The 57671-nt window shown below is 29.2% G+C and carries 47 protein-coding genes, 2 tRNA genes, 2 pseudogenes, 1 riboswitch and 1 other annotated feature (1 of these 53 running past the window's edge); of the genes and pseudogenes, 41 read left to right on the top strand and 10 right to left on the bottom strand.

What is annotated here, in order from left to right:
* From L1S46_RS17945 to L1S46_RS18005, 13 genes and pseudogenes are all read left to right on the top strand, one after another.
* Window positions 1-324, top strand: a pseudogene (locus L1S46_RS17945) (phosphomannomutase/phosphoglucomutase); the annotation flags it as partial.
* Between the two features lie 210 nt (window positions 325-534).
* Window positions 535-798, top strand: a complete 264-nt coding sequence (locus L1S46_RS17950) for a GIY-YIG nuclease family protein (protein WP_017209788.1) — start codon at window positions 535-537, stop codon at window positions 796-798.
* Window positions 799-1167: 369 nt separating this feature from the next.
* Entirely contained in the window at window positions 1168-2481 is a 1314-nt protein-coding gene (locus tag L1S46_RS17955; RefSeq protein WP_238900617.1) for an ABC transporter substrate-binding protein, read from the top strand.
* A gap of 108 nt (window positions 2482-2589) precedes the next feature.
* Window positions 2590-3456, top strand: coding sequence for a sugar ABC transporter permease (locus L1S46_RS17960; protein WP_078116906.1), 867 nt, complete (start codon window positions 2590-2592; stop codon window positions 3454-3456).
* Window positions 3456-4355, top strand: coding sequence for a carbohydrate ABC transporter permease (locus L1S46_RS17965; RefSeq protein ID WP_238900618.1), 900 nt, complete (start codon window positions 3456-3458; stop codon window positions 4353-4355). The genes L1S46_RS17960 and L1S46_RS17965 overlap by 1 nt, the downstream gene beginning before the upstream one ends.
* Before the next feature lie 154 nt (window positions 4356-4509).
* Window positions 4510-6000 (top strand): 4-alpha-glucanotransferase, encoded by a 1491-nt coding sequence (gene malQ / locus L1S46_RS17970; RefSeq protein WP_238900619.1) that lies wholly within the window; start codon window positions 4510-4512, stop codon window positions 5998-6000.
* A 386-nt stretch (window positions 6001-6386) separates the two neighbouring features.
* Window positions 6387-7388 carry a LacI family DNA-binding transcriptional regulator gene (locus L1S46_RS17975; RefSeq protein ID WP_238900620.1) on the top strand — a complete coding sequence of 334 codons (1002 nt, stop codon included), beginning with the start codon at window positions 6387-6389 and terminating at the stop codon, window positions 7386-7388.
* Between the two features lie 248 nt (window positions 7389-7636).
* Window positions 7637-8842 (top strand): CapA family protein, encoded by a 1206-nt coding sequence (locus tag L1S46_RS17980; protein ID WP_238900621.1) that lies wholly within the window; start codon window positions 7637-7639, stop codon window positions 8840-8842.
* 430 nt (window positions 8843-9272) lie between these two features.
* The gene (locus L1S46_RS17985; protein ID WP_238900622.1) at window positions 9273-10709 is read left to right on the top strand and encodes an efflux RND transporter periplasmic adaptor subunit; all 1437 of its coding nucleotides are present in this window, start codon (window positions 9273-9275) and stop codon (window positions 10707-10709) included.
* 5 nt (window positions 10710-10714) lie between these two features.
* On the top strand, window positions 10715-11452 hold the full coding sequence (locus L1S46_RS17990) for an ABC transporter ATP-binding protein (RefSeq protein WP_275297320.1): 738 nt from the start codon (window positions 10715-10717) through the stop codon (window positions 11450-11452).
* Entirely contained in the window at window positions 11443-12714 is a 1272-nt protein-coding gene (locus L1S46_RS17995) for an ABC transporter permease (RefSeq protein WP_238900623.1), read from the top strand. The genes L1S46_RS17990 and L1S46_RS17995 overlap by 10 nt, the downstream gene beginning before the upstream one ends.
* Before the next feature lie 361 nt (window positions 12715-13075).
* Window positions 13076-13193, top strand: a riboswitch (SAM riboswitch).
* Between the two features lie 137 nt (window positions 13194-13330).
* On the top strand, window positions 13331-14479 hold the full coding sequence (locus L1S46_RS18000; protein WP_238900624.1) for a PLP-dependent aspartate aminotransferase family protein: 1149 nt from the start codon (window positions 13331-13333) through the stop codon (window positions 14477-14479).
* A gap of 34 nt (window positions 14480-14513) precedes the next feature.
* Window positions 14514-15650 carry a PLP-dependent aspartate aminotransferase family protein gene (locus L1S46_RS18005; RefSeq protein WP_077854378.1) on the top strand — a complete coding sequence of 379 codons (1137 nt, stop codon included), beginning with the start codon at window positions 14514-14516 and terminating at the stop codon, window positions 15648-15650.
* Between the two features lie 185 nt (window positions 15651-15835).
* Here the strand turns inward: L1S46_RS18005 and L1S46_RS18010 are convergent, their stop codons facing one another.
* Window positions 15836-16321 carry a MarR family transcriptional regulator gene (locus L1S46_RS18010; RefSeq protein WP_011967593.1) on the bottom strand — a complete coding sequence of 162 codons (486 nt, stop codon included), beginning with the start codon at window positions 16319-16321 and terminating at the stop codon, window positions 15836-15838.
* A 349-nt stretch (window positions 16322-16670) separates the two neighbouring features.
* On the opposite strand from L1S46_RS18010, the gene L1S46_RS18015 reads away from it, so the two are divergent.
* From L1S46_RS18015 to L1S46_RS18065, 11 genes and pseudogenes are all read left to right on the top strand, one after another.
* Complete coding sequence (locus L1S46_RS18015; protein ID WP_238900625.1) at window positions 16671-18080, top strand: PTS mannitol transporter subunit IICB; 1410 nt, start codon at window positions 16671-16673, stop codon at window positions 18078-18080.
* 537 nt (window positions 18081-18617) lie between these two features.
* A complete protein-coding gene (locus tag L1S46_RS18020) occupies window positions 18618-20669 on the top strand; it encodes a PRD domain-containing protein (RefSeq protein WP_238900626.1) in 2052 nt (683 codons plus the stop codon).
* Window positions 20669-21109, top strand: a complete 441-nt coding sequence (locus L1S46_RS18025) for a PTS sugar transporter subunit IIA (RefSeq protein ID WP_011967596.1) — start codon at window positions 20669-20671, stop codon at window positions 21107-21109. Before L1S46_RS18020 ends, L1S46_RS18025 begins: the two co-directional genes overlap by 1 nt.
* A gap of 1 nt (window position 21110) precedes the next feature.
* Complete coding sequence (locus L1S46_RS18030) at window positions 21111-22256, top strand: mannitol-1-phosphate 5-dehydrogenase (protein WP_011967597.1); 1146 nt, start codon at window positions 21111-21113, stop codon at window positions 22254-22256.
* 664 nt (window positions 22257-22920) lie between these two features.
* Window positions 22921-24747: a glutamine--fructose-6-phosphate transaminase (isomerizing) gene (gene glmS, locus L1S46_RS18035; protein ID WP_026886609.1), complete on the top strand. Its 1827-nt coding sequence runs from the start codon at window positions 22921-22923 to the stop codon at window positions 24745-24747.
* Window positions 24748-25284: 537 nt separating this feature from the next.
* Window positions 25285-27264, top strand: coding sequence for an HD domain-containing protein (locus L1S46_RS18040; protein WP_238900627.1), 1980 nt, complete (start codon window positions 25285-25287; stop codon window positions 27262-27264).
* A gap of 34 nt (window positions 27265-27298) precedes the next feature.
* On the top strand, window positions 27299-27547 hold the full coding sequence (locus L1S46_RS18045) for a hypothetical protein (RefSeq protein ID WP_238900628.1): 249 nt from the start codon (window positions 27299-27301) through the stop codon (window positions 27545-27547).
* A gap of 488 nt (window positions 27548-28035) precedes the next feature.
* Window positions 28036-28320 (top strand): hypothetical protein, encoded by a 285-nt coding sequence (locus L1S46_RS18050; protein WP_238900629.1) that lies wholly within the window; start codon window positions 28036-28038, stop codon window positions 28318-28320.
* A gap of 464 nt (window positions 28321-28784) precedes the next feature.
* Entirely contained in the window at window positions 28785-29699 is a 915-nt protein-coding gene (locus L1S46_RS18055) for a bacteriophage abortive infection AbiH family protein (protein WP_238900630.1), read from the top strand.
* A gap of 12 nt (window positions 29700-29711) precedes the next feature.
* Window positions 29712-29942 carry a hypothetical protein gene (locus L1S46_RS18060; protein ID WP_238900631.1) on the top strand — a complete coding sequence of 77 codons (231 nt, stop codon included), beginning with the start codon at window positions 29712-29714 and terminating at the stop codon, window positions 29940-29942.
* Between the two features lie 511 nt (window positions 29943-30453).
* A pseudogene (locus L1S46_RS18065) lies at window positions 30454-30549 on the top strand (flavodoxin family protein); the annotation flags it as partial.
* Between the two features lie 214 nt (window positions 30550-30763).
* On the opposite strand, the gene L1S46_RS18070 reads toward L1S46_RS18065, so the two are convergent.
* The 4 genes from L1S46_RS18070 to L1S46_RS18085 all read right to left on the bottom strand — a co-directional run bounded on the left by L1S46_RS18070 (window position 30764) and on the right by L1S46_RS18085 (window position 33713).
* Entirely contained in the window at window positions 30764-32089 is a 1326-nt protein-coding gene (locus tag L1S46_RS18070; protein WP_238900632.1) for a CynX/NimT family MFS transporter, read from the bottom strand.
* Window positions 32090-32121: 32 nt separating this feature from the next.
* Window positions 32122-32517 carry a metal-dependent transcriptional regulator gene (locus L1S46_RS18075; protein WP_238900633.1) on the bottom strand — a complete coding sequence of 132 codons (396 nt, stop codon included), beginning with the start codon at window positions 32515-32517 and terminating at the stop codon, window positions 32122-32124.
* Between the two features lie 81 nt (window positions 32518-32598).
* The gene (locus L1S46_RS18080; protein WP_238900634.1) at window positions 32599-32850 is read right to left on the bottom strand and encodes a hypothetical protein; all 252 of its coding nucleotides are present in this window, start codon (window positions 32848-32850) and stop codon (window positions 32599-32601) included.
* A 389-nt stretch (window positions 32851-33239) separates the two neighbouring features.
* Window positions 33240-33713, bottom strand: coding sequence for a MarR family winged helix-turn-helix transcriptional regulator (locus tag L1S46_RS18085; protein ID WP_077830008.1), 474 nt, complete (start codon window positions 33711-33713; stop codon window positions 33240-33242).
* Between the two features lie 277 nt (window positions 33714-33990).
* Between L1S46_RS18085 and L1S46_RS26390 the strand changes: the two genes are divergently transcribed.
* The 7 genes from L1S46_RS26390 (at window position 33991) to L1S46_RS18120 (ending at window position 40825) form a co-directional block, all read left to right on the top strand.
* Window positions 33991-34458 carry a methyl-accepting chemotaxis protein gene (locus tag L1S46_RS26390; protein WP_275299024.1) on the top strand — a complete coding sequence of 156 codons (468 nt, stop codon included), beginning with the start codon at window positions 33991-33993 and terminating at the stop codon, window positions 34456-34458.
* A gap of 466 nt (window positions 34459-34924) precedes the next feature.
* On the top strand, window positions 34925-35350 hold the full coding sequence (locus L1S46_RS18095; RefSeq protein ID WP_238900635.1) for a hypothetical protein: 426 nt from the start codon (window positions 34925-34927) through the stop codon (window positions 35348-35350).
* Window positions 35351-35413: 63 nt separating this feature from the next.
* Window positions 35414-36211, top strand: coding sequence for a hypothetical protein (locus L1S46_RS18100; RefSeq protein WP_238900636.1), 798 nt, complete (start codon window positions 35414-35416; stop codon window positions 36209-36211).
* A gap of 29 nt (window positions 36212-36240) precedes the next feature.
* Window positions 36241-36939, top strand: coding sequence for a hypothetical protein (locus tag L1S46_RS18105; RefSeq protein WP_238900637.1), 699 nt, complete (start codon window positions 36241-36243; stop codon window positions 36937-36939).
* Between the two features lie 11 nt (window positions 36940-36950).
* Entirely contained in the window at window positions 36951-37586 is a 636-nt protein-coding gene (locus L1S46_RS18110; RefSeq protein WP_238900638.1) for an ABC transporter ATP-binding protein, read from the top strand.
* Window positions 37576-38283 carry a hypothetical protein gene (locus L1S46_RS18115; RefSeq protein ID WP_238900639.1) on the top strand — a complete coding sequence of 236 codons (708 nt, stop codon included), beginning with the start codon at window positions 37576-37578 and terminating at the stop codon, window positions 38281-38283. Before L1S46_RS18110 ends, L1S46_RS18115 begins: the two co-directional genes overlap by 11 nt.
* A gap of 280 nt (window positions 38284-38563) precedes the next feature.
* Window positions 38564-40825 (top strand): glycogen/starch/alpha-glucan phosphorylase, encoded by a 2262-nt coding sequence (locus L1S46_RS18120; protein WP_238900640.1) that lies wholly within the window; start codon window positions 38564-38566, stop codon window positions 40823-40825.
* 133 nt (window positions 40826-40958) lie between these two features.
* On the opposite strand, the gene L1S46_RS18125 is transcribed toward L1S46_RS18120, so the two are convergent.
* Window positions 40959-41630: a helix-turn-helix domain-containing protein gene (locus L1S46_RS18125; protein WP_238900641.1), complete on the bottom strand. Its 672-nt coding sequence runs from the start codon at window positions 41628-41630 to the stop codon at window positions 40959-40961.
* 336 nt (window positions 41631-41966) lie between these two features.
* Between L1S46_RS18125 and L1S46_RS18130 the strand changes: the two genes are divergently transcribed.
* The 3 genes from L1S46_RS18130 (at window position 41967) to L1S46_RS18140 (ending at window position 45284) form a co-directional block, all read left to right on the top strand.
* On the top strand, window positions 41967-43970 hold the full coding sequence (locus tag L1S46_RS18130; RefSeq protein WP_238900642.1) for a methyl-accepting chemotaxis protein: 2004 nt from the start codon (window positions 41967-41969) through the stop codon (window positions 43968-43970).
* Window positions 43971-44122: 152 nt separating this feature from the next.
* On the top strand, window positions 44123-44710 hold the full coding sequence (gene rbr / locus L1S46_RS18135; protein ID WP_017209758.1) for a rubrerythrin: 588 nt from the start codon (window positions 44123-44125) through the stop codon (window positions 44708-44710).
* 157 nt (window positions 44711-44867) lie between these two features.
* Entirely contained in the window at window positions 44868-45284 is a 417-nt protein-coding gene (locus L1S46_RS18140) for a hypothetical protein (protein WP_238900643.1), read from the top strand.
* Between the two features lie 83 nt (window positions 45285-45367).
* On the opposite strand, the gene L1S46_RS18145 is transcribed toward L1S46_RS18140, so the two are convergent.
* Window positions 45368-45985, bottom strand: a complete 618-nt coding sequence (locus tag L1S46_RS18145; protein ID WP_238900644.1) for a HutD family protein — start codon at window positions 45983-45985, stop codon at window positions 45368-45370.
* A 281-nt stretch (window positions 45986-46266) separates the two neighbouring features.
* Here L1S46_RS18145 and L1S46_RS18150 point away from each other — a divergent pair, with 281 nt between their 5' ends.
* Both L1S46_RS18150 and L1S46_RS18155 read left to right on the top strand, forming a co-directional pair.
* Entirely contained in the window at window positions 46267-46857 is a 591-nt protein-coding gene (locus tag L1S46_RS18150) for a 5-formyltetrahydrofolate cyclo-ligase (protein WP_023974748.1), read from the top strand.
* A gap of 34 nt (window positions 46858-46891) precedes the next feature.
* A complete protein-coding gene (locus L1S46_RS18155) occupies window positions 46892-49501 on the top strand; it encodes a hypothetical protein (RefSeq protein ID WP_238900645.1) in 2610 nt (869 codons plus the stop codon).
* Window positions 49502-49653: 152 nt separating this feature from the next.
* On the opposite strand, the gene thrS is transcribed toward L1S46_RS18155, so the two are convergent.
* Window positions 49654-51585 carry a threonine--tRNA ligase gene (thrS, locus tag L1S46_RS18160; protein WP_238900646.1) on the bottom strand — a complete coding sequence of 644 codons (1932 nt, stop codon included), beginning with the start codon at window positions 51583-51585 and terminating at the stop codon, window positions 49654-49656.
* Between the two features lie 128 nt (window positions 51586-51713).
* Window positions 51714-51977 (bottom strand) — a binding site (T-box leader).
* A gap of 204 nt (window positions 51978-52181) precedes the next feature.
* On the opposite strand from thrS, the gene L1S46_RS18165 reads away from it, so the two are divergent.
* The 3 genes from L1S46_RS18165 to L1S46_RS18175 all read left to right on the top strand — a co-directional run bounded on the left by L1S46_RS18165 (window position 52182) and on the right by L1S46_RS18175 (window position 54914).
* Window positions 52182-54659, top strand: coding sequence for a methyl-accepting chemotaxis protein (locus tag L1S46_RS18165; RefSeq protein ID WP_238900647.1), 2478 nt, complete (start codon window positions 52182-52184; stop codon window positions 54657-54659).
* 91 nt (window positions 54660-54750) lie between these two features.
* Window positions 54751-54835, top strand: a tRNA-Leu gene (locus L1S46_RS18170).
* A 4-nt stretch (window positions 54836-54839) separates the two neighbouring features.
* Window positions 54840-54914: transfer RNA gene (locus L1S46_RS18175), tRNA-Gly, on the top strand.
* A gap of 120 nt (window positions 54915-55034) precedes the next feature.
* On the opposite strand, the gene L1S46_RS18180 is transcribed toward L1S46_RS18175, so the two are convergent.
* Window positions 55035-55439: an HNH endonuclease signature motif containing protein gene (locus L1S46_RS18180; RefSeq protein WP_011967645.1), complete on the bottom strand. Its 405-nt coding sequence runs from the start codon at window positions 55437-55439 to the stop codon at window positions 55035-55037.
* 429 nt (window positions 55440-55868) lie between these two features.
* Here L1S46_RS18180 and L1S46_RS18185 point away from each other — a divergent pair, with 429 nt between their 5' ends.
* Window positions 55869-56465, top strand: a complete 597-nt coding sequence (locus L1S46_RS18185) for a hypothetical protein (protein WP_023974744.1) — start codon at window positions 55869-55871, stop codon at window positions 56463-56465.
* 103 nt (window positions 56466-56568) lie between these two features.
* On the opposite strand, the gene ispF is transcribed toward L1S46_RS18185, so the two are convergent.
* A complete protein-coding gene (gene ispF, locus L1S46_RS18190) occupies window positions 56569-57045 on the bottom strand; it encodes a 2-C-methyl-D-erythritol 2,4-cyclodiphosphate synthase (protein WP_011967647.1) in 477 nt (158 codons plus the stop codon).
* 381 nt (window positions 57046-57426) lie between these two features.
* On the opposite strand from ispF, the gene L1S46_RS18195 reads away from it, so the two are divergent.
* A protein-coding gene (locus L1S46_RS18195; RefSeq protein WP_011967648.1) for an anti-sigma factor domain-containing protein crosses the window boundary here: on the top strand, window positions 57427-57671 show its 5' end (the start). Its footprint extends 787 nt past the window's final position; only the first 245 of its 1032 coding nucleotides appear in the window; its start codon is at window positions 57427-57429; its stop codon lies beyond the right edge, outside the window.

Here is a 57671-nt window from a genome sequence, read left to right on the forward strand (position 1 = left end):
ATGAGAATAAACATAAAGAGGGAAGATTTTAAATCATATGGAGAAATGATAATAGAAGGCTTGAAGAAATATGTAGATCATGTGAATGGATGGACTATTGAACCTAAAAATTATGAAGGAATAAAGATAAATTGCGATAAAGAAAATGGAGATGGCTGGTTATTGTTAAGATTATCGCTGCATGAGCCTGTGCTGCCATTAAATATAGAATCAGATTCTGAAAACTCCATTAATAAAATATTAGAAAGATTAATGCCATTTTTAAGAAAATATGAAGATTTGAACTTAGATAACTTTAGCAATGCATTTTTTGGAGACAGTTAAAAAAATAGAAGATTATAAATCTAAGATAAATGAGATAAAAGAAATTTAACATATGTTTTAAGTATAAACCGATTTTAAATAATACTATATTGTGTGAAACTATTAAATTGTTAATAATCATAGGACAATGAAAATATAAATTGTCTTATGATTATTTGCATTATAAAATATATATAGATTAATATAAGTTTTTTGGAATTGGAGAGCGAAATGAATTATGTGTATATTGTAGAATGTTCAGATAGAACACTTTATACAGGATGGACAAATAACTTAAGAAAAAGAATCCAAATGCATTCGGATGGATGTGGAGCAAAGTATACAAGGGGAAGAGGGCCAGTTAAATTAGTATATCATGAAGTGTTTGAAAATAGAAAAGATGCAATGAAAAGAGAATATGAAATAAAAAAGTTAACAAGAAAAGATAAGTTAATATTAATAAGTACGTATAAAGCCGAAAATAGGTATGAATGAATGAGAAGAATTTATGCAACCGTTTTTATAAAGCGGCCTATAATTGAGTAAATGGTAATAAAATATAGAAAAGCCATCAAATTTAATCAAAAACAAAGGATAATATAATTTGTAAAAGTTTTCTTTGATTGATATACTTATATCATTAAGAAGTAGATTTACTTGAGAAAAGGTTAACAAATAGGGTCTGGATAGCTTGATATGCTAAAAAGACTGCATTTTTTTAAAACTTTCGCAATCGTTTGCGAAAGAAAGTGATTAACATACATGCTTAAATAAATTTTTTGGTATGTGTTATATAAATATATGTTTGGTATTCTTGAAAATCATTTAGAATGTTAAACAAAATTTTAATGGAGGGGTATTTAAATGAAAACAAAACAAATATTATCAACAATTTTAGCTTCTACATTATTGGCAGGTACTATGGTTGGATGTGGAAGCTCATCAGGAGCAAGTTCACAAAGTTCAAGCGATGCTGGAAGTGGAAAAACAATTAAAGTATATCAATTAAAGGTTAAAATTAATGATGCACTTCAAGAACTTGCTAAGAAATATGAAAAGGAAAAAGGTGTAAAAGTCGAAGTTACTTCAGTGGGCGGTGGAGCTGATTATGGCGCATCGTTAAAGGCAGAATTTCAAAAGGGTACGGAACCAGACATATTTATGATTCAAGGAGCTGGAGATTATGAAACTTGGAAACATAAAATTGATGATTTAAGCGATCAAGGCTGGGTTAAAAATGCTGTTAAAGGAACACTAGATACAGTAACTATCGACGGAAAAGTATATGGAATGCCAGCAGCAACAGAAGGGTATGGCTTGTTATATAATAAAGATATTTTGGACAAGGCTGGTATCGATCCCAAATCTCTAGATTCCTTTGATAAATTAAAAGCAGCGTTTGAGACATTAGATAGTAAAAAAGCGGAATTAGGACTTGATAATGTTGTTTCTTATACAACAAAGGAATTCTGGGTTACTGGTAACCATACATTTAATATACCACTTGCAACTCAAGATAATCCAGCTCAATTTACAAAGGACTATCTTGCAGGCAAAGCAGATATAGTTAATAATAAGCAATTTAATGAGTGGATGAACTTAGTTGAATTACTTTGTAAATATGGTGGAGGAAAGAGTCTAGATACTATAGATTATAGTACTCAAGTTGGTAACTTTGCACTTGGAAAGACTGCATTCTTACATCAAGGTAACTGGGTTGCTGGAGATTTACAAAAGCTAGAAGATCCAAATAAGAAGTTCCATATGGGATTTGCACCACTTGCAATTAATAATGATCCAAAAATGAGTGGATCTATTCCAGTAGGTGTTCCAATGTATTGGGTAGTAAATAAAGATTCTAAAATTAATAAAGAAGCTAAAGAATTCTTAGATTGGATGGTTACAAGTCAAACAGGTCAAGAGGCATTAGTTAAGGATATGAATATGATTCCAGCATTTACAAACTTTACAGTTGAAAGTGATAATGAATTAAATAAATCAATTTCTGAATATAACAAAGAAGGAAAGACTCTTCCTTGGGCATTCACTAATCTACCAGATGGATTTAACAAGAATAGCTTAGCGCCTTTATTCTCTAAATTTATTAATACAGATATGGGGCCACAAGCGAAGAAAGATATGTTACAAGGAATTCAAGATGCTACAAAAGCTAAATAATATTAGATAAGATTTATTCATGAGGGGATTAATACCTCCTCATGAATTTTGTATAAGTATTTTAAATTATAAGATAGAGCTAACTATTATTAAGAAAGGAGTAAGTGTATGAGTAAGAAATCACGAGATATTAAAGATTTTTGGATTTTTGTTGGACCAGCTTTATTTGCTATGACAATGGTTGTAATAATTCCATTTATAATAGGTATATATTATACATTTACAAATTGGAATGGTGCTAATCCTCATTATGATTTTGTTGGAATAAAAAATTATACAGGAATCTTTAAAGATGTACAATTTATATATTCTCTAAAGATAACAGTGTTATATACAATTGCGAGTGTAATAACTATAAATATAATAGGGTTTGGACTAGCGTATATAGTAACTAGAAAATTAAAAACTAGTAGTTTCTTAAGAACCGGATTCTTTATGCCAAACTTAATAGGAGGATTAATTTTAGGTTTTATATGGCAATTTATGTTTAATTCAGTATTTACAGGAGTTGGTAAAGCATTGGGAAGTGCAACACTTTCAACATCACTTTTACAAGCTCCAACTACGGCAATGCTAGCAATGCTAATCGTTTCGACATGGCAATATGCTGGATATATAATGGTTATTTATGTGGCAGCTCTTGAAAATGTTCCGACTGACTTAATAGAAGCAGCGCATATTGATGGAGCTAATGGGTGGCATACATTTAAAAATATAACAATACCTATGGTTAGACAAGCGGTCACAATTTGTTTATTCTTAACTTTAGCAAATTCATTTAAGTTATTTGATTTAAATTTTTCACTTACACCAATGAAAACCACTGAAATGTTAGCATTAAATATTTACAATGAAGCGTTTATTGTGAACAATATGGGAATAGGACAAGCAAAAGCTATTATATTCTTTATACTAGTAACTACTATTTCTTTAACTCAAGTTTACTTTAATAAGAAAAAGGAGGTAGAGGTATAATGGAGCCAAGTAAAGTTGTTAATAACATAGAAAAAGTTAAAGTAAATAAAAAGCTAAAGACACTAGATAGTTATACTGGCAGATTAAAACTATTAGAAGTATTTTCATGGTTACTATTGATAGCATATATGACACCATTTTACTTGATGCTTATAAATTCATTTAAGACAAGAAGAGAGATTTTTTCAAACACAACTGGTCTTCCTGACACTTGGAATTTTCAGAATTATTTAGATGCTATGAAAAAAATGAGTATAATAAGTTCATTTGCAAATTCTATGATAATAACTATAGGAAGTGTGGTACTAATAATTCTTTTTTCATCAATGGCTTCATGGATGTTAGTAAGGGATCAGTCAAGAAAGAGTAAGATAATATTTTATATATTTACTTCGGGAATGATTGTTCCATTTCAAGCAGTAATGATACCGCTTGTAAAATGGATGGCAAAAATCCAGTTCGGACCATTTCAAATGCTAGGAACACACTATGGGCTTATTTTTATGTACATAGGGTTTGGGGTTAGCATGAGCATATTCTTATATCATGGTTTCATTAAAGGAGTACCAAAAGAAGTCGAAGAAGCGGCAACTATAGATGGATGCAGCAAATGGCAGACATATATGAAAATTCTATTGCCATTATTAAAGCCAATTACTGTTACAGTTGCAGTTTTAAATAGCATATGGATATGGAATGACTTTTTGCTACCATTTTTAACTATAAACGGAAAGATAAATACTATACCATTAGCTATGAACAATTTCTTCGGAGCATTTTCAAAACAATGGGAATTAGCAATGGCAGCATTAATTTTAGCAATAATTCCAATAATCATATTCTATTTCTTTGTTCAAAAGCATATCATTGCAGGTATTGTTCAAGGATCTATAAAATAGTCATTAAGAGAGCGTATATTAGCTATTGTTACTATATTCTTATTAATGTAGATTAATATGTTTCTTTGCGCAAGCGGTTGCTTTAAGCATGAAGAGAATAGAGATTAGTTATAGAAATAAATTTAAAACAAACGTTGGAAATTAGGAGGAATATATGAATAGAAGTAGTGGTATAATAATGCACATTGCTTCTCTGCCAGGAAAGTATGGAATAGGGACATTTGGTAAAGAAGCATATAAATTTGGAGATTTTCTAAAAAAGGCGGGTCAGAAGTATTGGCAGATACTGCCGCTAGGGCCTACAAGTTTTGGAGATTCACCATATCAATCTTTCTCGGCATTTGCTGGGAATCCATATTTTATAGATTTTGATATTTTAAGACAGGATGGATTTTTAGATGAGAGCGATTATTATTCAGTGAACTTTGGGGAAAGTTCAGAGGATATAGATTATGGTTTGATTTTTAAAGAAAAATTAAGGGTATTAAAAATAGCATACGAAAAATTTAAATTAAGACAAGATAAGGATTTAATTAAATTTCAAGAAGCTGAGGCCTATTGGCTTGATGATTATGCATTGTATATGTCAATAAAAAAACATTTTGATTTGAAGAGCTGGTATGAATGGGATGAAGACATTAGGTTAAGAAAACCAGAGGCAATAAATAGGTATAAAATCTTATTAGAAGATGAAATAGGATTTTGGAAGTTTTTGCAATATGAGTTCTATAAACAATGGAATAATTTAAAAGCCTATATTAATAATTTGGGAATTGAAATAATAGGAGATATGCCTATATATGTGGCAGAGGACAGTGCTGATGTATGGGGGAATCCTGAAGCATTCTTACTTAATAAAAATACACTAAAACCATTAAAAGTTGCTGGATGTCCACCGGATATATTTGCTGCCACAGGACAATTATGGGGAAATCCGATCTATGATTGGTGCTATATGGGGAAAACGGACTATAAATGGTGGGTTGATCGCATAAGACAAAGTTTGAACTTATATGATGTACTTAGAATAGATCATTTTAAAGGATTTGAATCATATTGGTCTATTCCTTATGGAGATCTAACAGCAGAAAATGGTGAATGGGTTAAAGGCCCTGGAATAAAAGTTTTCAATGCAATTAAAGATGAGCTTGGTGAAGTTAATATAATTGCAGAAGATCTAGGTACACTTACTGAACAAACAATAAAGCTTAGAAATGATACAGGGTTTCCTGGAATGAAGATATTGACATTTGGATTTGATTCAGATAGCTCAAATCCTTTTTTACCTCATAACTATGAAAAGAACTTTATAGTTTATACTGGTACACATGATAATGATACTGTAAGAGGATGGATTGAAAAAACAGCACCTGAAGAAGAAGTTCAAAGAGCAATAACGTATTTAGGTCTAAATAAAGAAGAGGGGTATAACTGGGGATTTATTAGGGGTGCTTGGAGCAGTATCGCGAATATTTCCATGGCACAAATGCAAGATTTCTTGAATTTGGGAAATGAAGCCAGAATTAATTTGCCTTCAACATTGGGGAATAATTGGCGTTGGAGAGTAAGGAAAGATGCATTGACAGATCAATTAGCAGAAAAAATTCATCAGATCACTAGAACTTATGGAAGGTGTGATAATTAGGAGGTGCTATAGCAAAAGTAAAGGATAGTGATAATTTATATGAAAGATAATCTCTACAATAATATATACTCATTAATTATGGTGGAGATTAACTACATATTTATTTGTTAATTAGATAGCGTGCCTCAATTTATGATTCCTAGTAATAGCAAGAAAGATTATTTGATTGCTGTTTAATAAAACCATATATATGGCAATTGTAACATTATTTTAAGTATGTTAATATTAAAATTATTAAAGGAAAATAGTTATAAAGCGTGACATATATAAGTTTTTACTGTCATTAAGCGATTATTCCTAAAAAGATAGTATATTAGAATGTGATTAAGATGTTTTTATGTTAGTAAACTTTATAAGTAATTTATTATTGAGAATAGGAGTAAGTTATGAAAGTTACAATAAAGGAAGTAGCAAGAGAAGCGAATGTATCTCCATCAACTGTATCGAGAGTTATATCAGATAGTTCACAGATAAGTGAAGAAACTAAGGAAAGAGTTAGAGATGCGATAAAGAGATTGAAATACAAGCCAAATGCGATAGCTAGGAGCCTGGCAAATAAGAAAAGCAGAATATTAGGTGTGGTTTTACCTAATGAAGCTCAAGACTTGATAACTAATACGTTTTTTATTCAAGCTATGAAGGGAATGAGCAAATACGCTCAAAACAAAAAGTATTATATTACATATGCATTTAGTGAGGATGAAAAAGCTGAATTGGAATATATAAATAATTTCATAACAAGTAACTTAGTTGATGGAATATGCTTATTACGTGCAAGAACTGATGATAGAAGTATTAAATATCTTAAGGAAACACAATTCCCGTTTGTAGTAATAGGAAGGCCCGAAGAATCAGAAAATTTGCTATGGGTTGATAATGACAATTTTCAGGCTACTTACAATTTAGTAAATGAACTTGTAAAGAAAGGGCATAAATCTATTGCTTTTCTAGGCGCAAAGAAGGAATGGAATGTTACAAAAGATAGATTTAAAGGATTCAAAGTTGCATGCGAAATTAACGGAATTTTAATACAGGATAAAAATTTTGCGATTATGGATGATTTTAATGAACAGGAAGGAATAGATGGAACAATTAAATTGTTAGAAATTATTACTCCTACAGCCATAATAGCAGAGGATGATGTACTAGCATTTGGTACGCTTAAGGTACTCAATGACAGAAAAATTAAAAATATAGATGTAGTGGGATTTAATAATAGTCCATTAGCGGAGCTTCAAATACCATCATTATCATCAGTTGACATTAAATCTGAAGAACTAGGGTATTATGCTACAAAAATTTTAATAGATTTTCTAGAAAATAATGATACGGCGATAAATCACTATATTATAGATACTAAGTTAGTAAAAAGAGAATCGTTTAAGTAACAAAATGTGGTATTTAAATTTAGTATGTGTTCATATGGTTGCAGGTAATTGATGAGAGTTAAAACTTTATCAGCACTTATTGGGTTTCATTAAATATTAGAAATACATTTTAAATAAAAGAATTATTTTATGAACAAATATTGTTTGGATTTAGATGGAGTATTACATATAAAATATAGAATCAAAATGTATAATATGTTAGCATTTGTATAAAGATAACTCAAAACTAAAAGGTTAGGTGTCTATATATGAATGATAAAAACTCTAGGATCAGCCATGGAGAAACATACATAAGAGATAAGAAGAAAAAAAGTAATTATTTTAAATATATAACTTTTATATTGGTAACTATATTAGTATTAACTAGTTCTTTAATCTATTTAAGGTATAGAGAAGGATTAAGCAATAAAAAAAATACAGCTAACTATAAAGTAAATGGAGAAACTGATAAGTCAATTGATGATAATTATAAAACTAATCAACTCAAAGAACCAATAAAGAAAACGATTGTTATTTCTTTTGCAGGGGACTTCACTTTAGGGACTGACACTAAATTCCCTTATGATGGTAGCCTACCAGCAGCGTTTATAGGCAGTGGAAAGAATTATTCTTATTTTATGCAAAATGTATCGAGCGTATTTAGTAAAGATGACTATACATTAGTGAATTTAGAAACTACATTTACAGATTCCAAAGATAAAGCACATAAAGATGGAGAAGTATTTTATAATTTTAAAGGACCTAAGGAATACGTTAACATTCTTACTAGTGGATCAATAGAAGGTGTTACGATAGCAAATAATCATATCTATGATTATGGAAAGCAAGGGATAAATGATACGATTAATACTTTAAAAGAAAAGAATATTGATATATGTGGTGAAGGATATAAAATCTTAAAGGATATTCAAGGAATAAAATTTGGATTTTTAGGGTATACAGGTTGGGAATATTCTAATAATTTAAAATCTAAAATAATAAGCGATATTAGTGAGTTAAGAAAGCAGGGAGCAGAAGTTGTCATTCCATACTTTCATTGGGGAGTAGAGAGAAAATATGAACCAGATGATGTTCAAAAAAGTTTAGCTAGATTTTCTATAGATAATGGAGCTGATGCAGTTATTGGTTCTCATCCACATGTAATTGAAAGTATGGAAGATTATAAGGGGAAATTTATAGCATATTCTATGGGAAACTTTTGCTTCGGAGGAAATTCCAATCCATCAGATAAAAGAACTTTCATACTTCAAATTAAAGTTAATATTGAAGATGATAAATTATCTAGTCTTGAGTATAAAGTAATTCCAGCAATGATTTCTTCAAGAAATGATAAAAATGATTATATTCCAACTTTAGCAGGTGGTGAGAATAGGACTGAAATATTAGGGAAATTAAATGAATTATCGCCGACTCTAAATGGGAATATTAACGATGAGTTTTTTAAAATTAAATAGAGTTTTTATTGTCAATAAATATAAAAGGCTGCCTTGAAATAATTACTTCGAAGCAGCCTTTATGTTAAGTGGAATTATTTATAATATGTCTTTAGCCATATTATTGTTACAGAATTGAAAGGTAAATGTAAGGTTTATCAATATAAGAATAATTAAACTTAGGTTATTATATAAGTGATATGACAGGAACTGATTTATATTAAGGTTTTATTTAAGGAAAAATTAATGTTTTGTTAAGGGTTATGTTAAAGCATTAATGATATACTGATGAATATTAGATTGATAAAGTTACATAAATTCAATATAATGGAATTTTGCAAGGGTAGTGTAAGAATTAATGGTGCTTAATGAGTAACTTATATATGACAATGTTAGTTAATTACTATTACATTGATAAAAAGGCTGTTAAGAATAGGGGGAAGTTTTAAAAATGCCGAAATTAGATATGAAAAAGTTAAAACCTAAGGGCATAAGTCTTAAGGGGATGAAACTAAAAAAGAAGCCAAGCAAAAAAGTAATATTAATATGTACAATATTTATAATAGTCGGAGCTATTATAATAGGAAAGTTTGTTATGCCTAAGTCAGCTCCACAAGTAAAGTGTACAGTTCTTTCTAAGGGGAAGATTGTAAATAGTGTTAATGTTTTGGGAGAAATAAAAAGTAAAGAATCGACTAACATATACAGTACCTTAAACAATCCAGTTCAAGAGATAAAAGTAAAAGAGGGAGATAAGGTTGAAGCAGGAGATGTTCTAGCGGTACTAGATTCAAATGGATTAGAAAAAGATATTGAACAGGCTACAGCTACAGCAGATGCAACTGAAGCTAATGCTAAGACACAGCTTGATTCAGCTCAAAAGGAATATAATGATGAATTGAATTTATATAATAACAATTCAAATGCAGATATTAAAAATGCAGAAGAAACACTAAGTTTAGCACAAATTACTCTTGATGATAAAGCGAAAATATATGATAAGAGTAAAGCCTTATTTAACGCTCAAGCAATTTCTGAGAGCGACTTAAATAAGATAAAGATAGATTATGACACTGCTAAATCAGATTATGAGAAGGCAAAAACAGCTCTTGAAAATGCTAAGGTTAAAGTTGACCAAGCTCTTAATAAGGCTAAAAGTGACTATGAAACAGCACAAACAAACTATAATAATAAAAGCCAGAGAATTGCGATTGAGAAGCAAAAACAGCAGCTAGATGATTGCACTATTAAGGCTACAAGTGATGGGATAGTTACAAATGTAAATGCTGTTGTTGGAAATTCAGGAAATGGAGTTTTATTTCAGATCGAAAATTTAGATAATATAGAAATAACTGTGCCAATTAAGGAAGTCGACATAGCTAATGTTAAAGTAGGACAGAGAGCAGAAATAAAAACAGATGCAACAGGGGATGAAACCTTTGCAGGAGAAGTGGAAAGTGTTAGTCCAGCTGCTAAAAAGGGAGGGGGATCTGTACCTCAAGCACAATCTGAAAATTCACAAAGTCAGTCTCAAGGAGCAAGCTCAGATGCAGGTTTTGAGGCAAAAATTAAAGTGGATGATACAAATGAGAATATGAAGGTAGGAATGAGTGCAAGGATAAATATTATTACAAATGAAAAATCTGATATTTATACAGTTGCATCTAATAGCATAGTTGAAAGTGGAGATACGAAAAGTATATATGTTGCAGAAAAAAGTAGTGAAAAACCAAATGAATATATAATTAAAGAGTTACCAGTAGATACAGGACTTGAATCTGATTTCAGTGTAGAAATATCAGGTGAAGGAATATCAGATGGAATTATCATAATTGATGACCCTTCAACTCATAAAGTTGGAGAAAAAATTCGAATAAGTGGAAGGTGAGTTTTTTGAATGATAATATAATAGAAATGAGAAACATCGTAAAAAGCTTTTATATTGGAACTCCCAATCAATTAGATATTCTCAAAAATATAGATATAACAATAAAAGAGGGCGAATTTGTATCAATAGTTGGCGCGTCAGGATCGGGAAAAAGTACTTTAATGAATATTATAGGAGCACTTGATAGGCCAACGTCCGGAACATATATTTTAAGTGGAACAAATGTTGGTGAAAAAACAGATAATGGATTATCAGAAGTTAGAAATAAAAAAATAGGATTTGTATTTCAAACTTATAACTTAATACCGAGGAGTTCAGCTTTGAAAAATGTTGAGTTACCAATGCTTTATTATGGAATGGGAAAGCAGGAGAGAAAAGAACGAGCAGAAAAGCTTCTCGAACTTGTTGGAATGGAAGATAGAATGAAGCATCTTCCAAATGAGCTATCAGGTGGACAGAAACAGAGAGTGGCAATTGCACGTGCACTTGCAAATGATCCAAGTATAATACTTGCTGATGAACCAACAGGAGCACTTGATTCATCAACTGGTAGGCTAGTTATGGATTTATTTCACAAGGTACATGAAATGGAGAAGAAGACAATTGTTTTTATAACTCATAATTATGAACTTGCAGGAGAAACAGAGAGAATCATAACATTGAAGGATGGGAAAATAGTATCAGAAGAACATAACGACAAATATACTAGAAGGTTTCAAAATGGTGAAAAGTTATGTTTATAAAAGAGAATATAGCACTTGCGATAGCAGGTATAAAATCAAGCAAAATGCGTTCGTTATTAACTATGCTCGGAATTATAATAGGAATATCATCTGTTATAGGGATTGTTTCGATTGGAAGTGCAATTACATCCACCGTATCATCTCAAATGGATAAAATGGGTGCAAATAATATAGATATTGGTATAGCGGTAAAAAAAGAAGACGGAACTGCTAGTGGGAATGGGACTAGTAAACAGCCAGAAGATAGTGATCTTATAACAATGGAACAGATAAATTCATTTAATGAAGTATTTAAAGATAAAATTAATAGTATAAGTGTACAGGAACAATTAGGACAAGGAAAAGTAAAAGACGGATATTCTTATGCAAATGTAAGCACCACAGGAGTAAATGAAGGATACAAACAGGTTAAAAACTTGAAACTAATTAGTGGAAGATTTATCACCGATAGGGATGTTAAAGCAAATTCTAAAGTCGCTATAGTTTCTGATAAGCTTGTTAATAATATCTTTAAGGGAAGAACTGATCCGTTAGGTAAAGAAATTAAAGTCTATGCAAATGATGATATTCAGACATATGTTATAGCAGGTGTATATCAATATGAAAATTCATCATTATTTGGAATGGGTGAAGGTTCTACATCAGAAAAGGACAGAAGAACTTCTTTATATATCCCTATAACAACTGAAAAAGCACTACAAAAAAATAAAAACTTTGAGTATTTTACTGTAGTCCCTAAAATGGGGATAGACAAAGGGAAATTAGTTAGCGATATGCAAAAGTATGGGAATAAGATGTACAAGAATAATAAGAATTGGACATTAATGGTTCAGAATAATGAAGCTGATGCGGCAGAAATAACATCAGTGCTTGGTATGATATCTATGGGGATATCTGTAATTGCAGCTATAGCATTACTTGTAGGAGGAATAGGAGTAATGAATATAATGCTCGTATCTGTTACAGAGAGAACAAGAGAGATAGGAACAAGAAAGGCTCTCGGTGCTAAAAGTAGTCACATAAAGATGCAATTTATAATTGAATCAGTTATAATATGCACCATTGGTGGAACAATTGGTATAATACTTGGAATTGGGATGGGAATAATTGCATGTATAGTATTAAAATCACCAATATCGATATCTATTCCAACAATTTTAATAAGTTTTACTTTTTCAATGGCGATTGGTGTGTTCTTTGGATATTATCCAGCTAAAAAAGCGGCTAGCCTTGATCCGATTGAAGCCTTAAGATATGAGTAAGCAGTATGAAAAAGTAGTAGATAAAAAATAAAACACATATATCCTAAAGAAGTTTAATTCATCGAAGTTCACCTTAAACTAGTGAATAGTAAAAATTATATATTCTATAAAGAATGAATTGTATTATTTAAAATGTATATGCAAAATATGATTAGTGTTATGAAGGTTAAATTTGTAAAGATAGATATTTTATTAAGAATTAAAATATCTATCTGTTTTTTTATTTAGAAGAAGTCTTAAGGTAGGAATGAAACTTTCATAATTTAATTACATAGAAAGTCGATATTTTTACTAATAATTGTTGACAAGTTTCTGTAACTATGTATAATTAGTATTAACAAAAAAATATCTGGATAAGTTAATCTTATTAAGAGCGGTGGAGGGACTGGCCCTTTGAAGCCCGGCAACCTGAAAGATTTTATATATAAATTTTTTCGTTGGTGCTAAATCCTGCAAGAGAATATCTTGAAAAATGAGAGGAATTAAGTTTCGGTAGAACTTATAATATGACTACAAAGTCACTTCTTGTTTTTGAAGTGGCTTTTTTTATTAATATTATCTCTGGTATTAGCAATAAGTAATGCATTAAGCAAGACAAATTTAAGGAGGCAAAATAATGACTTTAAAAAAATCTTTTGAAACAATTGCAGTCAGTGGAGTATCAGGTGGAGATAAAGAAACAGGTGCTATAAGTTTTCCAATATATCAGTCTGCCACATTTAAACATCATGGCCTTAATAATAGCACAGGATATGATTATGCAAGAGCTCAAAATCCAACTAGAGAAGAAGCTGAAAAAACATTAGCTGTTTTAGAAGGCGGAAAATCAGCGATAGGGTTTTCTTCAGGAGTTGCAGCAATTACAGCCTGTATACATTTATTTAAGTCTGGAGATCATATAATCTTATCTGATGATTTATATGGTGGGACATATAGATTGTTTGATGATATTTTTAGGGATTTTGGATTAGAGGCTACCTTTGTTGATACTACAATTACTAAAAATATATTGAATTCTATAAAAGAAAATACAAAGGCAATACTTATAGAAACTCCATCTAACCCTATGATGAAAGTAACAGATATAAAAGCAGTTGCAGAAATAACAAAAGCAAATAATTTACTGTTAATTGTGGATAATACTTTCTTAACTCCGTACTATCAAAGACCACTAGAACTAGGAGCAGATTTAGTAGTTCACAGTGGAACAAAGTTTTTAGGTGGGCATCATGATTTACTTGCAGGGTTCATAGTGGCAAATGATGAAGAAATATTAGAAAAATTAAGAAGAATTCACATGTCAACAGGAGCGACCTTATCTCCCTTTGATTCATGGTTAATTTTAAGGGGTATAAAGACTTTACATATAAGGTTGGAAAGGTCACAAGAGAATACAATTAAGATAGCTAAGTTTTTAGAAGGTAATCCTAAAGTAGAAAAGGTGTATTACGTGGGTCTAGAAGGTTTTGAAGGCTATGAATTAAATAAGAAACAATCGACAGGTTTTGGGGCAACATTATCGTTTAGAGTAAAAGAAAAAGAATTAGTTGCCAAGATTTTAGAAAGAGTTAAAGTAATAAGATTTGCAGAGAGCTTAGGGGGAGTGGAGACACTAATAACATATCCATTTACTCAAACACATTCAGAGATACCGGAAGAAATTAAGCAAAGACTTGGAGTAGATGAGTATCTACTTAGGCTATCAGTAGGAATAGAAAATGTAGAAGATTTGTTAAATGATCTAGAAAGTGCTATAGGAAAATAGAATTTATAATAAAAAATAGAATGGGGCGTTAAATATGAATTTTGGAACTAAATTAATACATGCAAGTGGGGATATAGATCCTACAACAGGGTCAGTAAGCACTCCAATATATCAGACATCAACATTTCACCAATTTGATATAGAGAATTTCGGGAAATATGACTATGCAAGATCGGGTAATCCAACTAGAGATGTAGTAGAGAAATTAATTGCAGAACTTGAAGGTGGTGAGTGCGGATTTGCATTTGCATCAGGAATGGCAGCTATTTGCTCAGTATTATCGATATTCTCTGCAGGAGATCATATTATAATATGTGGAGATGTATATGGGGGAACATATAGAGCTACTACAAAATTATTCTCAAGATTCAATATAGAATTCACTTTTGTAGATGCATCAAATATTGAAGAGATAGAAAAAGCATTTAAAGAAAATACTAAAGGGCTTTATTTAGAGACACCTTCAAATCCTCTGCTAAAAGTTATAGATTTAAGAACAGCTAGCAAATTAGCTAAAGAAAATGGGGCAATAACTATAGTGGATAATACATTTATGTCACCATACCTGCAAAGACCTATTGAGCTAGGAGCGGATATTGTTGTTCACAGTGCAACTAAGTTTCTTGGAGGACATAGCGATGTTATAGCAGGTCTTGTTGTAACTAAAACAAAGGAATTAGGAGATAGAGTTTATCAAATACAAAATACTTTTGGGGCAGTACTTGGACCACAAGACTCGTGGCTTTTGGTTAGAGGTATCAAAACATTAAAAGTTAGACTAGATGCACTTCAAAAAAGTGCTCAAAAGCTAGCAGAATGGCTTGAATCAAGAGAAGAAGTTGAAAAGGTATATTATCTTGGATTACCTTCTATGGAGGGAAGAGAACTACATTTAGAACAAGCCGATGGAGCAGGTGCTGTATTATCATTTAAATTCAAAACATTTGAAAGAACAAAAATATTTTTAAATAATGTAAAGAATGTAGCGGTAGCTGTTAGCTTGGGTAGTGTTGAAACTATAGTTTCATATCCAGCTAAGATGAGTCATGCTTCAATTCCAAAAGAAGAAAGAGAAGAGCTTGGAATAACAGATACATTGATAAGAGTATCCGTAGGGTTAGAAGATATAGATGATTTAATAGAGTCATTTAGAGAAGCAATGGAGAAATAAAAAATTACAGAGATAAGTTATATATAAAAGTTGATGAAAAAGGGTGATTTATATAATCATCCTTTTTTAATGCTTCTGATTAGAGGAATAATTCGATTAAATTTGGTGAAATGAAAGAAATAGAATTAATCGAGATATTATAATTTAAAAAATATCCTTTATGTAAGCAAGTGATTAGGTAAGTGTTATTTTAATTTTTTTAATATATTTATAAGGTTTATTATGGAATCATCTAACGTAATTACTTCATCATCAGAAAGAGAAGAAATTTTTTCAGCGAAAGAGCTACAGATGGCATTACGAAGAGAATTCAGTAAATCATAAGCTTTTGGTGTTAGTTCAACTCTAAGAATCCTTCTATCATTAGGATCTGGATATCTATTAACTAATTCATAATTAATAAGGTTGTCTATAATTGGAGTCATATTAGATTTTGATATACCTATATTATCTGCTATTTGAGAAATAGGAGATGAATTACTGTGAAAAAGATAGAATATAACTCTGGCGTGTGAAGGAGGAATAGAAAAATCAGAGCAGCATTGTTTATTATTTTCATGTAATGATTGAAAAATTTTAGATATATCTTGTACTTTGAATATATTACTTTGAATAATCCATAAAAAGTTAATTAAGGAATCTGCAACTTTAAATAAATTTTCTTTTTCCATATTAAAACAAATCCTTCCTGAGGTGGTATATTAGTAAATTATAAACTATTGATAAATTGAAGACAATAGATAAGGATTATTGTAATATTTAATATACTTAATAGGTTAAAAACACTTACTAAGTATATTTTTTTGTTTTGTAAAGATAATAAAAGTATGCTTTCTTTTCGATCATTTTAGGCTATAACCATGTATTTTCAACAGTTTAACATTAACTTTAAATTTGTCATTGAAAACGTAACTCAAATTTGAAGTTGTTTAAATTGAAAAGGTATTCTTCATAGTTTAAGATAGTAAATGAAAGAACTAATAATAAATTATATAAATAAAAATAGATGGAGGTTTTATTATGGAAACTAACAAATCGTCTCTTAAAGGAAGCGTGCAAAGATTAGGTAGTTTTTTAAGCGGTATGGTATTACCTAACATTGGTGCATTTATTGCTTGGGGTTTAATTACAGCTTTATTCATTCCAACAGGATGGATTCCAAATGAATATTTCGGTAAAATGGTAGGCCCTATGTTAAGTTACTTATTACCATTACTTATTGGATATACAGGTGGTAAGATGGTATATGGTCAAAGAGGAGCAGTAGTTGGTGCAATAGCAACAACAGGAGTTGTAATTGGTGCTTCTATCCCAATGTTCTTAGGAGCAATGATCATGGGACCATTCGGTGGATTTGTAATTAAAAAAGTTGACCAATTCCTAGAAGGAAAAGTTCCAACAGGTTTTGAAATGCTTGTTAATAACTTCTCATCTGGAATTTTTGGAGGAATCGTAGCACTTATAGGTTATACTTGTATTGAACCAGTAGTTACAGCTTTTTCAAACACATTAGGAAGTTTAGCTACTATAGTTACAAATATGGGACTTTTACCTCTAATAGATATATTCATTGAACCAGCTAAAGTATTATTCTTGAATAATGCAATTAATCATGGAATATTATCTCCACTTGGAATACAACAAGCACAAGAAGTTGGTAAGTCAATATTCTTCTTACTTGAAGCAAATCCAGGTCCAGGTCTTGGTATACTTTTAGCTTACACTTTCTATGGTAAAGGAAATGCAAAACAATCAGCTCCAGGAGCTATAATAATTCACTTCCTTGGAGGAATACATGAAATATATTTCCCTTACATTTTAATGAAACCAGCATTAATATTAGCAGCAATAGCTGGTGGAATATGTGCAGATTTAACTTTTGTATTAACTCATGCTGGACTTGCAGCACCAGCTTCACCAGGTAGTATATTTGCAGTACTTGCTATGACACCAAAAGGTAGTTATGCATCTGTTTTAGCAGGAGTTGCTGTAGGTGCAATCGTATCGTTCCTAGTTGGTTCAATAATTCTTAAGGCATCAAAAGACAATGGAGATGAAGAAAGCCTTGATGAAGCTCAAGCTAAGATGAAAGATATGAAAGCAGAAAGTAAAGGCGCAAAAGCTTCAGAAACTGCAGTTAATGTATCAAAAGCTGATGTTAAATTAATAGTTTTTGCTTGTGACGCAGGTATGGGATCTTCTGCAATGGGAGAATCTATTCTTAAAAAAGCATTAAAAGATGCTGGAATTACTGATGTTGGAGTTAAGCATTCATCAGTTGATAGCATTCCACAAGAAGCAGATGTTGTATTCACTCAAGAAAACTTAGTTGAAAGAGCAAGAAAATCAGCTAGAACTGCTAATATAATTACAGTTAAAAACTTCTTAGATCGTTCTAAGTATGATGAGTTTATTAACACATTAAAATAATAAAATACTATTAACTAGAGTAGATTTTAGTAATATAACTTACAGGCATTGGTAAACGGACTGATTTACCAATGCCATTTTTTAATTTGATAAATATTAGAGATGAGAGTGGATGAAGTCAAACTTTAAATTTGTCATTAGAAATGTATCACAGTTTTGAACTTGTTTGAATTGAAAGGATGTTTCATATAGAGTAATATATATATTGAAAGAAGCAATAATTTATAGTAATTAAATAGGAGGTTTTATTATATAAAACTTTATTTAGACAAAGTGACTTCCAGCTTGAACTTTGGATAAACTGGTAGATCTGATGATAACGTTTATGATACAACGGGTTATTAACTTTAAATTAGCAGTTTTATTTAAGATGTGTGTATTGGATCTTCTTTAATAGGAAAATCTATTTTTAAAAGAATTTAAGAAATTCAAAATCTAATGACATCTGAAGATTCTACTTCAAGTTAAAATTAATTGTTATAGATATGATCAGTCTATCAATATATACAAAATAATAGATAAATCAGGTGAGATATTATGAATAATTTAACGCCTAGACAACAATTCATATTAAGTACAGTATTAAATGAAGGAACTTTTAATATAAAACGGCTTCATAAAGATCTTGACATAAGTGAGAGAACTATTTTAAGAGAACTTTCTTCTATTAATAAAAGATTAAAGAAGAATAGTATAACTATATTTAATGACGAAAATATGAATTTAAGTATTTCAGGTAATAAAGAAAATATAGAGGAGATAAAGAAATCATTAGATATGGTTCCGATTCCTTGGCTATTAAGTAAAGAACAGAGACAAATAGTTATCATATGTGAACTATTAGTTAGTAATGAGCCACTAAAAGCTTCGTACTTTTGTCATAAGTTCAATGTTGTAATGGGGAGTATAAGCCTTGATATAGACAACATTGAAGAAAGGCTAATATCTAAGAATTTATGTGTGATTAGAAAGCGTAGCTATGGGATAAGTATTCAAGGATCAGAGTGGAACAAGAGAAATGCATTAGTGGAGTTATTCTTTGATTTTAAACCTTTTGAAGATTTAATAGCTTTTCTTTATGATGAAAAAGTTGATCCGATAGTTAAAACTTTGTTTAACATTGTTTTTGGGAATGAAGCTATCCAATTAGTAAAGGATATATTAAAAGATATAGATTTTGACTATCTTAAAGGAAATGATGTCAAATACTTTAGTTTATTTATCCAAGTATTGCTATCTATAAAAAAGACAAAAAATGGAGAAATTATATATTTACCTCAAGAGATTAAAAATAGTATATTATCTTTAGAGGAATATAGAAAAATACAATATTTAGGTAACCTATTACAAAAGAATAATATAGATATATGTGAAGATGAACTTGTTTACCTATGTTTATATTTAAGTGATTACAAGTACTTTTTTAACAACAAGCATCTTATAGAATCAGATATTAACTATGAGAACATTGCTAAAGAAGTTACAGAGGAAATATCAAAAAAGATATATGTTGATATTACTAAGGATGAGCAGCTAATAAGGGATTTGACTCAACATTTTAAACAAACATTTTATATGTTGAATTTAGGATTAAAAGTTATAAATCCTTTGATTAATGAAATAAAGGAACATTATTCAGAGTTATATAAAATTATAAAAAATACTTGCAGATTAATATTCTCTAGGTACAATTTTAAGATTCCTCCAGAAGAGGTTGGATATATAACAATGCATATTGCTGTTGCAGTACAAAAGCAACAGGCGATGTCAAAGAATATAAAAGCACTTGTTTTATGTCCAAGTGGCATAGGTACTGCAAGAATACTTTGTAGTAAAGTAAAGTCGATATTTAATGAAATCAATGTTATTGATGTAGTATCCTTACATGACATTAATAGTATAATTGATAAAAATAAATATGATTTGATCCTATCCACTGTTCCTGTAAACTTGAAAACAAAACATAACCTGATTGTTGTTTCTCACTTTATGACTGAAGTGGATATAGAGAATATAAGTAATTTTATTTCTAACTTTAAAGCTAGTAATAATGAAAGAGAACTAGAATTATTTGCTCAAACAAAAGATAATACAGTGACAAATCACGAATATGAATTAGCCAATACGATGGTTAAGAATTTTCAGCTAAAAAAATCAGATAGTGATTCATTTATTAATCTAATAAATTATATAGTAGATGATATTCACAAGATTGATATTGGAACAGATAAAGAAGTAATAAGGGATCTTATATTTAAGAGAGAGGAAAATGGAAATGTTGTAATTCCGGGAACTCATGTAGCCCTTATACACACAAGAAGTGATACAATAACTGCTCCATTTGTAGGAGTGTATAGAATAAATAAACCTTTATCTATGAAGAGTATAGGATTTTCCACAGAAGATGTAGATACCTTTATAGTAATGTTTGCAAGAAATACTGAAAGTAATTATATACTTAAGATTCTTGGAAAAATAAGTGTTTCATTAATAGAAAAGAAAGAATTTGTTGAAATGCTAAGACTAAGTAACACTATAGATATTAGAGATTATTTAATTAATATTATAAATAACGAGGAGGAAGACTAATGGAAAAAGGAATTTTAGTAAAAGAAGGAATAGTATTAAATGTTGCGTCAGAATCTAAGGACAAGGCGATAGAAAGAGTTGGTAAACTTTTAATTAATGGGGGATACGTTAAAGACAATTATATAGAGGGAATGAAAGCTAGAGAAGAAGAAGTTACAACTTACATGGGAAATGGTGTTGCTATTCCTCATGGTATGAATGAATACAAGAAAGAAATACTTGAAACAGGAATAGTTATAGCTCAATATCCTAATGGTGTAGATTTTGGTGAAGGCAATACTGCTTATATAGTAATAGGAATAGCAGGAAAAGGCGATGAACATATGGAGATATTATCAAAGATAGCTTTAACTATTCAATATGAAGAAAATGTTGAAAGACTTAGAAAAGCAAAGACACCAGAAGAAATAATGGAGATTATAGAAGAAGGAGAAATGTAATATGAAAGCAATTCAATTCGGTGCAGGAAACATAGGAAGAGGATTCATAGGTGCATTACTTTCAAAAGCAGGATATCACGTAGTATTTGCTGATGTAAATAAAGAAGTAATTGATAAAATCAATGAAGATAAAAAATACACAATACATGTAATGGATGTAAATTGTGAAGAAATAGTAGTTGAAAACATAAGCGGAGTTATTTCTATAAACGATGAAATTTTAGATGAAATAAAAGAAGCTGAAATTATAACAACAGCAGTAGGTCTTGTTGTATTACCAAGAATAGCTCCAACAATAGCTAAAGGAATACAACTTAGAAAAGAAGCAGGAATCAAAACACCATTAAATATAATTGCATGTGAAAATGCAATAAAAGCAAGTTCTCAATTAAAAGCAGAAGTTGAAAAATGCCTAAGCGAAGAAGAAAAAGCTTATTTAGAAGAATTTGTTGGATTCCCAGATTGCTCTGTAGATAGAATTGTTCCACCAGTTAAGAGTGAAAATATTCTAGATGTAGTAGTTGAAAAATTCTATGAATGGAATGTTGAAGAAAAAGCATTCAAAGGAAGTATTCCAGCAATTGAGGGAATGAATTTAGCAGATAATTTAATGGCTTATATAGAAAGAAAGCTATTCACATTAAATACTGGTCATGCAATTACAGCATATATAGGAAATTTAAAAGGTTATGGAACAATAGATGAAAGTATAGCTGATGAAAAAATATATAATGTTGTTAAGAAAGCAATGACAGAAAGTGGAATGGGCTTAGTAGAAAAGCATAAATTTGATAAAGAAGCTCACTTCAAATATATAGATAAGATTATTGGAAGATTCAAAAATCCTTACTTAAAAGATGATGTATCAAGAGTTGGAAGAGAGCCACTTAGAAAATTAAGTGATAGTGATAGATTAATAAAACCATTAATGACTGCTAGAGGATTTGACTTAAGCGTTGACAATTTATTACTAGGAGTAGGTGCAGCATTACACTACAATAATCAAGAAGATACACAAAGTGTAAAACTACAAGAATTAATAAAAGAAAAGGGCGTAAAAGGAGCTATAGCAGAAGTTGCTAATATCGATGATAATGACTTATTAGAAAAGATAGAAAAGGCATATAATGACGTTTTAGCAATATAGAAAGCTCATTTAAGGTGGATAATTATCCACCTTAAATATTTTATTAATAATTTTTAGTGATTTAACATATTAATAATTAATTATCTGAAGATGATTTTGTAACCAAAAAGTAATAATAAAATATATATATAAATATAGACAATTGAAAATAATATGATAAAATAGTCAAAGAGGCATAAATAAAGAAAACAGAGGTGATGAATGGAGAAGAAAGAAATTCTTAAAATCAATAAAAAGCGCCAGGACTAAGTGGAATTTAGTTGAAAGTGAATTTTTACAGGGTTGGTTTTTATAAAAGGAATTTAGTTAATAGTAAGCTTTGATATAAGTTACGCGAATAGCTAATGAAATCTTTTTAAAGGAAACTCGACTCACGTTCGTTCGCTGAGTAAATTCAACTATCCAAATCGAAGATTTGGAGTTTCATTTACGTCGACGAGGTTGGGGAGTATCGAAACTTCGGCGGGTGCCCCACGGTATCGCACTACCGTAAACGACTGGTAAAACTGTGAAGTGATTCACAGGACAAATTCAGTCTGGTGTTAAAACCTTTGTTTTAATTTTAATTTCTAGGATTACTATGCCCTTTTATAATTGTGCTAGGAATGAAGTTAAAAGAAGAATTAAAATTAAATATTATATGAAAAAAGAGAGGAAGATAAATATGTGCGGAATAGTTGGATATTTTGGAAGTAAATCAGCAAAATCTTTTTTAGTAGATGGATTATCAAAGTTGGAGTATAGAGGTTATGATTCAGCAGGTATTGCAGTTGTTAATGATGGTAAGGTAAGCATCGAAAAGCATAAAGGTCGTCTTACTAACTTAACTGATAATTTAGGACAAGGCAAAGCTGAAGGAACACTTGGTATCGGTCATACTAGATGGGCAACTCATGGAGAACCATCAGATATTAATTCACATCCACACCAAAGTTCAAAGGGAGATATTACTGTAGTTCATAACGGAATTATAGAAAACTATCTAGAACTTAGACAATGGCTTAAAGGAGAAGGATACGAATTTGTATCTCAAACAGATACTGAAGTAATACCAAATTTGATTCACTACTATTATGAAGGAGATCTTTTTAAAGCAGTAGTTAAAGCTACTGAAAGACTAGAAGGAAGTTATGCATTAGGTGTAGTAACTGGAGCAGAACCAGACAAGCTAATTGCAGTAAGAAAAGATAGTCCACTAATTGTTGGTTTAGGACAAGATGAAACATTTATTGCTTCAGATATTCCAGCGATAATAAGCTATACAAGAGATATCTATCTTTTAGAAGATAGAGAATTTGTTGTTATAGGCAAAGATGGCGCTAAAATTTTAAGCGCTGATGGAAGTGAAATAAAGAAAGATGTTTTCAAAGTAACTTGGAATGAAGATGCTGCTGAAAAAGGTGGATATGATTCATTCATGTTAAAGGAAATCAACGAACAACCAAAAGCTATTAGAGATACAATGGCATCAAGATTATCAATGAGCCATGATATCACTTTTGGAGACTTTAAGTTATCAAAAGAGGATCTTAATAATATAGATAGAATATTTATAGTAGCTTGTGGAACTGCATATAATGCAGGACTTATGGGAAGAGTAGCAATTGAAAAATTAGCAAGAATTCCAGTTGAAGTTGATATAGCATCAGAATTTAGATATAAAGACCCATTAGTAACTAATAAATCCCTTGTAATAACATTAAGCCAATCAGGAGAAACTGCTGATACATTAGCGGTTCTTAGAGATTGTAAGAAAGCTGGAGCTAAAACTTTAGCTATAACAAATGTTGTGGGAAGTACAATTTCTAGAGAAGCTGACGACGTACTATATACAATGGCAGGGCCAGAAATAGCAGTAGCTTCTACTAAAGCATATACAACACAAGTTGTTGTTATGTATATGATGGCAATGTATTTCAGTGAATTAAAGGGATTAATGACTAAGGAATTAGAAAAAGAATTAAAAGAAGCATTATTATTAGTACCTGAAAAAGTTCAAGTAATTTTAGATAAAGCAAGTGAAGTAGAAGAAATTGCAAATCTTTTAACTGATGAAACAGATGTATTCTATTTAGGTAGAGGTGCTGACTATGCATTATCTATAGAAGCATCATTAAAGCTTAAAGAAATTTCATATATCCATTCAGAAGCATATGCTGGTGGAGAATTAAAACATGGAACAATTGCTTTAATTGAAGAAGGAACTAAAGTAATAGCATTATTAACTCAAAAATCATTAAGAGAAAAAATGGTAAGTAATATAGTTGAAGTTAAAGCTAGAGGAGCAGAAGTAATTGCAATTGCTTACGAAAATGATGTATTAGATGAATCAATTTTCGATAAAGTAATTAGAATTCCAGAACTTCTTAACTTAGTTTCACCAATAGTTGCTGTAGTTGCATTACAACTTTTAGCTTACTATACAGCTAGAAATAAAGGTTGTGATATAGACAAGCCAAGAAACTTAGCTAAATCAGTAACAGTAGAATAATTGATAATTTAAAAATGTGGTAATTGTAGATTTATAACAAAGTTTGATCATTTAATAAAGTTGTATTAAAAGTAATAATAATGGTAATGCTTAACACTAATTTTAGTATTACCATTTAAATTAATTATATAAGGAAATTCATAAAAGACTAGACATTTTAAGTAAAATTAATGTCTAGCCTTTTGTTTATTTGGAGGTAAAGTTAGTGGCAAAAAGGAAAAGATCAAAAGATATTGAGAAATTAATTAGGGAAGGTTACTGAAATAATAGTATGTATATTATTATAGAAATATGATAATATATATTAAATATAAATAATAATTAAGTATTCTAAACTAAATAGAAAAGCTATATGGTCTATGCAGTGTAACTCTATGATATAAATTCAATCTAATTAAAATAGTGAAATTTTGCTATACTACTACTTACTATATAAGAAAAGGTGTTAAATGAAATTATTTACATAAGGGGTGTAATGTGGTAATATACTGTTTATAAATATTTTTTATAAACAGTATATAGTGGGGATGATGGACTATGATTAACAATAAAATAATTTATATGTCAGATACTGTACATGGAACTATACAAATTAGTGAAATAGAAAAAAGAATTATTTCAACACCCATTTTTAACAGATTACATAATATATCACAAAATTCAACTGCATATTTGACTTTTTCTACTAATAGAACTAAAAGGTTTGAGCATTCCATTGGTACAATGTATTTAGCAAGTAAAATGTTTTTTTCAAGTATCGCAAATGCAGAAAAGGATATATTAGCAAAGTTTTTTCATCAATTACATAATGAAATGGATACACTTATTGATAGAATTTTAGAAGAGCGTTTGTATAAGCATGAAATCGGAAATAGAAATTTGAAGAAAATTACATTAAAAGATTATAATAATTTTATAATACCGAATAATATGAAAAACATATTGATTCCATGTAATATAATACAAGAAAATGAATTTTTATATCTTGTAGTGATGCAGTCAGTTAGATTAAGTGCATTATTACATGATGTTGGACATCCGCCATTTAGTCATATAGCAGAATATGCGCTCAAATCTGTGTGGATTAAAATTAATGATAAAAAAGTTGATGATAGAAATGAAAATGAAATTAGATATTATAATATTTTAGAAAAGTATTTTGAAAATAATGGAGAATTACATGAACAAATAGGAAATAGTCTTACAGAAAGAGTTCTAGAAACGTTAATGGAGGCTATGCCTAAAAATAAACAAGATGACAAGGATGTTCTATCCAATCAGATGTTTTTAATAATGGTCAAGGAAGTAACAAGTTCTATTTTAAATGAAAAAAGTTTGATTTTTAAAAATATACATAAATTAATTGATGGATCACTTGACTGTGATAGATTAGATTATGTTACAAGAGATGTCTTAAATTCAGGATTTAATAAAGGGATAATTGAATATGAAAGATTAATATCATCAATGAAATTAATTGAAAATGCCAATGGAGATTTTATTTTTTCACCTCACATGAAAGTACTCAACAATGTTGAAGATTTTTTTGAGAGAAGATGGGATTTATATAAGCAAATAATCTTTCATCATAGAGTAATAAAAACAGATTATTTATTAAATAATTGTATACAAGAATTGATATGCCGATATTTAGAGAATAATCAAGGACCATCTGAAATGAAAAATAATATATTGCCATATGATATATCTGGATTGTGGTTAGCCGTACAAGGAGATCCATGTGATGATGTATTTTTTAATCAACTAATACAATGGGATGATAGTTGGTTAATGGTAGTATTAAAAAAAGAGTTTTTATCTATAGATGAAAAGGATGAAAATTTAAAAATATTGAGAAGTAAATTAAAAGAATTATTAGCAAATGAAAAATATTATTATTCGGTGATAAAAAAGCCAGATGATTTTATTAATATAGAAAATGAAGTAATTAATTTGTTACAAGCAAATAAAGGTGAAATAGAAAAAGAGATTAAAGAAATGGAACAAAGTAAATCAATTTCAAATTCGAGTGACTCTAATAAGTCAATAGTAATAGATCCATTTCTTAATGATTTGAAAAAAATGATAAGTTGTATTGACCATGCTGATTTTAGTCGTAAAGGCTTTATTCTACCAAAAATAAAAAATTTGATTTTTAGTAATTATTTATCTGAGGAAGAATTCGATAATATAGTAAGGAGTTCTGTAGAACAAGCAGTAAGTGAATATGGTGATATTGAACATGGAATAGTAGAATTCAAAAATATAAAATTAGGAGTGCAGGAAGGATTATCTTTATATTCTTCTGATGGAAGCCTTAAACCATTTAAGAAAGTATCTAATATAGCGCCTTTGCTGATGTTTAGAAAAGAATTCTTACCTCCGTTCTATATATATATTTCTAAAATTGATACAGATATATCTATTAATTATGATAAGTTTAAAAAGGTAATTGGCGAAAATATAGCAAATTCAGTATATAAAAAATTGAAAGAATTATTTTTGGAATATAAATAATTTAAATATAATATAATAAATAGGGGTGTCGAAAATGTGCACAAAGAATATAACAATTAGTTCAAAGAATATGAATTTCATTATTACGAATACTATTTTATCTATGCAGGATTTCTTTACATTTGATCAGGTCATAGACAGATTAAGAGAATATTCTATAGATAATGAAAAAGTTATAAAAAAGTCTATTGCACGATTAAGAGATAATGATTATTTAGAAGAAGATGGCTCATACTATAGAGTATTGGATAGCAGAGAATCTAATAGATGGGGAATATTTTAGAGATTGGGATTATTAGTTAAAAATATAATTGATTGTAATTAAATTCTATTATAGAAACTAATATAAGTTAAAGCAGAAAGGATAGTATTTTGATCAAACTTTGTTCAAAATACTATTCTTTTATTTTATGGAAAATAGGAGTTGTAAGCATTACGTTGATTAAAGTTCATTATAGACTTAATAGTACAATCCTAATAAAAGTCTTAATTATGTAAAAATAAAATAGCTTTGGTTAAACTTTATTATAAACCTACACTGGAAGTGTTAAGGTAACGGAATATAAATGGACAGCATATAAAGAATCCAATATTGTTAATAATGGAAAGTTAAGGCTATTTATTAGGGTGAAAGTTAGTTGATTCAACAACTCCACTAGATTCAGATACCAATATAGATATATGGTTTTTAAACGATAGCAATTTAAGTAAAGTATAGGCACAGGAAAGTACATCTTATCCGATAAAACTGTAATCAATGTTGATGATTCCGTGAAATTTACTGGAGATAATAAATCAGCATATATTGTTATAGCTGGAGAGGTTGCAAATTCAAATTTTACATCAAAATCTAGTGGATTGGTAAAATCAGAAAGTGAAAATAAATGGTATTATGTTGATAATACAGAAACTAAAACTGGAAGGACAACAGTAAATGGAAGGAGTTATTACTTAGATAATAATGGAGTTATGCTCCATGATGCGTATGTTGATGGTTATTATCTAGATTCAGATGGAGGTACTCACAATTTTGAAGAGTACATCTTGATATTTTAATTAAAAATATATAAAATATTAATAGAAGCTTAGCTTCACTTCATATAGCTAAAAGCTATAACAGTGCATTATATTTTTAATGCTTCATAGCCACTCAAAATCTTTGATTTTGTGACAACAGTTAAATAATTGTGAAATTAAAAATAACGTTTATTTAATTGGAAAATAAAAATAAGATTTTGGGAGGTGGAGATTATGAAATATGGATTTAATTTAGGATATTTTTTATTTACCCTATTACTTTTAGTATTTGGGACATGTTTTATTATAAATATTATTAAATAAAATTTACGATAAAAGAGATTTTTTTAACGAGAAGCTCTCTTTTATTTTTGTTTATAGAAAATTTAGATGTTAAATATTCTGTTATTTTTTATTATGATATTATTAGTAATACATATAGTGAAATATGTTATAATTTGTTAAATAAGATTATACGCAAATGAGAGGGGAATAGAAAGAACATGGACTTGTTTATAATAGGAAATGGATTTGATAGTGGGCATAGATTAAAAACGGCATATGGCAATTTTAGAGATTTTTTAGAGGAGACGGACAGTGCTTTTTTAAGGGATCTTGAATCATTATATGGTTTATCGGAAGATTGTAATCCCGAATATGCAAAAGATTATTTGTGGGCACAGTTCGAAAAACAATTACCTGAAATTGAAGAAGACTTTTTTGTTGAAAATGCAGCTTCTTTATATTTAGGTCTTGAAGAAGAATCAGGATTTGGAGAAACACTTGATAGTTATTATGGAAATAGTTTTAATTTTATTGAAAAGCTCAATGACTATGTATTAGAATGGGTTGAGCAAATTGATATAAATACAGATAAAAAGACGGATAAGATAGTAGAAAATACATTTGATTTATTTCTGACATTCAATTATACATTAGTGCTAGAAGAGGTTTATGGTATCAGAAATCAAAATATACTACATATCCATGGAACGGTTGATGGTTCTAATTACTTTCCTATTATGGGACATGGAGACACAAATAAACTTGATGAAACTAAAAAGAATGTGATAGAGAGTGAAAGAGAGTTTGATGAAAAGAGAAATAGTATATACAAGGCTATAGAGAATTACTATAAAAATACGTTTAAAAATGTTGAAGAGATTATGGCGAAGAATCAAGATTTCTTTAAGAGGATGAATGCAGTCAGATACGTATATGTTGTAGGTCATTCATTTGGTGACGTTGACATGCCTTATTTTGAAGCTGTTAAGAATAATACAAAAGAAAATGTTATCTGGAATGTTTATTATTTTAAAGATTGTGAACATGATATTTTTAAGAAGAAAGTTTTATCGCTTGGAGTTAAAGAAGAAAATCTTTATATGATAAGAACATATGAATTTTATAATATTTAGGGAGTAGAATTAATGAGTTATAAAGAATTTGAAGATTTACAATTTGAAGAAAGACTAGATCTTTCTCCATACTTAATTCATTTAACTAGAAATACTAAAAAAGTTGATAATTATTCTGCTTTAAATAATCTAGTGAGTATATTGCAACTTGGATGCATTTGGGGAAGTGTAAATGAAGGATATATAAAAGGGTGTAATAAAGCCAGCTGTTTTATGGATGCACCTTTTCCATCGTTAAAATAATTTTAAAATCATCTAACACATGCTTATAAATGGCTTAACTTAATTAAATTAAGATACTTTTTGATCAAACTTTATTATAAAAATAAGTATAAGCCCAAATAAAGAGAATGATATTTTGATCAAACTTTATTACAAACCTACATATATTGAGCATGAAGAACTCAGGTCTAATCCTGAATCTTCATGCTTCTTTTATTTTTGCAATTAATTATAGTAAAAAATATCTAGTGGGATCAAGATTGAAGATGTTTCGTATAAGGGAAGGGGGATAGGAATAAAAGTAGTAAGAGCAGTAGACAAAATTAATCTTTATTCAGCATTCCTACATATCCATTTTTAAAATAAGATCTAAATAAATAAGCCATTTTCTCTGAATCAGGAGTGCATTTTGACTTTAACCACCAACCCCAATAGTACCGATTAAAGCTTTAATGGTAAATAGGAACTAGATTTATATAAAAGTGAATAATTGATTAAATATGTTGATGATATTTTTTACGTATTTGATTAGGAGTTGGAGGATTGCATCCACTACTGTGGAAATGAGGCTGATATGTTTAATGAGTTATCTTTAAGATCATTTAAAGATGGGGAAAATTTGGTTTAATAAAATACATTTTAGAAGTTTAACTTTTGTGTCTAAGATATTCACATAACACCATCATGCAGGAAGAGAATTTGCCATATAGTCAGCTGTCATAATAATGTGATTGCTAGCTGTAGTGGAAAAAAGGTGGTTTTCATATCAAAACCACCTTTTTGGATGTTATTTTTAAATTAGAAACAGTTTACTGCATTAATCTAGATTATAGATAGAAGATCTAGATGGTGGCTTTATTGCTAGTATTTTTACTAACATAAAGATTGCGCGATGCGCCTAGACCGGCAAATAAGCATAATCCGGCAGCACCGATTAAGATAATAAGTGGCAACGTCCAGTTGTTAACCGCATCATGCAGAAAACCAAAAAGCATCGGCCCGAAAGCAGCGAGTAAGTAGCCTCCTGATTGAGCCATACCGGATAGTCTTGCTGCCTCGTCTGCATTTCTTGTACGAGAGCTGAAAAATATAAGAGCTAAGCAAAAAGTAAGAGCTCCGCCAATACCTAATATAATCATCCATAGTGCTGTAAGCTCTGTTTCTCCGAGGAATATTCCCAAAAGCCCTACCAAAACACATAGGGAAGCAGTGATAACTAATGGACGTTGATTAGCCTTACGCCCAGCAAGTACAGAACCAACAAACGATGTAGGAAGAGATACCAGTTGGTAAAGGGAGAGCATCCATCCTGCTTTGCTTGAATCCATACCTTGATGCACTAAAATAGCTGGTAACCACGCAATCATGCAATAGAGTAGCATAGACTGTAATCCCATATATACTGTCACTTGCCATGCTAAAGGAGATTTCCAGAGATTAATCTTATTAATACTAGTACTATTTGCCTTAACGATCTCCATTTCATCTTTTTTTTCGTGGACGTCTTTGGCTTTTGTTCTAATGCCACTATGAACCGTTCTTTGAACAATAGATAGTCTTTGTTTTCTTCGTATAATTTGAGGTATCCAGAGGACAATGGATAAGAAACTAAGTGAAGCCCAAATGCTTAAGGCTACTCCCCATCCTACTCCTGATTCTGAAGCAACGGGGACACTGATACCGGATGCTATAGCGCCAAAAAGGCCCATAGAAGCAGTATAGATACCCGTCATTACACCGATCCGCTCAGGAAATTCATGTTTTATTAAGCTGGGAATCAGCACATTACCTACAGAAATGGATAATCCAATGATTACTGTACCAAGAAACAGTCCTAAATCTCCAAACAACGAACGTAATATAATTCCCAAAGTCAGGAAAATAAGTGACCAAAAAAGCACTAACTTAGTGCCAAATTTTCGCGCCAAATTTGGAGCGAAAGGTGAAAATCCTGCAAAAGCGAATAACGGAAGTGTTGTAATCATACCCGCTAATGTATTTGAAATATGTAAGCTTCTACGAATTTCATCGATCAACGGGCCAACTGCTGTTAAAGGTGCACGCAAATTCGCTGCAGTAAATGTAATTCCAATTATCAGTATTATTTGTATGGATCTTCTTGAATGTGGATGTGGGTTTTGTGTGTGTTCATTACGTAATTGATTCATTTATATAGTTTCTCCTTAAAATTATCATATGTTTATACTTGATTTAAATATTTTTTTAGAGCAAAAGTAGCTTCATCACTGATAATATGCTCAATTTTGCAGGCATCTTTACTTGCTGTTTGCTCATTAACATTGCAATAGGCAATTAAGAATTGTTTTATTAGCTGAAACTTAGCTATAATTATTTGGCCTTGTTTACGTCCTTCATCAGTGAGATGTATTTTTCCACCTAAGGGCTTAACAACTAATCCGGCCTCTTGCAAGATAGCCACAGTATTATTAATACTTGGCTTTGAAAATCCTAAATAAGCAGCAAGGTCAATCGAACGTACCGATTGTGTTTTTTCAGATAACTTATATATGGCTTTTAAATATTCTTCTTTTGAAGGACTAAGTTTTTTCTGCGAATAACGCCTATTTTGATACATCACTGATCCTCCTTGCATTAATTAGATTAAAGCGTATTGGTGGCATACACTTTGGTATAATTCCTCATTTGTCTTATTTTTTTAGAGCCCATCAAATTTATTGTTTTCCAATTTGCTATTGGAAAGATTCGTTGGTGTAAATATCGGACATTCATATGGATAAGAACCAAAGAGAACGCATGAGGATAAAGAAGTATAGATAGCCCATAAACTCATTTCAGCAGTCCATAAACCTCTTTCATCAGCATCAAGTGTTTTAGTTTTATGCTTTCTCTTACTTACTTTACTATTATCAAAACTCAGAAATGACTTTAATAATTTTTTCTTTTTCATACTATTTCCTCCTAACTTAATTGTGATGAAAAAGCGTATAGCATACATACACATGTATAAAGTTTTAATTGAAAAACTTAATTTTGCTTATTATGAATGAGAAAAATTTCAATTCACGTTTGGAGGCATTTTGTGGTTCATATCCAACTATATTTGACACAATAGAATGGTAGTTCACATAGTTAATATGAGTTTCTTGCTTTGATTATAGATAAATGGTGTATGGTTGCCATATGCCTGGGGATAATTGTTTATATATTCACTTACATATTTTACTATTATCAGAAGTCATATCTGACCTCTGATAATTTTCTCTTTTTGATATTAGCATTTTCTAGCTTAAATTATAATGAAAATTAACATAGCAGCTATACACTTGCGTAAAGTATTTATTCATCAAAGTTTTCATTAAAAGATTTAACTTTGTTTATCATAGACGATAAAAAGTTTGACAAAAATTCTAATTCATATTCGGAAGCATTTTCTAGCTCATCTTCAAACATACTGTTTAAAATAGAATGATAGTACATATGGTTACTATGAGCTTTTTTACCTTTTTCACTCAGGCTCAGCGAATATCTAGATAAATTAAGATTATCAATTTCCTTTACAACCAGAGCCTTTCTCTCTAGCTTTTTGAGGATTTCGGAAACAGACCCTTTTGTTACTCCTAGAATATCTGCTAATCCACCAACATGAATACCAGGATGTTCAGCAATGGCCTTTATTATATGAATTTCAGAGTGAAAAATCGGCACATCAGTTCCGAAATAGCGCGTCTTTTTATCAAGATCGATTAAGGAAAATGCTAAATCAAGAGAATCATATGCAATTTTATGTTTGTTATTTATATATCTATCCATGTCAATAGTATATGGCTGCCATACACTTTTGTCAAGTGACTGTTGAATTAATATTTCTTATATCGTAACAAAATGATATATAGTAGGCTAAAGGATAAAAAAGCCACTTTTGCAAAAAAGGCAAAAATGTGGCTGTGACATCATTTCTATAAATATTAAGCATGCATAAGTTCGTGTAAGTAAATTTCATGCATGCTTATATTTATATATTAATAGAAATTTAATATAAGTTTATATATCAGCAATTACTCTGCAAGAAATTCCAGAAAAACCACTCATGTTTGGAGGAAAAGTATATACCGTAAAAGATTTTTATGGAGAAACTGAGGCAAAAGAATGCATTGAAACTATATCTAATTTGCTAAATGAAGTGAGAGGAAATATAAGTTTCTCAGAGGAAGTAGCTAACAGAGGAGATGAAGTGAATAGTTTTATTGAAACTTTTGAAGAACTTTTAGCTCATACAAAATTTATAGAAAATATATCTTCTGAGATAAATAATGTTGCATCTAGAACTAATTTGCTGGCACTTAATGCATCAATAGAAGCTGCAAGAGCAGGTGATGCTGGAAGAGGATTTTCGGTAGTGGCAGATGAAGTTAAAAAGCTTTCTATTGGCACAAAAGAATTGGTTTTAAGTATGAATGATATACTGAAAAAGATGTATTGTTTAACTGAGGATGCAAATGATGAAATAGATATTATAGTTAGTAAATTTAATGAATTGAAAAAAATAACATATTAATCAGTGTATAAAAAAAGTATTCTGATAGGACTTTATTCCAAACCTACATATAGAGCATGAAGAAATCAGGTCTAATTCTGAATCTTCATGCTTCTTTCACTTTTGCAATCAATTATAGGAAGCATAATATGGAGATGATAAGTTATAGATTTTAAAAAGGTTCCATCAGATTGAAAGAATCTGAATTAAAATTAAAAATTAAACAATATTATATGTGGTAAAATATTTAAACTTATGTTGGAAAATTGGATATTATTTTAATTTTACGGAGATAGTTGCTGATTATTAGCATAAAACGGTTGTTTTTTAGAATAAAAAGAATATTTTCGAGAATTTAAATTCAATACTTTGAAATTTACATTTTATGTAGAAATCTGTACGTTTAGAGAAAATGCTATTTAATTAATTACAATATTGTGAGAATATGTAATTGTAAATAATCTACAATTAAAGGGGGAGAATAACCATGAAAAAAAACTTAATAGCTAAAATCACTCTAGGAGCTTTACTATGCGCTAGCATTATACCAGCAGCAGCTAGCTCACACTACAAAACTTTGAAATTAAATAGCTCAAATGCAATACTTCAACCACATCAACAAGCAACAGATATGGGATATCGTGTAAAAAATCATGATGATAAAGAGGTAGCAATTTTAGCAAAGAGCATGCAAAACACAACAAAAGTTGATATGCGTGCGTTAGATGCTAATAAAAATGTTGTTTTAGATTGGAAAAAGATTGATACTTATGCATATTGGCAAAACTGGAGCATTGATCCTGTTGATGGGACAGTAATCCAAAAAGGATCTTCAATAGATATGCAACTTCGTGACCATTATGATCATAAGAATACTAGTTATATTACTGATGGAGAACTAGACTATCAATAAACAATTTAATTGTGAAAAGAGAGCTTAAAAGCTCTCTTTTCACAATCAAATGGGAGGAAAAAAATGAAGAATGAATTAAAAATGGAGTTTAGCAAATGTTTAAATAGTAAGAAGTTTAAATATTGTTTTTCTATTTTATTTGGGTTAACAATTTTATCATATGCAATGTTATTTAAACAAACATTTCAGCGCAATTCATTACAATTGGGAAAGACGACAGATTACAGTATGATAATTAGCTCTAGTGATATAAGAACTATATTTTTAACATTTGTATTAATTGCTCCGTTAATATGTACCTTAATGTATAGTGATTCTTTTATAGAGCAGAGAGAGAATAACATGTATTCAATTTTTTTTATGAGAGCAGGTAAGAAAAAATATATATTAGCCAAAGCAATTACAATATGTACAGTTACATTTGTTTCTATATTTTTTATACTTGGATTTAATGAGATATTAACATGGATATCAATACCTGATGTAGGTATCAATAATGGACAACCTGCATATTTAATAATTCAAAATAATAAATCAGAGTATTTTTTACAAGATATTTATGATAGATTTCCGCACTTATATAATTTTATTATTATTATTATTACCGCATTATTTTGTTCAATATCCTCATTAATAGCATTTAATTTATCAATGATATTTAAAATAAATAAAATAATAATGGTTATTATAACATTTTTAATAGTTAATGGGACTGAAATGTTTTTGCCTGATGATTATCAAATGCAAATGTATATTCAAACTTGGCCAGCTGAGTTCAAAAAATTTTTAATTGTATTATCTATTTGGCTGCTACTAACAGCGATTACCTTTGTAATAGGAATAAAGAAAGAAATTATTTAGTTATAAAAAGAAAGGAAAGCATATAGTTTATGAGCACATATTTAAAGAAAGCGTTATTAGATATTAAATCAATCTTTTTATTTCTATTTATATTTGCAATTTTAATATATAATTTTTCAATAGGTACAACTGCGAATTATAGTAATTTCGATATTTATGATATCGGAGTAGGCTTTTTCAGCAGAATAGGAGCAATCATGTTAGCATACTTACTATTGCTGAGTATACTTATAGATTATTATGATAAAGATTATATAATAATTAGATTTCAAACTATAGAGAAATGGAGATCGTCCATAATAAAGAACCAAATATTCCTAGCAATAATTTTTACACTTATATTGAATGTAATACCAGTAATATATATAGTCTTAAATTCATCTGTTATAAAATATGACAATTGGAAGATGTATCTAGCAATTAATACAACAACTCAAGCTGCTGCATTTATGTCAGTAGGCTTTTTTGCTACATTAGTGTATTTCAAAACATTGAATTTAAAGTTTGCTATAACAATTCCTTTCATAGTATATTCGATATTAAACTTAATTGATAACTTTCTATTGAATCAATATCTTAATATTTCTGCAAGCTTTTCAATACCTTGTGGCTCTAATGATTTTATTATTTATGAAGTATGTAGGAAAACATTAATTATAGCATTGATTTTTTATATTATATCTACATCAATTAAGAAAAAAAGAGATATGTTTAATTTTGAAGGTTAGTAGGAGGAGTTATGAGTTACATTGAATTAAAGAATGTTAGTAAAGTAGTAAAAGATTCTAAAATTTTAGATAGCATAAGTTTATCTTTAGAAAAAGGAAAAATTTATGGATTCCTAGGAAGTAATGGATCAGGGAAGACTATGTTATTTAGAACTATCTCAGGATTAATTAGACCAACAAGTGGAGAGGTCTTAATTAATGACAAAGTGATTGGAAAAGAAATTGATTTTCCTGAATCATGTGGTATAACTATTGAGAATACAGGGTTTTGGAATGATCAAACTGGATTTGATAATTTGAAGAATATAGCAAGTATAAAGAATATAGTGGACGATAGAGCTATAATGGAGTCAATGGAAAGAATAGGGTTAAATCCCCAAGATAAAAGAAAATTTAGAAAATATTCATTAGGAATGAAACAAAAATTAGCTTTAGTACAAGCATTTATGGAATCTCAAGATCTTATTATATTAGATGAACCTACTAATTCTCTAGATGAAGAGTCGGCAATCAGAGTGAGAAATATATTAAGAGAAGAAAGGAGCAGAGGAGCAACTATTTTAATAGCTAGTCATATTAGTGAGGACATTGATAGGCTAGCTGATAAGAAGTTTAAAGTTGATCTTGGTAGAGTATATGAAATTTAAATCAGAAAAAAATTTATTTTATCTTATTGTATTTCTAATAATATGTATGGGCATAATATCATCATTAATATTGAGATCATCTATCATCAATTATGATTATAATAAATTTCTCTCAGAAAAGAATCAATATTCATATTATCCGTATAAAGATTTAAGATATTCAGGTGGTGTATTCACAGATATAAGCGATGAAAATAATATTGATATGAGTAATTTTTCAGATTATATAGTAGAAGGAGTTGCAACAGGTAAACATGAAATTTTAGATAGTGCGGTTTTAACTCAGATTAAGATCACCAAAGTTATCAAGGGGAATATTAATAAAGAAAGTATTTATATTTATGAACCTGTATCTATAGAAATAGGTGAAAATCATTCCAAACGTCTTGAATCTATGTTAGGTTACAATTTAATTAAAAATGATGAAGAGTATGTTTTCTGTATAAACGATTTTTCTAATATTGCAGATCACGTTTACACAGATAAAGAGAAAAATTCATATACATATAAGAATCCATTTTTAGGTAAGTTCTCTATAAAGAATGATAGCTCAGATTTCAGAATAGCAGAGGAAAATGAATTCGATAATAATATCAACTATAGTGAGTATACAAGTTATGAACAAATATTTTCATCTAAAAAAAGTATGGATACTTATTTCAAATGTAAGGAACAACTTATGCAGATAATAAATTAATAATTCCAATATAATAGGTATAAATATTAATTATATAAATTTTAAATTTGATCCTATAGGATAGATAATTTTATAAAAGTTTATCCTATAGGCTATTTTTTTGAGGACTAATCATAAATTATTTTTATAGAAATTTATGAACCTAAAATTCACATGATAAATATACAAAATATAATAGAAATATACAATCGGTTTGAATGTAAATTGATATAATAAGGCTAAATCGAAGATATTACTCATGGGTATAAAAATAAATAATTTATTTAAGGTGGGAAATTATATGTTAGAAAAAAATTTAAACGAAATCTTAAAGAAAAGGTTTAATAAGATAGTGAGAGAAGCGAGTAATGAAGAAATCTATTTAGCATTATTAGAATTAACAAAGGGAACAATCAAGAAAAAGAGTGTTAATAGAGGGAAGAGAAAATTATATTATATTTCTGCTGAATTTTTAATTGGCAAATTACTATCGAATAACTTAATTAATTTGGGTCTTTATGAAGATGTTAAAGATGCTTTGACTAAGAATGGTAAGGAGTTAGCTGAAATTGAAGAAATTGAATTAGAACCTTCGCTAGGAAATGGTGGACTTGGAAGATTAGCAGCTTGCTTCATAGACTCTATTGCAACTTTAGGATTTAATGGAGATGGTGTAGGACTAAACTATCACTTTGGATTATTTAAACAAGTTTTTGAAGATCATAAGCAAAAAGCTGTTAAGAATCCATGGATAACAAGTGAAAGTTGGTTAAATAAATCTGATATTAAGTTTGAAGTTCCATTTGCAGGATTCACAGTCATTTCAACTCTTTATGATATAGATGTAACTGGCTATGATCAAGAAGTATCAAATAAACTTCGTCTATTTGATGTAGATACAATAGATGAAACTTTAGTTAAAGAAGGAATTGATTTTGACAAAGAAGATATTAAGAAGAACTTAACATTATTCTTATATCCTGATGATAGTGATGAGGCTGGACGCTTATTAAGAATATATCAACAATATTTCATGGTTAGTAATGCTGCACAATTAATATTACTTGAAGCAGATGAAAATGGGTATGATCTTCATAAATTACATGAACATGTTGTTGTTCAAATCAATGATACGCATCCATCTATGGTTATTCCTGAATTGATAAGGCTGCTTGGAGAAAGAGGTATACCTATGTCAGAAGCCATTGAAATAGTATCTAAGACTTGTGCTTATACAAACCATACAATATTAGCAGAAGCTTTGGAAAAGTGGCCTATAGCTTATTTGCAAAAGGTTGTTCCACACTTATTACCAATTATTAGAGAATTGGACAATCAGGTTAAACTTAAATTTAAAGATGAAAAAGTAGCTATTATAGATAAAGATATGAGAGTGCACATGGCTCATATGGATATTCACTATGGATATAGTGTAAATGGTGTTGCTGCTCTCCATACTGATATCTTAAAAGAAGAAGAGTTAAAGCCATTCTATGATATATATCCAGAAAAATTCAATAATAAAACTAATGGCATAACCTTCAGAAGATGGTTAATTCATTGTAATAACAAACTTGTCAGCTATATTTCAGAACTTATCGGAGATGGATATAAGAAAGATGCTGCTAAGCTAGAAGAATTAGCTAAGTTCATAAATGATAAAATAGTGTTAAGTAAGATTGGAGAAATTAAAAAAGAAAATAAGATTGCATTAAAGGAATATTTAAAAGAAACACAAGGAGTAGAAATTGATGAAAATTCTATCTTCGATATTCAAATTAAAAGACTTCATGAGTACAAGAGACAACAAATGAATGTACTTTATATTATTTATAAGTATCTGGATATAAAGAAGGGGAATAGGCCAACTACACCTATAACAATGATATTCGGAGCTAAGGCTGCACCAGCTTATGTAATTGCACAAGATATAATTCATACTATTCTTTGTCTACAAGAAATAATTAATAATGATCCAGAAGTTAATAAATATCTAACAGTTATTATGGTTGAAAACTATAATGTGACTAAGGCTTCTAAGTTAATACCTGCTTGTGATGTTTCTGAACAAATCTCGCTTGCATCTAAGGAAGCATCAGGTACTGGTAACATGAAGTTTATGCTAAATGGTGCATTAACTCTAGGAACTGAAGATGGAGCTAATGTTGAAATTCACGAATTAGTTGGAGCTGAAAATATCTATATATTTGGTGAATCTTCTGAAAAAGTTATCGAGCATTATAAGAATGCAGATTATGTTTCTAATGAATTCTATAAAAAGCCAGAAATAAAAGAATTGGTTGACTTTATCATAAGTGATGAAATGATAAAAGTTGGGGATGAAGAAAATCTTACAAGACTTCATAAAGAATTAGTTAATAAGGATTGGTTCATGACTTTACTTGATGTTGAGGATTATATAAACACAAAAGATATGGTATTTAAAGATTATGAAGATAGAGAAGCTTGGAACAAAAAAGTGTTAATGAATATTAGCAAAGCGGGATTTTTCTCTTCAGATCGTACAATTGCTCAATACAATGAAGATATTTGGAAGCTATAATTTATAAATAGAATAATAATTTAGTTTAAGTGGTATCGATCCCGGTTAGCAGCAAATTTAACTGATAAGAAAGACTAAAAATTTGAGAGTTCAAGTTTTTAGTCTTCTTTTTATTAAAGTAAAAGTTTGTTTATTATCCAAAATTATTGTTCCTATATTCAGAAGGTGAAACACCAGTAAATGATTTAAATACTTTATGGAAATGGCTTTGATCATGAAAACCTAAGGTTAAGCCTATTTCTAAAATGCTACTAGTTGTAGTTACAAGCAATACTTTAGCCCTATCAATTCTTATTTTTTTTGCATATTTCATAATAGTCATGCCCATATGTTTCTTAAAGCAATCTGATATATAGCCTTCAGATAGATTTAATTCTCCAGATAATTTTTTTAATGAGATTTGGCTTTCAATATTAAGATGTAAGTGCTTCAGAATTCTATTTATGACAAAGTTATCTTTCACTTCAACGTCATTTATAAGGAGATTAATGTATGTATCTATCATTTGTATTTCAATAGTTTGTAAATCGTCCATAGTATTGAGGGTAGGGATTAAAGTATAGAATTTGTTGTATATTGGATGAAGATATCTCGTTAAAATGCCATTTTCAACTATTTCTCTAGTATACATAGCATTCCAAATAAGCAAATCGTTTTTCTTATCCTGTATAGATATCTCATCGGAAATTTCATCTAAATGCTTTTTTTTAACTATTTCTAAGATTTGTGGTTTTGCTCTAAGTTTTATTAAGAATGATATGTCATTATTAAAAATACTCATATCTGATATGAATGAATTATCCAAGGTAATTTCCTCCACACACTCTACTATTATAAATGTATATTAAATATATACATATTATATTAAATATGTACAAGTACAATCAAGTATTAGTAAGTAAGGTAGATGTAATTAATGAAGATTCATATGGTAAAAATAGTATAATTTTCGACTCGATTTTATGCTAAAAGTTAATAATATTATAGTATATATGTAAAGAAATTGAACTATCAGTGCGATAATAAAAAGAATATGTAAATTGTTATTGTAAAAATTAAAAGGGAAAATAATGCAAATAGATAACAGATTTGATTAAGTTAAATTGTTATTTGTTCAATTTTATGAAAAGGGGTAATAGTAATGAAAACGAAAAAGTTTAGGGTTAACACTATTCGCAGCAAACTAGTTATTAGCTTAATAGGAATTTGTGTGATTCCCCTAATAATATTAGGTTATGGTGCCAATATACAGGCTAAATCCATCCTTAATGAAAAGCTGAAATTAACAAGCCAGCAAACGCTTTTAGAAGTGAATGATGGAATTAGCAGCTATTTTGATGGATTCAGTAATATGATAACTATGACATCCACAGATTATAACTTTGTTAACAGTGATAAGAGTGAGCAAGCAGCATACATACCAGAAAGTCTAAAGAATTTAAAAGAAAGTAATAGTAATATTTTTAGTTCATATTTTGCAACTACTGATGGGAAATTTGATATATATCCCAATAGTAAAATGCCAGAAGGATTTGATCCAAGAGAAAGGCCTTGGTATAAGCAAGCTGTAGATAATAAAGGAAAAGTAATAATAACGTTACCGTTTACAGATGCTCAGACAGGGAAAAATGTTGTGTCTATTGCAAAGACAGTGGAAAGAGATGGGAAGGTCATAGGAGTTTGCGCTATGAATGTTTCTTTAGAGACACTTACAGAAAAAATAAGTATGAAAAAGATAGGAAGAACAGGATATGTTTTTATTTCTGATGTAGAAGGTAAAAGTATGATAGCGCATCCCAATAAAGATTTATTAGGAACTGATGCAGCATCTAAACAATCTTTTTGGAATGATGCTAAGACTAATGAAAAGGGATTTATAACGTATACCTTTAATAATACAAAGAAGTTTGGAGTATATGAAACTAATAATATTACAGGTTGGAAATTAGTAGCGACGTTAGATGAAAAAGAGCTGTCAAATGATACAAATTCAATATTAACTACAACTTTAATTATAATAGTAGTTATATGTTTGATTTCAATAGTTTTATCTTTATTATTAAGTAAAGGAATAGCACATAATATTAAGAAATTAAAAGAAGTATTTGAAAAAGCCTCAAGTGGAGATTTAACTGTCTCTATTACTTCATCTACAAAAGATGAATTTATGGATTTAGCTAATTCCTTTAATGAAATGCTAAAGAATATTTCAGAGCTTATGAACAATGTAACCAAATCATCAAAAACAGTTTTGGAAACGTCATCGAATCTTGCAAGTATGTCTGAGGAAGCAACTGCATCTATAGGAGAGGTTGCAAAAGCAATAGAAGAGGTATCAGAAGGGGCAACAAATCAATCGCAAAATGCTCAAAATGGAGTTACAGAAATGAATGATTTGTCTAATAGATTAGATAAAATAAGTGTAAATTCTAATGAAATGGACAAACTCTCTGCAAGTACCAAAGAATTAGGTGCCAAAGGATTATCTATGATAGATACATTAATAGAGAAATCAAAGAAAACTAAGATGGCTACAGGTGAAGTTGATAGCATAGTTAGAGATATGGATGAAAGTACTAGAAAGATAAATACTATATCTGAAACAATCTCGCAAATAACAGAGCAAACTAATTTACTGGCACTAAATGCAAGTATAGAATCTGCACGAGCAGGGGAAGCAGGAAAAGGGTTTGCAGTTGTAGCAGAGGAAATAAGAAAACTCGCGGAACAATCAAAATCATCAACAGAAGAAATCAAAGTTATTATTACAAATATCCAGAGTAAGTCTGATACAGCGGTTAAAGCGATTAAATCTACAGAAAGTGTAGTGACAGAGCAAGATTTAGCAGTAGGAAAGACACAGGAGATATTTAGCGAAATCCTTAGATCAATTGAAACAATGATAAGCAAGGTTGATGAGATAAAGGCTTCTATTATTGATGTTGATGAGAAAAAGAAAAAAGCGGTATTAGAAATTGAGAATATATCACTAATATCACAGGAAACTGCTTCAGCTTCAGAAGAAGTAACTGCATCAACAGAGGAAATAACAGCAGTTATGGATAGATTCACAAAATATGCGGATGAGCTACAATTATTGGCGGAAAAGTTAGATGAAGAAATAAGTAAGTTTAAAATGACATAGGTAGAATTACAAGTTGAATTTGATGTAAGAATCTAATTCAACTTGTTCTTTATTTGTAGGAATAATAATGAATTAGAGTTAAAAGCATCCTAGATAATTTAATTATTTAGTGGTATCATTATATAGAGAATTTGTATATTGGAGGTATGATTATGAAGAGTTTAAAAGGAAGCAAAACAGCAGTAAATTTAATGAAATCATTCGCAGGGGAAAGCCAAGCTAGAACTAGATATACTTACTATTCTAGTATTGCTAAAAAAGAAGGGTTTGTGCAAATTGCGAACATATTCTTAGAAACAGCAGAACAAGAAAAAGAACATGCAAAAAGGTTTTATAAATTCCTTAAGGATGATTATGTTGACGAGCAGATAGAAATACAAGCATCTTACCCAGTCTCATTCCACGAAAGTACATTGAAAAACTTACTTGCAGCAGCTTCAGGAGAAAATGAAGAATGGACAGACCTTTATCCAAGTTTTGCAAAAACAGCTGAAGAGGAAGGATATCCAGAAATTGCAGTAGTTTATAGAAAGATAAGTGAAGTTGAAGCACGACATGAGGCTAGATATAAAAAACTAGCTAAAAATATTGAAGATGGAACAGTATTTAAGAAGGATGAAGTAACTCTTTGGAAGTGTGGCAATTGCGGATTTATATATGAAGGCAAAGAAGCACCAGTTGCATGTCCTGCATGTGCACATCCACAAGCATACTTTGAAGTATTTGTTGAAAATTATTAATATAGAAATCAAATAGACATGCATTGAGGGAACACTTATATTTAAGTTTAAATTAAGTGTTTCCTTTTTTGCGTTGGTATTTTTGAAAATTTAGACAGTTCATATTTACCGTGTTAAAATAAAAGAAGTATATAAAAATAAGACAGATGGTGAGTATATGATTAAAGCTAAATTAGAAAAGAATAAAAGTGGAAAAATAATATTTAAATTAAAAATAGATAGCGATTATAAAGAAAATATTTTATTTAAAAGAGCTATTATGGAATCAAAAGAAATTAAGGGACGATATCAATATGAAGTACCTTTAAGATTCTTTATTCCAATATGTAAGAATGTAGGTAGAGGGAATTTAGTATTAGATAAGAGATGCATATTATCTTATTTGGAATTCTCAGATTATTATGATGAAAATTATTATACAGATATAGATGCTACCGCAAAATATATGAAAAAATGGAGAGAAGAAGGTTGTCCTGATATTTATAGAATAACTATAGATAAAGATAGCTATGAAATAACAAAGGAGGTAGTCTTTAAGAAGCCTAAGGTAGTAATTAAGGACTTCAGTTTATAATATGTATTTTAAAAGAAAAATAAAAAGGAGTTATCTCAAATTAGAAGTAATTTGAGATGAAGCCTTTTTAATGCATTCTAGTATTATTGACTATAAATTACGCTTGCTATTATATTAGTAATTTCTAATGAATTGCTAGAGAGTAAAAATTCATGTATAGAACTTAGGTTTAAGGATTTAAGCAATATCAAATCATTAGTATTAGCTTTGAAAATTTTATTGTTAATAGTAAATTTAAAGCTACCACTTACAACATAAAAACAAATGGATATAAGTTCCTTATCTAATGGAACTTGATATTTGAATACACACTTTTTTCTAGGCGTAATATTTAAATGAACTAATTCACCATTATAATTCTCTCTTGTCATTAAGTTAAAAACAGAGGCTTTTCCATAAGTTTTTGTTTTCCAATCACCCATGAAGCTATCTTGTTCAAAGGCTTTTAGTAATTTCCTATACTTATTTTTATGATCAAGGGTTATTTTGCCTTCAGTAACCATAAATTTACGTGAAACATTTGTAAGATCGCTAAAAGTAGATTCCGGTATATCAATTTTAGCTATACCAAGTCTCCATAAGAAGTTCCGGCTTGCATAATCAGAATCTACTGGATATGTTATTAATTCTGTCGCCATTCCACCAGACCAAAATGTCGGCTTATAGCTCTTTTCTCTTATTAATTCAACATCGTAGTTCATAAATTACTCTCCCTTTATTTATCACATATTTTATGTTCATTATATTAAAAGATATATGTATAATCAATAAAGATAAGTACAATATAAAGCATAATTAATTTTACTACTATGTAAGGTTTACTATTTTTAGATATATAAAGAATAGACATAAGATGTTTTAGTAAGTAAAATTAAAATAATAAGTAAAGTGAATAGCTAGATAAAATATCTATAGATTTATTAATTTGAGAACAATATAAAGTTCATGATTGATATGAAGTATAATTATAGGAGTTGTTTGTATGGAAAGCTTTATTAATAAGAAAATACTAAGAAAAGAAATTTTAGATAAGCGAAAAAAAATAGATGCAACAGAAAAAGAAAAAATGGATGAAAGAATATTAGAAACAGTTTATAGTAGCGAGTATTATAAATTGGCAAAAAAAATTTTTGTTTATATATCGTTTGACACTGAAATAAATACAAGAGATTTTATAAAGGAATCTTTAAATAATAATAAAAGAATTTATGTTCCAAGGACGGAAATTAAAACTAGACTTATGGATGCAGTAGAAATTAAATCACTGGATAATTTGTTGGAGAGTTCATATGGAATACCAGAACCATCTATAAATGATCCATATATTGATCCAAACGAACTTGATTTAATTATAGTTCCAGGCGTAGCTTTTGACAGGCGTGGGGGAAGAGTTGGCTATGGAGCAGGTTTTTATGATAGATATTTCAAGAAAATTAACAAGGATAATATAAAAAGAATTACAAAATTAGCATTAGCATATGATTTTCAAGTACTTGATAAAGTTCCAACCAGTTATCATGATGTACCAGTAGATTACATTATAACTGAAAAAGAATTTATAAAGTTGGAATAATGTAATGTCGGATTAAAATAAACAGGGGGAATATATGGAATACATTGAAAGTAATTTTGGTTATCTAAAAGGAACCAAAATAGAAAAGTACTATGACCATCTGATAAAAGCAGAATTTTTATGCGAGTATTATCCAATAGTTACAAAGATTATTGTTAGAAAAGTAATGGAAATGCTTTTAAGAGATATAGCGCAGGATAGTGGAATAGATATGAATGTTTCTGCACTTACATTATTAAATAGTATTAAGTTAAAGTCTAATATTTCTTTTTCAGAAGAAATTTATAATAGTATCGAGATTATATTGGCTAACGGATATGAGAGCATTTCAAAAAGAGATAGAAATAGAAAGATACCTAAACATCCAATAGAAATTTTAAAAATAGCTCAGAAGGTTCTATATTACTATTTGAAAGAAAAAGAAAATTTGATGCTAGATATAAAGAATTTAAGTTTTAGTGCTCCTAGTACTATAGAATATATGAAGAAAGAACTTTTAAAGATCAATAACGATATTGCTCAAAGAGAAAATTTAATCAATAATCTTAGGAAAAAGATTCTTGAGGTAGATAGTTCTCCAAAGCGAATAAGTGAAATAAATAACATCATAATATTAATAAAAGAAGAAAAAGCTTATTTAGAAGAAATCCAAGATATATTAAATAGAAAAGTAGAAATGCAAAATAAATGTGTATTGAATATGGAAACGGATTATAAAACATATGAAAAAAAGCTTAATGAAATGAAAATTAAGTTTAATGAAAATGAAGAACTTCTTCTTGAAAAAGAGGGGCAGCTTCTTAAGTCTGAGATACAAAATCAAGAATTGAAAATATCGACTGAGGAGTTAGATGACGAAGATGAATCAATAAAAAGGATGAAAGTATCACTGGATGAAGAATTAAGAACATTAAGACACGCATATGAAAGTTTATTAAACTTAACAGAAGAATATAATGATATTGTTGAAACAATAGAATTTTCATATGATAATGAGCTAAAAAAAGAATTGGAAGCTAAAAAGAACAGTATCCAAATAAAAATAAATTTTGAAGATGCTGTATTTAACGAGAATATAATTATTTACAATAAAAATATAGTGGAGTATAAAAGAAAAGCGTTAATATTTAAAGAACTAGTAAATGAAAATATAAAACGAGAAATTAGGCATGAAAAATTTTATGATGGATTTTTAAGACTATCAGGAAAAGAGCTTAAAATCGTATATACAATCATTAATAATATTACTTCAAGTTTTAATTTGATAAGTAAACCTAAGGAATTATTGGGTAGATATAATGAAGATAAGTTTTTAGAATTACTAAATAGAAATTTAGAGAATTTAAAAAACATTAATGATAATGAAATAAAGCTAATTTTATATTATAAATTAATAAGTTTGTCAAATGCGCCTTATGGGAAGATATATAATAGAAGAAAGTTTGTACAGGCGTTGGATTACATGGTAGAGAAAGCTTATGCCGTTTTAGCCACTAAAAAGGATTTTAAAGCAAGAAGAAAAAAGCTAGATGCAATAAATGAATATTATATGAATAGAACTATATCAGCATTAAAAAATAAAGGTTCAAATACACATATTACAGAAGAGCTTATAGAAAAGATTTATGATATAATCACAAAATTAAGACAAAGACCAGAAAATAAAGAGAAAAGGCTTTACTATGAAAAACTCGATTTAGATGTCATGACGGAGTCGGCCATTAAAGCAGCTATAAAATCTCAACCATATACATTTCTATATATGATAGCAGACTTAGCGAGCATTGATTCATATAAGGATATGTCTAGTATTATATTTCAAATTGAAAATTTAATTGAGAAAAGGTCTTTAATTAAAAATTTTTCTAATACCTATTTTATGGTTCTCTTATATTTATCTAGCGATGCAATAGTGGTAAGTCAAAATCAGCAAGAAGAATTATTACCATTAGCAGTAATGTTAATAACGAGTGTAAGTTTAGCCTCAGATAATGATTTTTTAAATTTGGAAGGTTATAATGACTTGGTTAAGTTGTGGAAACAAAAACAACAAAAATATAACGATATCTATATTAAGAAAGAGGAAGAGGAAAGTAGCTTAGGGCTAATAATGAGAGAAAAATTAGAATTAGAAATTAATCAGAAAGAATTATCAGAAGCATATGACTCATTATTGAGAAGGTATGGAAGTTACGAGAATGAATTTAAAAATCTAGTTATGAATTCAGAAAAAAGAGTTCTTTTGCCATCATATTTTTACTATGATGATTTGTGCAATAAGAAAAAGCTAGCAGAAAAGCACATCAATGAATCGAAAAATAAAATTGGAACATTGAAAAGCATGTTTTCCATAGAGGTTTGGAAGGATCAAGCAAATAAATTTATTAATGAATCAAATATGTTAGAAGCTGAAAAGTTGCTAATTAAAGAAGCAAAGCAAAAACCTTACTTTAAAAAGGAATATTCAGTTTTCATAGAATTGGAAGATCAAATTCAAAAAGTGAATGAATCTATACAAAAAAATAAGGAGATGCTGAAAAGCAAAGATGCACTAGTTGATAATATAGGAAGTAAAATTATTGACTTTCAGAAGCAGTTAACGACTATGAAGAATGCGTATATAGACATAGAAAGTGGTTACTAAAAGGCTAATTACAGATATGTGATTAGAATTTACTACGTATTATATTATTTGATAGAAAGAATATGAGTTTGTAGATCACTGCAAAAAATGTGTAAATTAAATAAAATGAGGACGCCTTATTTATAAGGGCATCCTCATTTTTTATATAAATTTTATAGTTCTTTATTTTCTATTTCTTTAACGATTCTCTCGATAAACGCATCTAATTTAACAGCGCCTTCATCATCATTCTTTCTGCTTCTTACAGATACTTCATTATTAGCAGCTTCCTTTTCTCCAACAACTAAAATGTAAGGAGTTCTTTCAAGTCTAGCTTCTCTAATCTTATAACCAATCTTTTCAGCTCTATAATCAGTTTCAACTCTAATGCCTTTATTCTTTAAGGATTTTGTAACTGCTTCAGCATAATCATTGTACTTATCAGAGATTGGCAATACTTTGGCTTGAACTGGAGATAACCATGTTGGGAAAGCACCAGCATATTCTTCTATAAGCATAGCTAAAGTTCTTTCATAACATCCAATTGATGATCTATGGATTATATAAGGACGTTTCTTTTCTCCGTCTTTATCTACATAACTCATATCGAATCTTTCAGCTAAAGCAAAGTCAATTTGAACTGTGAATAAAGTATCTTCTTTACCATGAACATTTCTAAATTGTAAATCAAGCTTTGGACCATAGAAAGCAGCTTCATCATCAGCTTCAACATAATTAATATTTAAGTGATCTAGGATATTTCTCATTGTATCTTGAGTCTTATTCCAAGCATCAGGATCATTAATGTATTTTTCAGTATTATTTGGATCCCATTTAGAGAATCTATAAGTTATCTTTTCAGCGATGCCTAAAGTTCCCATTAAATATTGAATTAATTCAAGAACGCCCTTAAATTCTTCTTCTAATTGTTCAGGTGTAACAACTAAATGACCATCAGCTAAAGTGAATTGTCTAACTCTTATAAGACCATGCATTTCACCTGAAGCTTCATTTCTAAATAAAGTAGAAGTTTCACCGTATCTGAGTGGAAGATCTCTATAACTGTGTTGTTCAGCATTATAAATTGTATATTGGAATGGGCAAGTCATTGGTCTTAAAGCAAATACTTCATCGTCCTTTTCTTCATCACCTAATACAAACATACCATCTTTGTAATGATCCCAGTGACCAGAAATTTTATACAAATCGCTTTTAGCCATAAGTGGAGTCTTAGTTAAAAGATATCCTCTTTTTTCTTCTTCATCTTCAACCCATCTTTGAAGAAGTTGAACTATTTTTGCTCCTTTAGGCATTAATAATGGAAGCCCTTGACCTACATTTTCATCAGTTGTAAACAACTTTAACTCTCTACCAAGCTTATTGTGATCTCTCTTTTTAGCTTCTTCTAAAGCTTCTAGGAAAGCATCTAAGTCTGCTTTCTTTAAGAATGCAGTACCATAGATTCTTGTAAGCATCTTATTTTTTTCATTACCCTTCCAGTAAGCACCAGCACTTCTAGTAAGTTTAATTGCTTTAACTGATTTTATTGACATAAGATGAGGACCAGCACATAAGTCTGTGAAATCACCCATTTTATAGAATGAGATTATTTCATTTTCAGGAAGATCGTTTATTAATTCAACTTTGTAAGGTTCATCCTTCATTAATTCTAAAGCTTCATTTCTTGGAAGCTCAAATCTAGATATTTCTGGATTTTCCTTAATTATTTTTTGCATTTCTGCTTCAAGTTTGTCTAAGTCTGCAGCAGTGAATGCACTTTCTCTATCGAAATCATAGTAGAAGCCAGTTGCAATTGAAGGTCCTATAGCTAACTTTGTTTCAGGGAATAATCTTTTTACAGAATAAGCTAAAACGTGAGATATGCTATGTCTTAGGGCATCTTTACCTTCTTGAGAGTCAAATGTGCATATGCTTAACTCAACATCTTCATTTATTTCTTTTCTAAGGTCTTCAACTTTTCCATTAACTATACCGCAGCAAGCATTTCTAGCTAAACCTTCACTAATTGATTTCGCAATTTCATAAATAGATAAACCAGCTTCTAGTTCTTTAATTGATCCGTCTTTTAAAGTTACTTTTATCATTTTAAAACTCCTTTCAGATTTAAGAAAATTTTGATTCTGTGACTTGTTAAATTTTAATAATAATATCGTTAAGAAAAGTTATTACTAAAATCATACATTTTTGCAAACAAAAAAACCTCATCTCTAAAAATAGAGACGAAGTAATATCCGTGGTTCCACTCTAATTACCTAGAACAGATTGATTAAAATAGGTCAAATAAAATAAACATTAAAACCTTTTTAAAAATCAGTTAAATAGGCCACTTAAATTTATCGTAACGTGATAATTACGGGCTTTATTAGGGCCACTCAGAGGTGGTTTTCAGTCTAAATTTATATAAGAATAATCGCACCAACATATTCTCTCTCTGAAAAATAAGATTTTAGCTTACTGTCCTCATCAACGTGTTTATTTATTATATTAATATTCTTAATTATAAGCACATGATTTTTAGATGTCAACTAATTAACAAAAAAAATACAAAAGATATTAAGAATCTCAGAATATATTGGATATTTTAACAAAATTATAATAAGGCTTTAACCTAGAATTTATTAAAATCAAATAAAATTTATGTATATTAGATTGTATTTAATATTTTTTTCAGGAGGTAAAGATGAATAGGAGTATTAAAAGTATAAAAGCTAAAATTATTATGTTTCTAATACCAATGTTATTAATTGCATTTATAGCTTTGTCTGGAATAGGATATAGATTTGCAAGTAAGTCATTAAAAGAGAGTAACTTAAATGTGATGGAAGAGATGACGAAAACTGCTGCATCACGAGCAGATGATCAAATAAAAAGTGAGATTAGGAACCTTGAAGTAATTGCAAGCAATCCGATAATAACGGATAAGAATGTGCAAATAGAAGAAAAAATTCAAATACTTAAACCAGCATTGAAAACAGTTGGACAATTAGAAATGAGCATAAGTGATAAAGATGGAAATTCAATAGATACTTTAGGAAATAAGAAATCAATAAAGACAACACAAAGTTTTATGAAATCAATAAATGGTGAAAATTCAATAACCAATCCATATATAGATCCAGTCACAAAGAAAAAAGTCATATCATATTCAGTACCTATCAAGGATTCTTCAAATAGTATTATAGGAATTATTACCTCGATAAAAGATTGCAAAGATTTTGCTTCTTTAAACAAAGAAACTAATTTTTTGAAAACGGGAAATTTATTAATTGTAGATAGTAATGGTAATTTTATAGTTTCAGAAGATGAGAGCTTGGTAAATGAGAATAAAAATATAACCAATATGACCTCTGATAAAGAAAATTTACAAGATCTAAATAACATAGGAAAAAGTATGACAATTGGGACCCAATCTGGAACAGGAAAATATACTTATGAGGGTAAAGAAAGATATATATCATATAGCCCGATAGGGAAAACAGGTCTTGCCATAGGAATTACAGTAGAAGAAAAAGATCTACTAAGTGCATTAAACAGTTTAGCTTTTATTGATATTATAGTGACTGTTATTATGACGCTACTAATATTAACTATTATAATAGGCTTTACAATTATAGTTGTAAACAGGTTACTTGGGGCGAAGTATTATGTAGATAGTATTGCTAAAGGTGATTTTTATACTAAAGTTGATGATAAATATACTAAGGGTAATGATGAAATAAGTGAAATATGCCTAAGTGTAAGCCAAGCTAAAGAGTCAGTAGGAAAGATGATAGAGGCAGTAAGAGAGGATTCAAATATAGTTAGAGAAGGTTCTGTATCGTTAAATCAAATTGCAGAAGAACTATCAATTCTTACAGAGGAAATATCAGCATCCATAGGAGAGGTTTCTAATAATACTAATAAACAAAGTCATGACTTTGTACAGATAAGCACTAAGCTTGAAAACTTTGGTGAAAATATAACTGAAGTTAAGAATAATGTTCATTCAATTAATGAAGATATTGCAATAATAAATGATAAATCTTTAAAAGGAACTAAAGACATAGAAGAATTAAATGGCGGAATTATAAGTGTTAATGATAGTTTCGAAAAGTTTTTAATTAGCATAGAGTATATACAAGGTGATATGAAAAATGTTAATGGGATTACGAATATTATCAATGGAATATCTGAACAAATAAATCTTCTAGCACTTAATGCAGCTATTGAAGCAGCTAGCGCAGGCGATGCAGGACGAGGATTTAGCGTAATAGCATTGGAAGTGAAAAAGCTTTCAGACAAAAGTAAGGAGTCTGCACAGAATATTTATAAGATAATAAATAGACTTATAAATATAATAAATAAACTTGTAGAAGAGTCTAAAAATATGGAGAGTGAGTTGCATGAGCAGAAGGAAATGATTTATAATGCATCAAGTTCATTTTCAGAAATAGCACTTCTAGTTAAAGAAATAGCACCTAAAGTATCTAATATAGATAGTGTGTTTAATAATATTAATCACAGCAAAGATTTAATTGTTGAAACTGTATATGAGTTATCAGGAGAAATAACAGAGACATCAAATTCCTTGGAGCAAGTAACTAATTCATCAGTGCAGCTTGCACGACTTGCAGAGAAAGTTAACAGTAGTTCTGATATTTTACTAGATAGAGCAGATGATTTGCTTCAAAAAGTTAATCAATTTAAAATCAAAGAAGAGGATTTGACAAAAGATACCGACATATCTGAACAAAATTCAAAAGCAAATAATCAATATGAAAAAAAATCATATTCCAGTGGGGGAGGAGAGTTAGACACTAAGAATAAGAGGTTAGAAAAAGCGAATTTATTAAATAAGTTTGAAGACTCAATAGATAGTTATCAATATGAAAGAAATCTAGATCTTGATTTGGAAGAAGAATTAAAGGAACTATCAATGTCACCAGAGGAAGAAATTAACTTGGAATTTAGCAATTGTGGGACAAGTGATCTGGATTTATCACTGGCAGAACACTTTGTTGATTTAAGTGTATCTCCGCTGGAAAAGTTGGAAGTAGATACATCAACTAAAGATTTTGGATGGGGATGCTCTAAGATAACAGAAATTAAAGAATATATTAAGCAAAAAGATGAAGGAGAATGCCCGGAGGATGATTTAGGAAGATATAATATATCATAGTTTGTTATATAAATATATCTAAAAAAATCATAACAAATGTATAAAATTTAATATTGATTTAATATATTGAATAGATGTATAATATTGGTAGGCAGATGTGGCGGAATTGGCAGACGCACTAGACTTAGGATCTAGCGCCTTTTGGTGTAAGGGTTCGACTCCCTTCATCTGCACCAATAAGCGGGAATGACTCAATGGTAGAGTGTCACCTTCCCAAGGTGGACGTTGCGGGTTCGAGCCCCGTTTTCCGCTCCAGTAAGAATATAAAGATTAAATTAAAATAACAAATATCTAAAACAAAAATTTGTTTTAGATATTTGTTATTTTAATTTACACATGGTTACTAAGATAAATTTAATTATACAACATAATAAGTTAATAATTGTCTTCAATCAATTTGTCTAAAGTTAAGTTAACAATCATTTCTTCAGAGTAAAATTTTTCACCCATTATTTTAAATATTACTTCTGATTTTTTATAACCTTCTTTATAAAGCTTTAAGTTTCTTGTAATTCTTTTAAGAGTGTTTCTAGGTATATTTAATTCTAATGCTAGCTCCTTAAAAGAATAATAATCTTTTTTTAGCATATCGTATAGTTTATTTTGAAGATCTAACTTATATCTATAATCAACTTCTTTGGATTGGTGGGGACCATATTTTCCTCTATGATGGGAAGGACATAAATATTTATAATTTAGTTCTATATCAAAGCCACCTTCACTTCTGTGAACAATATGATGTATATCAGCTTCGGCATTACATATTTCACATAAAGACAATTTTTAATCCTCCTTAGAATCTACCCTATATAAAAATATATTAATTGTTAAAATTTATTTAAATTAAAAAAATAATAGAATTCTTAATATAATAATATGATAACTGTAAATAACTTGACATTTAATATTATAAAGTAATAAATAAGAAATATCAATTTGAATATCTATAATAAAAGTCTAAAATTTTGTAATAAAATAATAAAATGGGGATAATATATTAATATGTATATATTAAACAAATTTATCCAAGAATAAACAATTATGAGATAAATGAGTTATAATATAATTAGAGAACAAAAGATAACTATTAATAATATATTTTATAAAATATTAGTTGGGAAGGTGAGTAAAGTGTGGGAAGTTTATAATTCATTTAATTATTGGGAAAACGTTATCAGTAGGAACAAGACAATAAGAGGACATATGTTTATGCAGAAACCACCAACAGAAAGAAGTATTTATTTTCATACCCTTATATTTGGAAACAATAATGGTATAAATAATATATGGGGATATTTCCCTAATAGAAAGTGTTTGATTGGTTATCTTCAATATTCGTTCTTGCAGGAAGCTTTTTATAAGTGGATATATGGAAAAGAAAAATTAATTACTAGGATTCCACATTTAACTGTTGATAAGATCATTCGTGAGGGAGAAAAACTAAAGAAAATAGACAAAGAAGTTGCAAGTAATATGAGGAGAGACTATGATTTCTTAAGTAGCTTATGGAATATTCCATCTGAAAAGGCTCAAGCTAGATTAGATAAATTCCCAGCAGAGTTTAATAAGAAGTGGATGGGGGATAACACAGAATTTTTATATATAAAAATTTTCAAGACTCCAGAGGAACTTGGAGAATTTGTAATTTCATCTTCGTTATTAACAAATACAAAAGAAGAATTAGAAAATAGAATAGGAATGTCTATTGATGAGTGGGAAGATATCTGCAAAAATGCAATAAGTGATCCTAATAAAGGAGAAGTATTCAGAGAGATTCTACTAAAAAAATTAAGCGAAGTATTTTAAAAGATTAATATATAATTTAAGGAGCTATAATTAGCAGATTAGAATCTGCTAATTATAGCTCCCTTTTAATTATAAAGCACTATAAACTTTGAATAGTATATTTTTAAATTATACTTTCAACAGAAGAGATACTTTGAGAAGAAATTCCAAGCATCTCACCAGTAAAGCCAAGGCCTTCTTCAGTAGTAGCCTTAATATTTATTTTATTAATATCTATATTCAGAGCAATTGAAATGTTCTTTCTCATATTCTCAATATGAGGCAGCATTTTTGGTTTTTGAGCTATTATTGTAGCGTCTATGTTGTTTATGGCATAGCCGGACTTAAGAAGCAATTTACCTGTTTCTTCAAGAAGTATGATACTAGATATTCCACTAAATCTACTATCTGTATCAGGGAAATGTTTGCCTATATCGCCAAGAGCACAAGCGCCCAATAAAGAGTCTATTATAGCGTGGATAAGAACATCCGCATCGGAATGACCTAGCAGCCCCTTCTCATATGGAATTTCTACTCCACCTAAAATTAATTTTCTATTTTCAACTAATCTATGAACATCATATCCTAATCCAATTCTCATATAATCACCTCATTATGTGTTTTATTATTTTACTATTTTAACATATTATGAGGCTTTTTATATAAATAATTATACTAATTTAAAATACGTCTACGTTTATTTGTTGACATGTTGTTCAAAGAGCTTGTTTTGGGTTTAATATAAAATTTAATGTTAAACCAAGAAATAAATCTATTTATATGAAAATGTATAAAGGTTGTTCTACGTCTTTTTACAAAATCTACATATATAATTTTTCCTCTCATTAATAATCTCCAAAATATTGCTTTTAAATTAAATTTAGATAAAGAAAATTTTATAGATAAATAGCTTTATATGCTATAATATCATAGTATGAAGAACTTATACAAAGGGTTAATATTTTAAAGAGGTGTTAATTTTATGGAAAATTTGGGCTTTAGTAAAGACAAATATGTATTTTCATCTATGCCGTCAATGTTCCTAATAGGAGATACTGCAGAGGATATTAGAAAAAAACAGATATCTTTATTTATAAATGAATTAAGCTCATATAATGTTTTACTTAAAGATTTAGTAAACTTTCCGATTAAAGAAGCTGACAGAAATATAGCTTTAAATATAGCTTATTATATAGCTAGTGATGAGGATTTACTAAGAATAATCAA

Source organism: Clostridium sp. YIM B02500 (assembly GCF_022324665.1).
GTDB classification, from domain to species: domain Bacteria; phylum Bacillota; class Clostridia; order Clostridiales; family Clostridiaceae; genus Clostridium; species Clostridium beijerinckii.

Coding starts and splice junctions, on each gene's coding strand:
- L1S46_RS17985 (WP_238900622.1), top strand. CDS start 9,273: ATGCCGAAATTAGATATGAAAAAGTTAAAACCTAAGGGCATAAGTCTT.
- rbr (WP_017209758.1), top strand. CDS start 44,123: ATGAAGAGTTTAAAAGGAAGCAAAACAGCAGTAAATTTAATGAAATCA.
- L1S46_RS18015 (WP_238900625.1), top strand. CDS start 16,671: ATGGAAACTAACAAATCGTCTCTTAAAGGAAGCGTGCAAAGATTAGGT.
- L1S46_RS18145 (WP_238900644.1), bottom strand. CDS start 45,985: ATGAACTACGATGTTGAATTAATAAGAGAAAAGAGCTATAAGCCGACA.
- ispF (WP_011967647.1), bottom strand. CDS start 57,045: ATGAGAATTGGATTAGGATATGATGTTCATAGATTAGTTGAAAATAGA.
- L1S46_RS18095 (WP_238900635.1), top strand. CDS start 34,925: ATGAAAAAAAACTTAATAGCTAAAATCACTCTAGGAGCTTTACTATGC.
- L1S46_RS18140 (WP_238900643.1), top strand. CDS start 44,868: ATGATTAAAGCTAAATTAGAAAAGAATAAAAGTGGAAAAATAATATTT.
- L1S46_RS18010 (WP_011967593.1), bottom strand. CDS start 16,321: ATGGAAAAAGAAAATTTATTTAAAGTTGCAGATTCCTTAATTAACTTT.
- L1S46_RS26390 (WP_275299024.1), top strand. CDS start 33,991: ATGTTTGGAGGAAAAGTATATACCGTAAAAGATTTTTATGGAGAAACT.
- L1S46_RS18005 (WP_077854378.1), top strand. CDS start 14,514: ATGAATTTTGGAACTAAATTAATACATGCAAGTGGGGATATAGATCCT.
- L1S46_RS18165 (WP_238900647.1), top strand. CDS start 52,182: ATGAATAGGAGTATTAAAAGTATAAAAGCTAAAATTATTATGTTTCTA.
- L1S46_RS17950 (WP_017209788.1), top strand. CDS start 535: ATGAATTATGTGTATATTGTAGAATGTTCAGATAGAACACTTTATACA.
- L1S46_RS17975 (WP_238900620.1), top strand. CDS start 6,387: ATGAAAGTTACAATAAAGGAAGTAGCAAGAGAAGCGAATGTATCTCCA.
- L1S46_RS18040 (WP_238900627.1), top strand. CDS start 25,285: ATGATTAACAATAAAATAATTTATATGTCAGATACTGTACATGGAACT.
- L1S46_RS18025 (WP_011967596.1), top strand. CDS start 20,669: ATGGAAAAAGGAATTTTAGTAAAAGAAGGAATAGTATTAAATGTTGCG.
- L1S46_RS18155 (WP_238900645.1), top strand. CDS start 46,892: ATGGAATACATTGAAAGTAATTTTGGTTATCTAAAAGGAACCAAAATA.
- L1S46_RS17955 (WP_238900617.1), top strand. CDS start 1,168: ATGAAAACAAAACAAATATTATCAACAATTTTAGCTTCTACATTATTG.
- malQ (WP_238900619.1), top strand. CDS start 4,510: ATGAATAGAAGTAGTGGTATAATAATGCACATTGCTTCTCTGCCAGGA.
- L1S46_RS18100 (WP_238900636.1), top strand. CDS start 35,414: ATGAAGAATGAATTAAAAATGGAGTTTAGCAAATGTTTAAATAGTAAG.
- thrS (WP_238900646.1), bottom strand. CDS start 51,585: ATGATAAAAGTAACTTTAAAAGACGGATCAATTAAAGAACTAGAAGCT.
- L1S46_RS18020 (WP_238900626.1), top strand. CDS start 18,618: ATGAATAATTTAACGCCTAGACAACAATTCATATTAAGTACAGTATTA.
- L1S46_RS18105 (WP_238900637.1), top strand. CDS start 36,241: ATGAGCACATATTTAAAGAAAGCGTTATTAGATATTAAATCAATCTTT.
- L1S46_RS18110 (WP_238900638.1), top strand. CDS start 36,951: ATGAGTTACATTGAATTAAAGAATGTTAGTAAAGTAGTAAAAGATTCT.
- L1S46_RS18000 (WP_238900624.1), top strand. CDS start 13,331: ATGACTTTAAAAAAATCTTTTGAAACAATTGCAGTCAGTGGAGTATCA.
- L1S46_RS18185 (WP_023974744.1), top strand. CDS start 55,869: ATGCAGAAACCACCAACAGAAAGAAGTATTTATTTTCATACCCTTATA.
- L1S46_RS18130 (WP_238900642.1), top strand. CDS start 41,967: ATGAAAACGAAAAAGTTTAGGGTTAACACTATTCGCAGCAAACTAGTT.
- L1S46_RS18080 (WP_238900634.1), bottom strand. CDS start 32,850: ATGAAAAAGAAAAAATTATTAAAGTCATTTCTGAGTTTTGATAATAGT.
- L1S46_RS18150 (WP_023974748.1), top strand. CDS start 46,267: ATGGAAAGCTTTATTAATAAGAAAATACTAAGAAAAGAAATTTTAGAT.
- L1S46_RS17980 (WP_238900621.1), top strand. CDS start 7,637: ATGAATGATAAAAACTCTAGGATCAGCCATGGAGAAACATACATAAGA.
- L1S46_RS18055 (WP_238900630.1), top strand. CDS start 28,785: ATGGACTTGTTTATAATAGGAAATGGATTTGATAGTGGGCATAGATTA.
- L1S46_RS17995 (WP_238900623.1), top strand. CDS start 11,443: ATGTTTATAAAAGAGAATATAGCACTTGCGATAGCAGGTATAAAATCA.
- L1S46_RS18120 (WP_238900640.1), top strand. CDS start 38,564: ATGTTAGAAAAAAATTTAAACGAAATCTTAAAGAAAAGGTTTAATAAG.
- glmS (WP_026886609.1), top strand. CDS start 22,921: ATGTGCGGAATAGTTGGATATTTTGGAAGTAAATCAGCAAAATCTTTT.
- L1S46_RS18085 (WP_077830008.1), bottom strand. CDS start 33,713: ATGGATAGATATATAAATAACAAACATAAAATTGCATATGATTCTCTT.
- L1S46_RS17960 (WP_078116906.1), top strand. CDS start 2,590: ATGAGTAAGAAATCACGAGATATTAAAGATTTTTGGATTTTTGTTGGA.
- L1S46_RS17965 (WP_238900618.1), top strand. CDS start 3,456: ATGGAGCCAAGTAAAGTTGTTAATAACATAGAAAAAGTTAAAGTAAAT.
- L1S46_RS18115 (WP_238900639.1), top strand. CDS start 37,576: ATGAAATTTAAATCAGAAAAAAATTTATTTTATCTTATTGTATTTCTA.
- L1S46_RS18030 (WP_011967597.1), top strand. CDS start 21,111: ATGAAAGCAATTCAATTCGGTGCAGGAAACATAGGAAGAGGATTCATA.
- L1S46_RS18045 (WP_238900628.1), top strand. CDS start 27,299: ATGTGCACAAAGAATATAACAATTAGTTCAAAGAATATGAATTTCATT.
- L1S46_RS18060 (WP_238900631.1), top strand. CDS start 29,712: ATGAGTTATAAAGAATTTGAAGATTTACAATTTGAAGAAAGACTAGAT.
- L1S46_RS18075 (WP_238900633.1), bottom strand. CDS start 32,517: ATGTATCAAAATAGGCGTTATTCGCAGAAAAAACTTAGTCCTTCAAAA.
- L1S46_RS18070 (WP_238900632.1), bottom strand. CDS start 32,089: ATGAATCAATTACGTAATGAACACACACAAAACCCACATCCACATTCA.